Raw genomic sequence first — 57,064 nt, 5'->3', positions numbered from 1 at the left:
ACGCGCCTGTTCCACCAGCAACAGGCCCGCCTGGGTGAATAACACCTTGCGACTGGTACGTTCGAGCAGCATCACACCCAGTTCGTCTTCCAGCTTACGGATCTGCCCACTCAGCGTGGGTTGGCTAACATGGCAAGAATCGGCGGCACGGCGGAAATGCCGGTGCTCGGCCAAAGCGACCAGGTACTCTAAATCACGAATATTCATTGTTTCCCTCCAGACCACGATAGCTCATGGCGATAGATAAGATAGCAATGAGCGATTAGATCTATCAAGCCCCGACGTCAATAATGTCACCCAACGAAGCGATACCGCGCTAACAGCTAAAAATTATTTTTCCTAATTAAGGGGTTAATTCATGTTTACCAGTCAAGAAGGCAAAAAAGTCCCTCAGGTTACCTTCCACACCCGTCAGGGCGACCAATGGATTGACGTCACCACCGACGACCTGTTCAAAGACAAAACCGTCATCGTGTTTTCACTGCCGGGCGCGTTTACCCCAACCTGTTCTTCCAGCCATCTGCCGCGCTACAACGAACTGTCCAGCGTATTCAAACAGCACGGCGTTGACAGCATTCTGTGCGTTTCAGTGAACGACACCTTCGTTATGAACGCCTGGAAGGCCGATCAGCACGCAGAGAACATCACCTTCATTCCAGACGGCAACGGCGAGTTCACCAAAGGCATGGACATGCTGGTCGAGAAAGCGGATCTGGGTTTTGGCCCGCGCTCATGGCGTTATTCCATGCTGGTGCGCAACGGCGTGGTGGAAAAAATGTTCGTCGAACCTAACAAGCCGGGCGACCCGTTTGAAGTGTCTGACGCCGACACCATGCTGAAATACCTGGCGCCGGAATTCAAAGTACAGGAGTCGGTTTCCCTGTTCACCAAACCGGGCTGCCCATTCTGCGCCAAAGCCAAACAAATGCTGCAGGAACGTGGCATCCAGTATGAAGAGATCGTACTGGGTCAGGACGCCACCACCGTCAGCCTGCGCGCCGTCACCGGCCGCGCAACCGTACCTCAGGTCTTCATCGGCGGCCGTCATATCGGCGGCAGCGATGACCTGGAAACCTTCCTGTCAGCCTGATTTATAAGTAATAACAAAGCCAACGTGAACTTTTGGCGGGCTTCGGCCCGCCCTTTTTTTAGCTTTCAGGAGCGGATATGAAACAGTTGAATGTTGACGTCGCGGTCATCGGCGGCGGCACCGCCGGTCTGGGCGCCTATCGCGCCGCCAAGCTTGCCACCCCAAGCGTGGTGATGATCGAAGGCGGGGCTTATGGCACCACCTGTGCCCGCGTTGGCTGCATGCCATCAAAATTGCTGATTGCCGCCGCCGAGGCGGTGCATCAAATCGAGCGGGCACCGGGTTTTGGCGTGTATCCCGCTGGAAAAACTACCATTAACGGCCGTGAAGTCATGGACCGTGTTAAACGCGAGCGCGACCGTTTCGTCGGCTTCGTGCTGGAAGGTGTCGACGAAATCCCGGCCACCGACAAAATTCAGGGTTACGCCCGTTTCATCGACGACAATACTTTGCAGGTGGACGATCACACCCGCATTGTGGCGCAACGCATCGTTATCGCCACCGGGTCCCGCCCAAGCTGGCCGGCAGCATGGAATGCGCTGGGCGACCGCTTGATTGTCAATGATGACGTGTTCAACTGGACTGATTTGCCAGACTCGGTGGCCGTGTTCGGGCCCGGCGTAATTGGCCTGGAGTTGGGTCAGGCGCTGCATCGCCTCGGCGTCGAAACCAAATTATTTGGCGTTGGTGGTGCCGTTGGGCCGCTAACCGACAGTACGGTACGCAACTATGCCGCCAAAGCGTTGGGCGAAGAGTTCTATCTGGATGCCGATGTGAAAGTGGACATGATGCAGCGCGAAGGCGACAAGGTCTTTATCCGCTATCAGGGTCTGAACGGCTTACCGCAGGAGATCATGGTGGATTACGTCCTGGCTGCCACCGGTCGTCGACCGAACGTCGATAATCTGGGTCTTGAGAACACCCGTCTGGTGCTCGATGCCAGGGGCGTGCCTCAGGCCGATCGCCTGACGATGCAAACCAACGTGCCGCATATCTTTATCGCCGGTGACGCCAGCAACCAGCTGCCGTTATTGCACGAAGCCAGCGATCAGGCGCGCATTGCCGGAACCAACGCCGGGAGCTTCCCGGAAGTGACCCCGGGCCTGCGCCGCAGTGCGATCTCGGTGGTATTTTCCGATCCGCAGATTGCCATGGTCGGTTCCACCTTCCGTGAGCTGAATGAAAAATTCAGCGCCTGCGGCTGTTTCGAAATCGGTGAAGTGTCATTCGAAAATCAGGGCCGTTCACGGGTGATGCTGCGTAATAAAGGCATCCTGCACGTCTACGGCGAACAAGGTACCGGGCGTTTCCTCGGCGCAGAAATGATGGGGCCGGACGTCGAGCACATTGCTCACCTGTTAGCCTGGGCACATCAGCAGAAAATGACCATCAACCAGATGCTGGACATGCCGTTCTATCACCCGGTGATCGAAGAAGGCCTGCGTACCGCACTGCGTGACTTGCAGTCAAAACTGAAACTGGGCGAAGCCGAGGCGGAGCGCTGCCAACGCTGTCCGGGCGAGTAGTTCTTCCCCCTGCTATCTATCCCCACCGGGCCTTCGTGCCCGGTTTTTTTACGCTTCGAATTCCACTCTTGTCGCTTGCTGCTTGCCGCTCAGCGCATGTCAGGTCATTTTTACGTCGCCACATTGAAATGATATCAATAATGATACTAAAATAAGGTGCATGCATGAAAGGAATCAGGAGTGCCATTGAAGATCTGCAACAACGGCAGAACAGCATCAGATTCACTGAGTTGGTAACAATTTGTACGCGCTGGTTCGGCCCACCGCGTTTGAACGGCGGCAGTCATCACGTTTACCGCATGCCCTGGCAAGGCGATCCCCGGATTAATATACAACGCGGAAATGGAGGCACGGCAAAGGTATATCAGGTTAAACAGGTCATTGCCGCATTGGTCAAAATGGAGGATGAACATGGAAAAGCATGAGCATTACACTTATCGCATCACCTGGTCGGAAGAGGACAACGAATATGTCGGCCTCTGCACAGAATTCCCTTCCCTGTCGTGGCTGGCCGCAACGCGTACCGCAGCGCTTGAAGGTATTGAAAAACTGGTCAGCGAGGTGATCAATGACCTGTTGGCACAGGGTGAAACACCGCCACAGGCGCTGGCCGAGAGAGTTTTCAGCGGCAAACTGGTATTGCGTATGACACCGGAACAACATCGACGTCTGGCGATCAACGCTATAGAGGAAGGCGTCAGCCTGAACCGCTATCTTTGCGCACGGCTGGCGGGATAATCGATAAAGGGCAGCACCGGGCTGCCCTTACGCCACTCAAGCCAAACGCTGTTTCGCTGCGGCGATCGCACTGGCGACCAGCTGAGGAGAAACACCGCCCTTGGCCGAACGTTTATCCAGACATGATTGAAGTGCCAGAATTGGGTATACGTCGTCGCCAATCACCGCGCTGAATTTCTGCAAATCAGCCAACGGCAGGGCTTCCAACGCCTTACCCTGGCGGATCGCCTCTACGACCGCCTCACCGACGATATGGTGCGCCTCACGGAATGGCACGCCTTTGGCGACCAGATAATCCGCCAGTTCGGTCGAGTTGGCGTAGCCCTGCTCTGCCGCTTCCTTACAACGCGGACGTTTCACCTGGATGCCATCCAGCACCAGTGCCGCCATCTGCAGACAGTCCATCCAGGTATCCAACGCGTCGAACAGCCCTTCCTTGTCTTCCTGCATATCTTTGTTGTACGCCAGCGGCAGGCCTTTCAGCGTCATCATCATGCCCGTCAATGCACCCTGTACACGCCCGCATTTACCGCGGATCAGCTCCAGCGCATCCGGGTTTTTCTTCTGCGGCATCAGCGAGGAGCCGGAAGTCACGCGGTCGGACAGATCGACAAAGGCCGCTTCACCGCTGTTGAAGAAGATCAGGTCTTCGGCAAAGCGCGACAGGTGCACCATGCTGATGGAGGCGTTAGACAACAGTTCCAGCACGTGGTCACGATCCGAAACGCTGTCCAGGCTATTACGGGTTGCCGACGCAAAGCCCAGCCAACCGGCCAATTGCTCACGGTCGATCGGGTACGCAGTACCGGCCAGTGCGCCACTGCCCAGCGGGCTGACGTCCAGGCGTTTCAGCGTATCCTGCAGGCGGCTTTCATCACGCGCCAGCATTTCAACATAGGCCAGACACCAGTGCGCGAAGGTCACCGGCTGCGCACGCTGCAGGTGGGTATAACCCGGCATCACCGCATCCTGGTTGGCTTCGGCGGTTTCCACCAGCGCCTGTTGCAGTTGCACGATGGCCTGATGCAGTTCACCAATTTGGTGTTTGCACCACAATTTCAGATCGGTCGCGACCTGATCGTTACGGCTACGGCCGGTGTGCAGCTTTTTACCGAGATCGCCGACCTTGTCGATCAGCTTTTGCTCCACCCAGCTGTGAATATCTTCCGCATCGCTGCTGACAATCGCCTGCGGATCGGCCTGTACCTCTTCCAACAGCACGCTCAACGCCTGTTCCAGCTGTTGCTGCTCGGTCGCCGTCAATACGTTGACGGTCACCAGCGCTTTCGACCAGGCCACTGACCCTACGATGTCCTGTTCCGCCAGGCGATAATCGAAGCGCAAAGAATCATTTAACTGCTTGAACCGCTGATCTGCCGCCTGACTGAACCGTCCGCCCCAAAGTGCCATACCTTACTCCTGAATTTTATGCGAATAAGGGCGCAGCACGCTGCGCCCTTATCAAGTCACGCCGAATAATCAATAAAGTTACTTGTTCTTTTTCTCGTTCAGCGCACGGATGCGTGAAGAGAGCGAGAACAGGCGGATAAAGCCACCGGCATGGCTGTGATCGTAAACTTCGTCTTCGCCAAAGGTGGCGAACTCTTCAGAGTACAGGCTATTGGCAGATTTCTTCTGAATTGCCGTTACCTGGCCTTTGTACAGCTGCAGCACCACTTCGCCGTTCACTTCTTCGGCCAGTGCCTCAGCAGATGCTTGCAGTGAACGACGCAGCGGCGCGAACCAACGGCCATCGTACACTACGTAAGCCATTTCCAGGCCCAGCTGCTCACGCCATTTGAAGCTATCGCGATCCAGAACCAGCTGCTCAACGCCACGCAGTGCCGCCACCATGATGGTGCCGCCCGGGGTTTCGTAGCAACCGCGGGATTTGATACCCACCAAACGGTTTTCCACGATATCGATACGGCCCACACCATGTTTGGCGCCCAGCACGTTCAGGGTTTCCAGGCATTTGTACGGGCTCAACGCTTCGCCGTTTACCGCCACTACCCGACCTTTCTCGACGGTGACAGTCACCTGCTCTGGCTGATCCGGAGCTTCCTGCGGATCGACGGTCCAGACCCAGCAGTCTTTATTCGGTGCATTCCACGGGCTTTCCAGCACGCCGCCTTCGGTAGAGATATGCCAGGCGTTTTCGTCACGGCTGTAGATTTTTTCCAGCGACGCCGTGGTCGGGATGTTGCGCTCTTTCAGGTAGTCCAGCAGCGCTTCACGGGAACGCAGGTTCCACTCGCGCCAAGGGGCTACCACTTTCAGGTGCGGCGCCAGTGCGGTATAGGTGGTTTCGAAACGCACCTGGTCGTTACCTTTACCGGTTGCGCCGTGGCACAGCGCGTCAGCACCGACCTTCAGCGCCAGCTCAACCTGCGCCTTGGCGATGATCGGACGGGCCATTGAGGTCCCCAGCAGGTAGCTGCCTTCATACAGGGCACCGGTTTGCAGCACGGGGTAAACATAATCACTGATGAATTCTTCACGCAGATCAACAACGTGACACTCAGAGGCACCGGATTGCAGGGCTTTTTGCTCCACGCCTTCCAGATCGCTGCGCTCCTGGCCGATATCTGCCACGAACGCCACCACTTCGCAGCCGCCGTAGTTTTCTTTCAGCCAGGGAATGATGGCCGAAGTATCCAGGCCGCCAGAGTACGCCAGAACGATTTTTTTGATGCCTTGGTTTTGCATGGTCTTTTCCTTTTTAATTCTAAATTTAAGCGAGGATCCGGGTGCCAATCGACACGCCGTTAAACAGTGCAGGAAGCTGATCGGCATGGCGCCAACTGGCGATATCTACCGGGCGACCGAGGGTGCGGGCCGCATCGAGCGCCGCATTCACCTTCACCACCATACCATCAGTGATGATGCCCTGGGCAATCAGTTGTTCCGCTTTTTGCGCCGTCATTTCTGCGATGCGCTGCCCTTTTCCGTCGAGGATGCCACTGACATCCGACAGCAGGATCAAATCCGCACCCAGCGTGGCGGCCAACGCGGTCGCCGCCTGATCGGCGTTTACATTCATTAACTTCCCATCGGCGGTAATACCGATAGAGCTGATCACCGGCAGGTAGCCTGCACCCAGTAGGGTATTGAGCAACGCCGGCGACCCCGGCTGCGCGTTGCCTACGTGGCCAAGCGCCGGATCGAGCGGGGTGACGGTGACGCTGCCGCCGTCCGCCAGGCTCAGGCCTACGGCATTAATCTGGTGTTTGATCGCCCATGCCAGCAAAGTTTTGTTGGCCGTACCGGCCAGTGCGCCGGTGATAATGTCGATCTGATCGGCCGGGGTGACCCGCAGCCCATTTTTCTTCACCACCGGCAGGGAAAGCTGCTTCATCAGTTCGTCCACCACGCAACCGCCGCCGTGGACGATAACCAGTGGGCGCTGATGCTGCTGGCGGTAGCTGTCCAGCGCGGTAAACAAACGCTCCAGCGCTTCTTCACTGTCTAATAACACGCCACCTAACTTGATAATTAACGGGTTCATCGCTGTTTACATCCCACGCTGGTGATTTATTAAAGTAATGACTGGGTTTCCGGGAACCCAAAACGGATATTCAGGCATTGCACCGCCTGGGCGGCTGCGCCTTTCAACAGGTTGTCTTCCACCGCCACGGCAATCAGGTGTTCGCCCTGCACGGCAAAGCCGATATCGCAAAACGGCAACCCAACCACTGACTTCAGCGCCGGCACGCCTTTGTCGTACAGCCGCACCAGCGGTTTGTCGTCATAGGCAGCGTGATAAACGGCGGCCACATCCTGCGCGGTCACGCCGGCTTTAAGGCGACAGGTGATGGTTTCGAGAATACCACGCGGGAAGTTACCCAAATGTGGCGTAAAGATGACCGGAGCCCCTAGATGCGCGACGATTTCCGGATGATGACGGTGGTTGAAAATTCCGTACGGCTGCAGGCTCACTTCACAGAAGCTGGTGGTGACGCTGGCCTTGCGGCCCGCACCGCTAACGCCGCTGGTGGCGTTGATGACCGGCCACTGGTCGAGGTTCAGCAAACCTTGGTCGATCAGCGGTTTCAGTGCCAGCTGCGCTGCCGTTGGGTAACAGCCTGGCACGGCTATCAGCTGCGCCCGTTTGATTTTGTCGCTCTGCCACTCCGCCAGGCCATATACCGCCTGCTCCAGCAGCTCGGCATGCTGATGTTCAAAACCGTAGTACTGGCTGTAGAAAGCGGTATCTTTTACGCGGAATGCACCGGAAAGATCGAACACCACGCAACCGGCGGCCAGGAATGCCGGCGCGATATCGTGGCTGACCTCATGCGCCGTGGCCAAAAACACCACGTCGATACCTTCAGCCGCTTTCGCAACGTCAACCAGTGGTTGCAACGGCAGATCGACGATACCTTTTAACTGAGGGTGCAAATCGGAAAGCAATTTTCCTGCATCTGCACTTTGCGCTGAAACCGCTAAAGCGGTTATGTTCATGTGTGGGTGACGATTAAGGTACGCCGTGAGCTCCGCTCCGGCATAACCGCTGGCACCGACAATCAGCGTATTCAACATGGGGCCTTTCACCTTCTTGACTTGCGTTTGGTCGTTTTCGACTCAGGTTTCCAGGCTCACCAGCGTTGTTTCGCCGTTCACCCACGAGGTCGAGCGTTGATGTTTTTATAATCATCCGGGAATCGGGTTCCCTTACGCTCCAGCTTACTGTATTTTTATTCACAATAACTGCATGAATATTGATACCAACCTAACCAAAGGCTGTCAACAGTGAAGATGAAATTACCTCCATTTATTGAGCTGTACCGGGCGTTGATCGCCACTCCGTCGATCAGCGCCACCGATGGTGCCCTCGATCAGAGTAATGAAGCGTTAATCAACTTGCTGGCCGGCTGGTTTGCCGATTTGGGTTTCCGCGTCGACGTGCAGCCGGTGCCGGACAGCCGCAACAAATTCAACCTGCTGGCAAGCATTGGCGAAGGCAGTGGCGGCCTGCTGCTGGCGGGCCACACCGATACCGTGCCTTATGATGAAGGCCGTTGGACACGCGATCCTTTCACCCTGACCGAGCACGACAATAAGCTGTATGGACTGGGTACCGCCGACATGAAGGGCTTCTTTGCCTTTATTTTGGATGCGGTGCGTGACATCGATGCCAGCCAGCTGACCAAGCCGCTGTACATTTTGGCCACCGCAGATGAAGAAACGACGATGGCCGGCGCACGTTACTTCGCCGCCTCGACCAGCATCCGCCCTGACTTCGCGATTATCGGCGAACCGACCTCATTGCAGCCGGTGCGTGCGCACAAAGGCCATATGGCCAACGCCATTCGCATTGTCGGCCAATCTGGCCATTCGAGCGACCCGGCGCGCGGCGTGAACGCCATCGATCTGATGCATGACACCATCGGCCGTTTGATGGAGCTGCGTAAAACGCTGCAGGAGCGCTACAACAACCCGGCATTCGCCGTGCCTTATCCCACCATGAACTTCGGCCATATCAGCGGCGGCGATGCCGCTAACCGCATCTGCGCCTGCTGTGAACTGCATCTGGATATCCGTCCGCTGCCGGGCATGACGCTCGACAATATCAACGAACTGATGCACCAAACGCTGGAACCCATCAGCCAACGCTGGCCGGGCCGCCTGAGCATTGAAGAACTGCATGCCTCGGTACCGGGCTACGAGTGTCCGACCGATCATCAGATGGTGGCGGTGATTGAGAAACTGCTGGGCACCCGTACACAGGTGGTCAACTATTGCACCGAGGCGCCGTTCGTCCAGCAGGTCTGTCCGACCCTGGTGCTGGGCCCCGGCTCTATCGACCAGGCGCATCAGCCGGATGAATACATCGACACCGGTTTTATCGAACCCACGCGCAAACTGCTGGGCCAACTGGTCGATCATTTCTGCCGTCAATAAACCTGATACAAAGTAGGGGTTATGATTTATCATTTCCCCTACCTCAAAATACGTATTAAACCAATGAAATAAGCCAGACTGATAACCGGCGTGCCGTAATTAAATTTCAGAAAATGCGCCGATTTTGATGTTTTTTTGCTAAAAATAGTGTCAATTGACGATTGGACAGGAACGTGGCGAGATAAAACAGGCGCTCTTCGCCTGACATGTGAAACTTACTTACAAGATAAAAATCATCTACCCAATAGATTTCAAGTTGCAGCTAGGCGGCGAACGCTTGAATCCCCGGGAGCTTGGATCAACCAAGTGAACGGGGTGAGAGCGCGAAGCCAACACCGCTGTGGCTTGAAAGATGAAGGGTAAATACAGAACTGGGTCAGGGGTTATATGAACGAACAATATTCGGCAATGCGAAGTAATGTCAGTATGCTCGGCAAATTGCTCGGCGATACCATCAAAGAAGCGCTGGGCGAGCATATTCTCGATCGCGTTGAAACTATCCGTAAGCTTTCCAAATCTTCACGTGCAGGCAATGAAGCGCACCGTCAGGAGCTGCTTTCCACCTTGCAAAACCTGTCCAACGACGAGTTGCTGCCGGTCGCACGCGCCTTCAGTCAGTTTCTCAATCTGACCAATACCGCCGAGCAGTACCACAGCATTTCACCCAACGGTGAAGCCGCCAGCAACCCGGAAGCGCTGGCTCAACTGTTCACCCGGCTGAAAGACAAAAAGCTCAGCACCAAAGAGCTGCAAAATGCGGTGTCTCAACTTTCTATCGAGCTGGTGCTGACTGCGCACCCGACGGAAATCACCCGCCGCACCCTGATCCACAAACTGGTAGAGGTGAACACCTGCCTCAGCCAGCTCGACCATAACGATCTGGCCGACTACGAGCGCAACAAGATCATGCGCCGCCTGCGTCAGTTGGTGGCTCAATCGTGGCATACCGACGAGATCCGCAAACACCGTCCGTCCCCGGTTGACGAAGCCAAGTGGGGCTTTGCGGTGGTGGAAAACAGCCTGTGGGAAGGGGTGCCTGCCTTCCTGCGTGAATTCAACGAACAGTTGGAAAACTCCATCGATTACAGCCTGCCGGCGGAAGCGGTGCCGGTGCGTTTCACATCCTGGATGGGCGGTGACCGCGACGGCAACCCGAACGTCACGGCCGAGATCACCCGCCACGTGCTGCTGCTGAGCCGCTGGAAAGCCTGCGATCTGTTCACCCGCGATATTCAGGTGCTGGTGTCCGAACTGTCGATGACCGAATGTACTCCGGAACTGCGCGCACGGGCCGGTGGCGACGAGGTTCAAGAGCCGTACCGCGAAATAATGAAGCAGCTACGCAGCCAGTTGATGAGCTCTCAGGCTTATCTGGAAGGCCGCCTGAAAGGCGAGCGCGTACTGAAGCCGCACGATCTGCTGGTGAATAACGAACAGCTGTGGGAACCGCTGTTCGCCTGTTACCAGTCGCTGCAGGCCTGCGGCATGAGCATCATCGCCAACGGTCAATTGCTGGATACCCTGCGTCGCGTGCGCTGCTTTGGTGTGCCACTGGTACGCATCGACGTTCGCCAGGAAAGCACGCGCCACACCGAAGCCATCGCCGAACTGACCCGCTATCTGGGCCTTGGCGACTACGAAAGCTGGTCAGAAGCCGACAAGCAGGCGTTCCTGATCCGTGAACTGAATTCCAAACGCCCGCTGGTCCCGTTGAAGTGGGAACCGAGCGCCGACACCCAGGAAGTGCTGGAAACCTGCCGGGTGATCGCCGAGGCGCCAGAAGGCTCGATTGCCGCCTACGTGATCTCCATGGCGCGCACGCCTTCGGACGTGCTGGCGGTTCACCTGCTGCTGAAAGAAGCCGGTTGTCCGTTCCCGCTGCCGGTCGCGCCGCTGTTCGAAACTCTCGACGACCTGAATAACGCCGACGACGTGATGACCCAGTTGCTGAATATTGACTGGTATCGCGGCTTTATCCAGGGCAAACAGATGGTGATGATCGGCTATTCCGACTCGGCGAAAGACGCCGGGGTGATGGCCGCCTCCTGGGCGCAATACCGCGCTCAAGACGCACTGATCAAAACCTGCGAAAAGGCTGGCGTAGCGCTGACTCTGTTCCACGGCCGTGGCGGTTCGATTGGCCGCGGCGGCGCACCTGCGCATGCGGCACTGCTGTCGCAACCGCCGGGCAGCCTGAAAGGCGGCCTGCGCGTGACCGAGCAAGGCGAGATGATCCGCTTCAAATTCGGTCTGCCGGAAGTCACCATCAGCAGCCTGGCGCTGTATGCCGGTGCCATCCTGGAAGCCAACCTGCTGCCGCCGCCAGAGCCGAAAAAAGAGTGGCGTACGCTGATGGATGAGCTGTCAGACACCTCATGCAAAATGTACCGTGGCTACGTGCGCGAAAACCCGGATTTTGTGCCTTATTTCCGCGCCGCCACGCCGGAACTGGAGCTGGGCAAACTGCCGCTGGGCTCCCGCCCTGCCAAGCGCAAGCCAAACGGCGGCGTAGAGAGCCTGCGCGCCATTCCGTGGATCTTCGCCTGGACGCAGAACCGTCTGATGTTACCGGCCTGGCTGGGCGCCGGTGCCGGTTTGCAGGAAGCGGTAAAAGCCGGCAAGCAGGATCAGCTGGAAGCCATGTGCCGCGACTGGCCGTTCTTCTCCACCCGTATTGCGATGCTGGAAATGGTGTTCGCCAAGGCCGACCTGTGGCTGGCGGAATATTACGACCAACGCCTGGTGGACAAATCGCTGTGGCCACTGGGCCAGCAGCTGCGCGATCAGTTGGAAAGCGACATCAAGGTGGTGCTGACCATCGCCAATGACGCGCACCTGATGGAAGACCTGCCGTGGATCGCCGAATCCATTGCGCTGCGTAACGTGTACACCGACCCGTTGAACGTCCTGCAGGCTGAGCTGCTGCACCGTTCGCGCCAGCAGGAGCACCCGGACGCCCGCGTTGAGCAGGCGCTGATGGTCACCATTGCCGGCGTTGCCGCCGGGATGCGCAATACCGGCTAGGTTAAGCGCCAAAAGCACGGCTCCTGCTTGCAGGGGCCTTTTTTTATCCCTCGCTGACGGATGCTTCATCTCAACGGGTTGCCCAGCAGCGGTAGCGGTATTGGAAGAAATTGCGCCCAACAAAAAGGGCGCTGCATTGACCCAGCGCCCTTCCCGATGATGATGAATAGAGTGAATCAGGCCGCGACCGGACGCACACCCAGCGTATGGCAAATGGCGTAGCTCATCTCGGCACGGTTGAGCGTATAGAAGTGGAAATCCTTTACCCCTTCGCGGCTGAGGATCTTCACCATATCCATCGCGATATTGGCGCCGACCATTTTGCGGGTTTCCGCGTCGTCATCCAGCCCTTCAAACATGCTGGTCATCCAGCTCGGTACGCGTACGTTGGTCATGGTGGCAAAACGCTGCAGCTGCTTGAAGTTGGATACCGGCAGAATGCCCGGGACGATTTCCACATCAATGCCGGTAGCGACGCAACGATCGCGGAAGCGCAGGTAGCTTTCCACATCGAAAAAGAACTGGGTAATCGCCCGGTTGGCGCCGGCATCGATTTTACGTTTCAGGTTAATCAGGTCCGCCTGCGGGCTTTTCGCTTCCGGATGCACTTCAGGGTAAGCGGCAACCGAGATATCGAAATCGCCAACCTCCTTCAGCAAGGCCACCAAATCGGTCGCGTACATGTCCGGCTTGCCGCTGCCCGGTGGCAAGTCGCCACGCAGTGCCACTATATGCCGGATGCCGCTGTTCCAGTAATCGGTCGCAATCTCACGCAGCTGAGCCGGGCTGGCGTCGATGCAGGTCAGGTGTGGGGCCGCATCCAGACCGGTGCGATCCTTAATCCCTTTGATGATGCTGTGGGTGCGATCGCGCTCGCCGGAGTTAGCGCCATAGGTCACGGAAACAAATTTTGGCTTCAGGCTGCTCAGGCGGTCAATGGATTGCCACAGGGTGTCTTCCATCTCGCTGGTGCGCGGCGGGAAGAATTCAAATGATACGTTAATCTGGCCGTTTAACTCCGCCAGACTCTGATTCAGCGCTTCCCGCTGGTTTGCGTGGAAAAAACTCATACCCTGCCCGCCTCTTATCGATCGCTGTTCTGCTTGTTTTGATAAGCGTCTATACGTTTAGACGTCTAGATAGAAAATGCCGCATGTTGGCTAAAGAGTCAACAGGAAAGTGAGGGGAATACGATGATTAATCCTCACCCGTTAAGAGAAGGAATTTCATGTTCGCAACACAGAGAATTATGGCAGGAAAAACGAGGGGCGCGACGAATGCGCGCCCACAAGAAAATTAAAGCAGCTGCGCCAAACGGTTAAGGTCTGACTGGATCGCCCCGGCAGTGACGTCGCGCCCGGCCCCGGGTCCACGGATCACCAGCGGATTGTCACGATACCAGCGGCTTTCGATAGCGAATACGTTATCGCAAGGCAGCAACGACGCCAGCGGGTGCTCAGGGCGGACCGCTTCTACACCGACCCGCGCCTTGCCGTTGGCATCGAAACGCGCAACATGGCGCAGCACCAGCCCCATTTCACTGGCGGCCTCAAAGCGCTGCAGCATCTGTTGGTTCAACGCATCACCATTTTCAAAGAACTGATCCACGGAGCCAAGCTCTGCGCCCGCAGGCACCAGCGACTCCACCCGCACCTGATTTGGCTCAATGTCGTAGCCCGCTTCGCGCGCCAGGATCACCAGCTTGCGCATCACATCCTGACCGGAGAGATCGACGCGGGGATCCGGTTCTGTCAGCCCCTGTTGCCAGGCCTGATCCACCAGGTCGGTGAACGGCACCGTGCCGTCGAACTGCAGGAACAGCCAGGACAGCGTACCGGAGAAGATGCCGCTAATGGCCAGAATGCTGTCACCACTGTCGCGCAGATCGCGTACCGTATGGTTGACCGGCAGACCGGCACCGACGGTAGCGTTATACAGCCAGTGGCGGCCGGTCTTGGCAAAGGCATCGCGAATTTGGCGATAGTTGGCGCTGCACGACGCTCCCGCCAGTTTGTTGGCGCTGATCACATGGAAACCGTAGCTGGCGAAGTCCAGATACTGCTCGGCCAGATTTTCACTGGCGGTCACGTCCAGCACCACCAGATCGTCAAACGGGTGCGCGCGCATCCACAAGAACAACGACTCCTCGTCCAGTTCCTGCGCTTCGTCCTCGAAGAAGGCCAATACGCGGCTGGCGTCCAGCCCGTCGTAATTGAGCAGGCTGCGGCGACTGTCCACCACGCCCGCCAGGCTGAATTCGAAGCCGCTGCGAGCGGAGATGTTTTTCTGCTCGCGGGCAAACAGCTCCAGCCAGCGTGCGCCGATATTGCCTTTGCCGAACAGCACCAGACCAATACGTTTTTCAGCGCGGAACAGGGTCTGATGCAGGCCCTGAATCAGCAGCGCGGTTGGCCCCTGACGCAGCACCGCCACCATGCTGATGCCGTCTTCAGCCTGCCAGATAAACTCTACCGGCTGGTCTTTCAGTTGCTGATAGAAGCGATGGCTGTGCAGCGGGTTTTTACAAACGCCGGCACCTACCAGCGCCACCAGCGCCAAGCCTTCGCGCAGTTGCAGCTCACCCGGCAGCCCCGCGTTTTGCAGCGTGTGCAGGACGCTGTTCACCACTTCGGAGGTGTAGCACAGCTGAACCAGACTGCGGTCCGGATGAACCCCTACCGCCAACGGTTTGATCTGCGCGCGCTTAAGCACCAAATCCAACTCTTGCTGCGCCAGTTTAAAATCATGCTGACTGGCAACCTGCAGCTCAATCAAACACACGTCGTCATGGCTGGTGACGATCTTCGCACCGGTGCCCGAGGCCAGCACGCGTTCGATACGCGTTGAACCCTGTTCCGGCTGATAACTGCAACGCAGTTGAAGATCGATATCGCTGCCGGATACCGGCTGCAAAGTACGGGTGTGCAGCACCGGAGCCGCCAAACGTGCCAGTTCACTGGCTTCGTCCAGGCGCAGCAGCGGCAGCAGGCAGGCGTCTTTCACCTTGCGGGGATCGGCGCTGTAGACCCCAGCCACGTCGCTCCAGATGGTCACGCGCTCCGCACCGGCCAACGCACCGACCTGCGTGGCGGAATAGTCACTGCCGTTACGCCCTAACAGCACGGTTTCACCGGCGTCATTGCGTGAAATAAAACCGGTCACCACCAGGCGTTTGCCCGGATGCTGTGCCAGCAATTGTTGCAGCAGAGGATAAGAACGGCCTTCATCAACCTGCGGCTGGGCAGCACGTTCCGCCCGCAGGAAATCGCGCGCGTCCAACCAGGCCGCCTGCATATCCAGTTTGTTCAGTACCGCCGCCATCAGGCGCGCCGACCAGATCTCGCCGTGACCAACCACCTCGGCATAGATGACGTCGTCGAGCTTTTCGTCCAGCAACACGGCCAGACGCTCCAGATCCTGAATAAACTCGGCGATCAAGGGTTCAGCGGTTTCCGGCGGTAACAGACCGCTAATCAAATCGCTGTGATAACGACGCAGCGTCTGCTGAACCTGATGCGCAGAAAGGCGATCGCTCTGACTCAGCTTCAGCCAGCTAATCAGTTGGTTGGTGGTGCTGCCGGCAGCCGACACCACCATCATGTCGCCTGGCTGGCTGTATTCGGCCATGATCCCGGCCACCCGCAGATAACACTTCACGTCCGCCAGGCTGCTGCCGCCAAACTTGTGCAGTTGACGCCCGCTCACCGGCCCTGCTACCGCAATTGCATTCATGCTTACCTCGTTGCCGCCGCCTGGAAGGCACGTTCCAGATCGGCAATCAAATCTTCACTGTCTTCAATACCCACGGAGATACGCAGCAGGCTCTCGGAAATACCGGCCGCCGCACGGGCTTCTGCCGCCATACCTGCATGGGTCATGGTCGCTGCATGCGAGATCAGGCTTTCTACGCCGCCCAACGATTCTGCCAGAGTAAACAGCTCAAGGGCAGACAGAAAACGGCGCAATAGCGCTTCATCACCGTCCAGTTCAAAGCTGAGCATCGCGCCAAAACCGCGTTGCTGACGACGTGCAATCTCGTGCCCAGGGTTCTGTGGCAGAGAAGGATGATACAGCTTTTTCACCAAGGGTTGCTGCTGTAAATAACTGACAATAGCTTCGGCGTTTTGTTGCGCCGCCTTGATACGCGGCGACAGGGTACGCATGCCGCGCAGCAACAAATAGCTGTCGAACGCGCCGCCGGTCACGCCGATATTATTGGCCCACCACGCCAGCTCCACCGCCAGATCTTTATCTTTGGCGATCACCGCGCCGGCGACCACGTCGGAATGGCCGTTAAGATATTTGGTGCAGGAATGCACCACCAGATCGGCACCCAGCCCGATGGGTTGCTGCAGCGCCGGGCTGAGGAAGGTGTTGTCCACCACCGTCAAGGCCCCCACTGCGTGCGCTGCATCGCATATCGCCGCAATATCCACCACGCGCAGCAGCGGGTTACTTGGACTTTCAATCAGCACCAGCTTGGGCTTTTGCGCCAACGCCTGCTGCAGCGCCTCTTCATTCCCCTGATCGACAAACAGCACGCGGTAAGCGCCACGCTTGCTGAGGCTATCGAACAACCGGTAGCTGCCGCCGTAGCAATCATGCGGCGCCACCAGCAGATCGCCGGGCTGCAGCAATACGGTGGTCACCAGATGGATCGCCGACATCCCGCTGCTGGTCATCACCGCACCGGCACCGCCTTCCAGTTCCGCCAGCGCACGCTGGACCACGTCACGCGTCGGGTTACCGCGGCGCGAGTAGTCATGAGCGCGAGGCTGATTGAAGTCGGTAAAATTATAGGTGCTGGAAAGGTGGATCGGCGGAACAACGCAGCCGTACTGTTCGTCATCGTTCAGGCCGCTACGTACGGCAATCGTGGCAGGTTTACGCGTCATAGGGTCGCTCGGCTCTCGGGATTCGGATGAATGAGGCCTAAAGATTAATCGCAGCGAGGATAGACGTCAATACATCTGGACATCTAAACTTCTTTGCGTATAGATTGAGCAATGCCCTAATACCCGCTAAAATTATGCCGGTTTGATATGACGATACGATGTTAACCCGGAATGCATAGGCGACACCTATTGATCGTCCGCATTCAGTGACCCTGGTCGCGTATAATTGACATTTATTTAGTGAGAACAGTGAAGATCGGGCATAATTGGCCGGTTTTTAGAATTTTGTAATTTTTCTGACAAATTTAAGGTGTCCCATGGCTGAGTGGAACGGCGAGTATGTCAGCCCTTACGCTGAACACGGTAAAAAAAGCGAGCAAGTCAAAAAGATCACGGTATCCATTCCGCTGAAGGTCCTGAAAATCCTCACCGATGAACGGACCCGTCGCCAGGTCAATAACCTGCGCCACGCCACCAACAGCGAATTGCTGTGTGAAGCGTTTCTGCACGCCTTTACCGGCCAGCCGCTGCCGAACGACGAAGACCTGCGCAAAGAACGCAGCGATGAAATCCCGGAAGCCGCGAAGCTGTTGATGCGTGAATTGGGTGTGGATCCCGATACCTGGGAATACTAAGCGCCGGTCTGCGAAAGCAGACGGTAGAAACGAAAAAAGGCGCCGAAGGCGCCTTTTTCATCTGACGATAAGAAATCTTATTTCTTAGCGCCTGGCACGCTGAAACGCTTGTTGAAGCGGTCAACGCGGCCACCGGTAGCAACGTCACGCTGCTTGCCAGTGTAGAACGGGTGGCATTCGCCACAAACGTCCAGGTTCAGATCGTGACCCACGGTAGAGCGGATTTTGATCACGTTACCGCAAGAGCAGTTAGCAGTAACTTCTTCGTATTTTGGGTGGATACCTTGTTTCATGGGAAACCTCAGTTAAGGCCGTGTCGCTATCCAGCCCTGTTTCGCCAGACACCACACGTGGTTGATAATAAAATTTGGTATCGAATTATACCAAAGGCGGCAAATTATACAGAATTAAAAGTACCACGCAATCGGAACCGTACATTTGCCGATGCGCCGTGTAAACTGATGGACTGTTTTTTTACTCTGGATGACCTCAATGCCTGTTGTTCACGTTGCTTTGCCGGTACCCCTCGCCCGCACCTTCGACTATCTGCTGCCGCAAGGCCTGCAGCCTGCGGTCGGCGCGCGCGTAGGCGTTCCCTGGGGCAAGCAGCGGGCGATCGGTATCGTCACCGGCTGCAGCGAAACCAGCGAATTGCCGCTGGATAAGCTCAAACCGATCGACAGCGTGATCGACGACGCCTCCTTATTCTCCTCCAGCCTGTGGCGTATTCTTCGCTGGGCCAGCGACTATTACCATTACCCGATCGGCGAAGTGCTGTTCCACGCGCTGCCCATCCTGCTGCGTCAGGGGAAAGCGGCGGAAACGGCCCCGCTGTGGCAATGGTTCGCGACCGAACAGGGCCGCGCCACGCCGCCGGAAAGCCTGAAGCGCGCCCCCAAACAACAGCAGGCGCTGGCGGCATTGCTGCAACGCCCGGTTTATCGCCACCAGGTCAATGAACTGGCGTTAACCGAGAGCGCTTTGCAGGCCTTGCGCACCAAGGGGCTGGTCGATTTACGGGCCCAGACGGTAGCAACGCAAGACTGGCGGCCCGGCTTTGAAGTGCTGGGCGAACGGTTACGATTGAACACCGAGCAGGCAACCGCCGTGGGCGCCATCCGCAGCGAAGATACTCAGTTCGCCGCCTGGCTGCTGGCCGGGGTCACCGGCTCCGGCAAAACCGAGGTCTATCTCAGCGTGCTGGAAAACATTCTGGCGGCCGGCAAACAGGCGCTGGTGCTGGTGCCGGAAATCGGCCTGACGCCGCAAACCATCGCCCGCTTTCGCGAACGCTTCAATGCGCCGGTAGAGGTGCTGCACTCCGGTCTTAACGACAGCGAACGGCTGTCGGTGTGGTTGCGCGCCCGCAGCGGCGAAGCGGCGATTGTCATCGGCACCCGCTCGGCGCTGTTTACCCCGTTTGCACGCCTGGGCGTGATCATCATCGACGAGGAGCACGACAGCTCTTATAAACAGCAGGAAGGCTGGCGCTACCACGCACGCGATCTGGCGGTGTTCCGCGCCCGCGAGGAAAACATCCCGATGGTGATGGGCTCCGCGACACCGGCGCTGGAAACGTTGCACAACGTGCAATTGGGCAAATATCGCCAGTTGAAACTCACCCAGCGTGCGGGCAACGCCAAACCGGCGGCTCAGCACCTGATCGATCTGAAAGGCCTGCCGCTGAAGGTAGGGTTGTCGCAGCCGTTGCTGAAAAGCATGCAGCACCATTTGAAGGCCGGTAACCAGGTGATGCTGTTCCTTAACCGTCGTGGCTACGCCCCGGCGTTGCTGTGTCACGAATGCGGCTGGATTGCCGAATGCCAGCGCTGCGATCATTACTACACCTTCCACCAAAACCAACGTCAACTGCGCTGCCACCACTGCGACAGCCAGCGCCCGGTACCGCACCAGTGTCCGCAGTGCGGTTCGACGCACCTGGTGTCGGTGGGCGTCGGCACCGAACAGTTGGAAAACGAACTGGCGCCGCTGTTCCCGGAAACGCCCATCACCCGCATCGATCGCGACACCACCAGCCGCAAGGGCTCGCTGGAACAGCACCTGGCGGATATTCACCGCGGCGGTGCGCGTATTTTGATCGGTACCCAGATGCTGGCAAAAGGGCACCATTTCCCGGATGTCACGCTGGTGGCCTTGCTGGACGTTGACGGTGCGCTGTTCTCGGCCGACTTCCGTTCCGCCGAGCGTTTTGCCCAGTTGTATACCCAGGTTTCCGGTCGTGCCGGCCGGGCAGGTAAAGCCGGCGAAGTGTTGCTGCAAACCCATCATCCGGAACATCCGCTGCTGCAAATTCTGTTGCAACAGGGCTACGACGCCTTTGCCAAACAGACGCTGGCAGAGCGCAACAGCGTATTCCTGCCACCCTATACCAGCCACATCATTGTCCGTTCGGAAGATCACGACAACCAACAGGCTCCGCAATTCCTGCAGCAATTGCGCAATCTGCTGGAAGCCAGTCCGCTGAAGGACGATTCCCTGTGGGTGATGGGGCCGGTTCCCGCGCTACAGTCAAAACGCGGCGGCCGTTTTCGTTGGCAGTTACTGTTGCAGCACCCTTCACGGCAGGTGTTACAACGGCTGATGAAGAGCACCCTGCCGTTAGTCGGTACCCTGCCGCAGGCACGCAAGGTGAAATGGACGCTGGACATCGACCCGATAGACAGCTGAACCCAGAAAAGTCTGATTCAGTTCCTGCCAGGCAAACGTTTACCCTTGAAATTGCGAGCGAACGCTAAAAAACCTCCTCAGGTCACACTTTTTATGCAAATTAGGTAACAAAGGCAGGACATATTCTGTTTAGAATGTCTGTGAAGGCAATTTTGTCACCGCTGCACTACCGTGACCGAATGTTTAAGCGCGGATGGCGCTAAATCATAACAACTCCACCGCACGCCAGAATTTGTGAGCAAACTGAAGTAGTCGCGTTGGCATGGGGCTAACGCAAGGAGAAAGGCGTTGGAACACAAGAAAGAATTATCCATGGCAACCATGAAAGACGTTGCCGAAATGGCGGGCGTTTCAACGGCAACCGTGTCGCGTGCGTTGATGAATCCGGAAAAGGTGTCAACGCCGACGCGTCAGAAAGTGGAACAGGCCGTGCTGGCCGTAGGCTATTCTCCTCATGCCCTCTCCCGTAATATCAAACGCAACGAATCCCGCACCATCCTGGTGATCGTCCCCGACATTTGCGATCCCTTTTTCGCCGATGTGATCCAGGGGATCGAGCAGACCGCGGCACAACAGGGTTATCTGGTGCTGATTGGCGACTGCGCGCAACAAAACCAACAGGAACGCACCTTCGTCAATTTGATTATCACCAAGCAAATCGATGGCATGCTGCTGCTCGGCTCCAACCTGCCGTTCGACGCCAGCAAGGAAGAACAACGCAATCTGCCGCCGATGGTGATGGCCAACGAGTTTGCCCCGGAGCTGGAACTGCCGACGGTACACATCGATAACCTGACCGCCGCCTTCGAGGCCGTGCATTATTTACATCAGCTCGGACACAAGCAAATCGCCTGTGTCGCCGGGCCTGAACAGATGCCGTTGAGCCATTATCGGCTGCAAGGTTACATTCAGGCGCTACGTCGTAATGGCATTAGCGTCGAAAGCAGCTATATTACCCGAGGTGATTTCACCTACGAAGCTGGCGCGCAGGCGCTAGCGGCGCTGATGGCGCAACCAAAACCACCGACGGCAGTCTTCTGCCATAGCGACGTAATGGCGATTGGCGTGCTGTCGCAGGCGAAAAAAATGGGGCTGCGGGTACCGCAGGACCTCTCCATCGTCGGCTTTGACGACATTAAACTGGCGCAGTATTGCGATCCGCCGTTAACCACGGTGGCTCAACCGCGCTACCAGATTGGCCAACAGGCAATGCTGTTGCTGTTGGAGCAGTTGCACGGACAGAACGTGGCCAGCGGCTCCCGGCTTTTGGACAGTGAATTGATTATCAGAGGCAGCACGGCTGCCCCTAAACGCTAGTCAAACATTTTAGGGTTCAGTAACATGACGGACTTATCCCCTCATCAGGACACAGCGGAATAATAGTGGCACAAAAAGACTATGTAAGCCGTGGGCGCGCAGCAGGAGCTAAGCGAAAAACCCCCAGCCGTAAAAAACGCAGTTCTCCGAAGGTCTCCAAAACCGTGTTGGCGCTGGCCGTCGCACTTCTGGTGATATTTGTCGGTGGCCTCTATTTCATTACGCACAACAAGCCGGATGACGTGCCGCTGCTGCCTGCGCACACCAATCGTCCGGGCAATGGCCTACCGCCGAAGCCGGAAGAACGTTGGCGTTATATCAAAGAGCTGGAGAATCGCCAGATTGGCGTACAAACCCCGACCGAACCGACGGCTGGCGGCGAAGCCAACTCCAAGACTCAGCTGACCGCCGAGCAGCGCCAACTGCTGGATCAAATGCAGGCGGATATGCAACAGCGCCCGACGCAGCTCAATGAAGTGCCGTATAACGACCCTTCACAAGCCGCTGCGCGTAACAACCGCCAGCAGCAACAGCAGATGCAACAGCAGATGCAACAGCAGCCAATCCAGCAGCAACAGGTCCAACAGCAGCCGCAGGTGACTCAGCCGCGTAATCCATTTAACAACGGTGCGACGACACAGCCGGTGCAGCAACAGCCTAAGCCGCAACCCAAACCGCAGCCGGTCACACCGCCGCCTGCGCAGGTTAAGCATCCTGAGCCAAAACCGCAGCCGAAACCGGAAGTGAAACAGGAAACGGCCAAGCAGGAAACGGAAACCAAGCCAGAATCGAAGCAGAAGTGGATGGTACAGTGCGGCTCGTTCCGCGCCACCGATCAGGCAGAATCCGTACGTGCGCGCCTGGCGTTTGAAGGCATCGAAAGCCGTATCACCGCCGGCGGAGGCTGGAATCGCGTGGTTCTTGGCCCATACAGCAGCCGGGCTGCTGCGGACAAAACCCTGTCGCGCCTGAAGGGCGTAGGCATGTCAAGTTGCATTCCCCTCTCCGTTGGGGGTTGAAAAGCGTCAATCCCCCCCCATCTATACTCTCAATATGCCTCGTAGTGTCTGCGCAAGCAGATGCTGCGAGGGCTTCTTTCCGTCTTCAACGAGGGTCTGCTCGTGACAACAATTGTAAGCGTACGCCGCAATGGCCAGGTAGTGATCGGTGGCGATGGCCAGGCCACCTTGGGCAATACGGTAATGAAGGGCAACGTCAAGAAAGTACGTCGCCTGTATAACGATAAAGTGATTGCCGGTTTTGCCGGTGGCACCGCGGATGCCTTCACGCTATTTGAGCTGTTCGAGCGCAAGCTGGAAATGCACCAGGGTCACCTGGTGAAAGCAGCCGTTGAATTGGCGAAAGACTGGCGTACCGACCGCATGCTGCGCAAGCTCGAAGCGCTGCTGGCCGTCGCGGATGAAAACTCATCGCTGATCATCACCGGTAACGGTGACGTGATCCAGCCTGAAAACGATTTGATTGCGATTGGCTCCGGCGGTCCGTACGCCCAGGCAGCCGCTCGTGCGATGTTGGAAAATACCGAACTGAGCGCCCGCGAAATTGTTGATAAATCCCTCAACATCGCCGGCGACATCTGTATTTACACCAACCATTTCCACACCATTGAAGAATTGCCTTCCAAAGCGTAAGGATCGAATACTATGTCTGAAATGACCCCGCGCGAGATCGTCAGCGAACTGGACAGCTACATCATTGGCCAGAACAAAGCCAAACGTGCCGTTGCCATCGCCCTGCGTAACCGCTGGCGCCGGATGCAGCTCAACGAGATGCTGCGCCATGAAGTCACACCAAAGAACATTCTGATGATCGGCCCGACCGGCGTCGGTAAAACCGAAATCGCCCGCCGTCTGGCGAAGCTGGCCAACGCGCCGTTCATCAAGGTTGAAGCCACCAAGTTCACCGAAGTGGGCTACGTCGGTAAAGAAGTGGATTCCATCATCCGCGATCTGACCGATGCCGCGATCAAAATGGTGCGCCTGCAGTCAATCGACAAGAACCGCACCCGTGCCGAAGAGCTGGCCGAAGAGCGTATCCTCGATGTGCTGATCCCGCCGGCCAAGAACAACTGGGGCCAGGCGGAAGAGCATCAAGAGCCTTCTGCTGCACGTCAGGCATTCCGCAAGAAACTGCGTGAAGGCCAGTTGGACGATAAAGAAATCGAGATCGATCTGGCTGCCGCGCCGATGGGCGTGGAGATCATGGCTCCTCCGGGCATGGAAGAGATGACCAACCAGCTGCAGTCGATGTTCCAGAACCTCGGCGGCCAAAAGCAGAAACCGCGCAAGCTGAAGATTAAAGAAGCCTTCAAACTGCTGGTGGAAGAAGAAGCGGCCAAACTGGTGAACCCGGAAGAGCTGAAAGAACAGGCGATTGAAGCGGTTGAACAGCACGGCATCGTGTTTATCGACGAGATCGACAAAATCTGTAAGCGCGGTGGCCAGAGCTCCGGCCCGGACGTGTCACGTGAAGGCGTTCAGCGCGATCTGCTGCCACTGGTGGAAGGCTGTACCGTCTCCACCAAGCACGGCATGGTGAAAACCGATCACATTCTGTTTATCGCCTCCGGCGCATTCCAGACCGCCAGCCCGTCAGATTTGATCCCGGAACTGCAGGGCCGCCTGCCGATCCGCGTTGAATTGCAGGCGCTGACCACCGAAGATTTCGAGCGCATCCTGACCGAGCCAAGCGCGTCGCTGACCGAGCAGTACAAAGCGCTGATGGGTACCGAAGGCGTCAATATCGACTTCACCGCCGATGGCATCCGCCGCATCGCAGAAGCCGCATGGCAGGTTAACGAAAGCACCGAAAACATCGGCGCGCGTCGTTTGCACACCGTGCTTGAGCGTCTGATGGAAGATATTTCCTATGATGCGAGTGAAATTAATGGTCAATCCATTACAATTGATGCGGATTACGTACGTAATCATCTGGATGAACTGGTAGCGGATGAAGATTTGAGTCGTTTTATCCTATAATCGCTCAATCATGTCCAGTCAGTCATCTGTGGGAGGCATTGCCTCCCACAATTATTTCTAACGGACACAGCCACTAACTCTGAAGCGAAAAATGAGCTCATCAACTACCACCTCCCCGGCCAGAGCCTGGCTTGAAAGTTTACGACCGCGCACCCTGCCGCTGGCCTTTGCCTCGATCGTCGTCGGTTCCGCCATTGCCGCCTGGCAAGGCAGCCTGAAACCCGGCGTGGCGCTGCTGGCACTCCTGACTGCTGGCCTGCTGCAAATCCTCTCCAACCTGGCGAACGACTATGGCGATGCGGTAAAAGGCAGCGATAAAGAAGATCGCATCGGGCCGTTGCGCGGCATGCAGAAAGGCATGATCACCCAGGCACAAATGAAGCGCGCGCTGGTGGTGACGGTAGTGTTGATCGCGATTGCCGGCTGTTCATTGATCGCCGTTGCCTGCGAACAACCCAGCGACGTGGTGGGCTTCCTGGTGCTGGGCGGGCTGTCTATCGTCGCCGCCATTACCTATACCGTCGGCACCAAACCCTATGGCTATCTGGGGCTGGGTGACATTTCGGTGCTGGTGTTCTTTGGCTGGCTGAGCGTGGCGGGCACCTACTACCTGCAAACCCATGCGTTCGACAGTATCGTGATGTTGCCGGCCACGGCCTGCGGCCTGCTGGCCACCGCGGTGCTGAACATCAATAATTTGCGCGATATCGAAAGCGACCGCGCCAACGGCAAAAATACGCTGGCGGTACGCCTTGGGCCACAGAATGCACGCTATTACCACGTGGCGCTGCTGATCGGCGCAGTAGCCTGCTTCGCGCTGTTCACGCTGCTTAACCTGCATAGCCCGTGGGGCTGGCTGTTTGTCCTGGCTATCCCGTTACTGGTGCGCCACGGCCTGCGCGTGTTACGCGATCCAACGCCGGCAGGCATGCGCCCGATGCTGGAACATATGGTCAAAGCGGCGCTGTTGGCCAATGTGTTGTTCGCGATTGGCGTGGTGCTCAGTTAGCCATCGAACTGATGATTTTGCCAACAGGGCGGATAAAGGGATATACTGGTTATTCCAGCGGCAAACAGACGTAAAATCCTATGAAATACGATACTTCCGAACTTTGCGACATCTATCATGAAGAGGTAAACGTTGTTGAACCTCTATTCTCCAATTTTGGCGGGCGTACTTCATTTGGCGGGCAAATCACTACGGTGAAATGCTTTGAGGATAACGGCCTGTTATTCGAGCTGCTTGAAGAAAACGGTCGCGGCCGTGTTCTGGTGATTGATGGCGGTGGTTCGGTTCGCCGTGCCCTGATCAACGCAGAACTGGCGCGCCTGGCAACCCAGAACGAATGGGAAGGCATCGTGGTTTACGGTGCGGTACGCCAGGTGGACGATCTGGAAGAACTGGACATCGGCATTCAGGCGATGGCGGCCATTCCGGTCGGCGCAGCCAGTGAAAGCATCGGCGAAAGCGACATCCGCGTAAACTTTGGCGGCGTGACCTTCTTCTCCGGCGATCATCTGTATGCCGACAACACCGGTATTATTCTGTCCGAAGACCCGCTCGATATCGAGTAATCTTCCGACATGAAAAAGGGCGCCTCAGGCGCCCTTTTCGATCGTGCAATACGGAATCAGACTTCTTCCATTTTGCCCAACAGCGCGCGCAGGCGGTCTTGCCATACGTGCTGCTCTTCTTTCAGTTGCTGGTTCTCGCGTACCAGCGATTCCTGGTTGCCGGAGGCAGCCTGAACTTCCTGAGACAGAGTATTGTTTTTTTCTTTCAGCTCTTCAATTTCCATCTGCAGCAGGGTGATGGTATCGATCGCCTGCTGAACTTTTGATTCCAATTTCTCAAATACTTCAAATGACATTCTTCAGTCCCCTCATGATAGCAAGGCGTACATCTATAGGTAACGGCCGCAACTCAGGTTGCAACTGCTGCGAATATGCATCGCGCCAAGTGACACACGCTTTTATTGAAAATAACGCGCCTGTCTCGATAAAACGCTTCTTTCGATAAAAACGATTGTAAGTAGCCTGTCCCCGGCTGTCTAGCAACATCCGGCTCATCGCGCAGTCTGTTGCAATTTTCCTGCCCCCACCATCAGCAAAAACCGAAAATGCCTCTCGGTCATAAATTGATTTGTTAACAGTCGGGGATAAAAGCACTGGTCAGATCACAGTTTTATGGAGCAGAAAGAACACAAAACGACGCGAATTCGCTCAATTTTATGACGAAGCACACACATTTTGATTTCGCTATTTCTCGTTTATGTTCGTTAACGATAAATTTACATCACGTCCTCAATTAATAATTGGACGAGATGAAAAAAACTGTACCCCTAGGACGGATCGATACACCTTCCGAGCCTATAAACCTATAACCGCCGTTTTGCAGGACAACAACATTATGAGCCAAACCACCAGTCCGACCCTAAAAGGCCAGTGCATCGCTGAGTTCCTCGGCACCGGTCTGTTGATCTTTTTTGGCGTAGGCTGCGTTGCCGCGCTGAAACTGGCAGGCGCCAGCTTCGGCCAATGGGAAATCAGTATCATTTGGGGCCTGGGCGTCGCCATGGCCATCTATTTGACCGCTGCCATCTCCGGCGCGCACCTCAACCCGGCCGTGACCATTGCGCTGTGGTTGTTCGCCTGCTTTGACGGACGCAAAGTACTGCCTTACATTGTCGCGCAGATCGCCGGAGCCTTCTGTGCAGCAGCCCTGGTCTACGGGTTGTACTACAACCTGTTCTTCGATTTCGAAGCGGCCAATCATATGGTACGCGGCAGCGACGAAAGCCTGGCCCTGGCCGGCATCTTCTCTACCTACCCGAATGCGCACATTTCCGTTGGCCAGGCGTTCCTGGTTGAAACGGTCATTACCGCAATCCTGATGTGCCTGATCCTGGCGCTGACCGATGACGGTAACGGCATCCCGCGCGGCCCGCTGGCCCCGCTGTTGATCGGTATTCTGATTGCCGTGATCGGCGCCTCTATGGGACCATTAACCGGCTTTGCGCTGAACCCGGCGCGTGACTTCGGCCCGAAAATGTTCGCTTATCTGGCCGGCTGGGGCAAAGTGGCCTTCACCGGTGCACGTGATATTCCGTACTTCCTGGTGCCAATCTTTGGTCCAATCATCGGTGCCTGCCTGGGTGCCTTCGGCTACCGCATGCTCATTGGCCGCAATCTGCCGTGTGACGTTTGTGTAGACGAAGAACAACCCGCCGCCAAGGCCCAGCAGCGTAAAGCGTGATTGACACAGTTTTAAAACGGTTAACAACAGCAGGACTAAGATCATGACTGTAGAAAAAAAATACATTGTCGCTCTCGACCAGGGTACCACCAGTTCACGTGCCGTAGTGCTCGACCACGATGCCAACATTGTTGCGGTATCCCAGCGCGAGTTCACGCAGATTTACCCAAAAGCCGGCTGGGTTGAGCATGATCCTATGGAGATCTGGTCATCACAGAGCTCCACGCTGGTGGAAGTGCTGGCGAAAGCCGATATCAATTCCGATCAGATCGCCGGTATCGGCATCACCAACCAGCGTGAAACCACCATCGTCTGGGAAAAAGAGACCGGCAAACCGATTTACAACGCCATCGTCTGGCAATGCCGCCGCACCGCCGACATCTGCGAAAAGCTCAAGCGTGACGGCCTGGAAGAGTACATCCGTCACAATACCGGCCTGGTGGTTGACCCGTACTTCTCCGGCACCAAGGTAAAATGGATCCTCGACAACGTTGAAGGCGCCCGCGAACGCGCCAAACGCGGCGAGCTGCTGTTCGGTACCGTCGATACCTGGCTGGTGTGGAAAATGACCCAAGGGCGGGTGCATGTGACCGATTACACCAACGCCTCACGTACCATGATGTTCAACATCCATGAGCTGGATTGGGATGACCGCATGCTGGAAGCGCTGGATATCCCACGCGCCATGCTGCCTAAAGTCCGTCCTTCTTCTGAAGTGTATGGCCAGACCAACATCGGTGGTAAAGGCGGTACGCGTATTCCTATCGCCGGTATCGCCGGTGACCAGCAGGCGGCGCTGTACGGCCAACTGTGTGTTCAACCGGGCATGGCGAAAAACACCTACGGTACCGGCTGCTTCCTGCTGATGAACACCGGTAAAGAAGCGGTACGCTCAAGCCACGGCCTGTTGACCACCATCGCCTGCGGCCCACGCGGCGAAGTGAATTACGCACTGGAAGGTGCTGTGTTCATCGGCGGTGCTTCTATCCAGTGGTTGCGCGACGAACTGAAACTGATCAGCGATGCGGCCGACTCCGAGTACTTCGCCACCAAGGTGAAAGACAGCAACGGCGTGTATGTGGTCCCGGCCTTCACCGGCCTGGGCGCTCCTTACTGGGACCCGTATGCCCGTGGCGCGATCTTCGGCCTGACCCGCGGCGCGAACAGCAACCACATCATCCGTGCAACGCTGGAATCCATTGCGTATCAGACGCGCGACGTGCTGGATGCCATGCAGGCAGACTCCAATACCCGTCTGCAATCGCTGCGTGTGGACGGTGGCGCGGTCGCCAACAACTTCCTGATGCAGTTCCAGTCAGACATCCTCGGTACCCGTGTCGAGCGCCCTGAAGTGCGTGAATCGACTGCGCTGGGTGCCGCATTCCTGGCAGGCCTGGCTATCGGCTACTGGAATGACCTGGATGAAGTGAAGAGCAAGGCGGTTATCGAACGCGAGTTCCGTCCAAGCATTGAAACCACCGAGCGTAACTTCCGTTATAGCGGCTGGAAAAAAGCGGTTGCCCGCGCACAAGCGTGGGAAGAGCACGACTAACGCTGTTTTGCTTTGTTACCCTGATCACGCGCTGCCTTCGGGCGGCGCGTTTTTTTGCCCCGCCCTCGCCGTCGCCCGCTGTGATAAACTTTGCCGATATTTTCTTCCTTTCTCACAGACAGGTTTTGCCATGAAACGTGAATTAGCCATCGAATTTTCCCGTGTTACCGAAGCCGCCGCGCTGGCGGGCTACAAATGGCTGGGACGCGGCGACAAGAATGCCGCCGACGGCGCCGCGGTCAACGCAATGCGCATTATGCTCAACAAAGTGGATATCGATGGCCGCATCGTGATCGGTGAAGGCGAGATTGATGAAGCACCGATGCTGTATATCGGCGAGCAGGTCGGCAGCGGTCAGGGCGATGCGGTAGATATCGCGGTCGACCCGATTGAAGGTACCCGCATGACCGCCATGGGCCAGCCCAATGCATTGGCGGTGCTGGCGGTCGGCGATCGCGGCACCTTCCTGCACGCGCCGGACATGTATATGGAAAAACTGGTGGTTGGCCCGGCGGCACGCGGCGCTATCGATCTTAACCTGCCGCTGGCGGAAAATCTGAATAAGGTGGCGGCCTGCCTGGGCAAACCGCTGACTCAACTGACCGTGGTCATTCTGGCCAAGCCGCGTCACGACGGCGTTATCGCCCAGATGCAACAACTCGGGGTTCGCGTATTTGCCATTCCTGACGGTGACGTAGCGGCTTCTATTCTGACCTGTATGCCGGACAGCGAAGTCGACGTGATGTACGGCATCGGCGGCGCGCCTGAAGGGGTGATTTCTGCCGCGGTGATCCGCGCATTAGATGGCGATATGCAGGCTCGCCTGCTGCCACGCCATCAGGTGAAAGGCGACAGCGCCGAAAATCGCCGTATTGGCGAAGAAGAGTTGGCACGCTGCAAAGCGATGGGCATCGAAGCCGGCAAAGTGCTGGTGTTGGATGACATGGCGCGCAACGACAACGTTATTTTCTCCGCAACCGGCATCACCAAGGGCGATCTGTTGGAAGGCATCAACCGCCAGGGAAATATGGCCACCACGGAAACCCTGCTGATCCGCGGTAAATCACGCACTATCCGCCGCATTCGTTCGACCCATTATCTGGATCGCAAAGACCCGGCGCTGCACGAGTTCCTGCTGTAATGAAACAGGGCGCCGATTGGCGCCCTCAGACTGCTGACAAAGCCCGTTATTAGGGAGAGCGTGCCGATGGGGTCGTAGCGGCTTGCCCGCCGACCCATTTGCCGGGAGCAAATGGGAACGACTTACAGTCGGCCCGTAGGGTGGGACACAGGGATGTGTCCCATAATGGCCCCTCGGTGCGCTAGGCCCGAGTATCTCGGGTCCACAGACCACTTTGTCATCAAACTCCCTACACGCTTTATGCGGTATGGCCCTGATGCTGCATTCGATTCGACAGCGGCCACCAGCACAGCAATATCAGCAGCGCCATGGCAAACATCAGCAGACCGAGGCTGAACTGCCCGGTTTGCGGCAGCATGGCAGAAAGCCAGGTCGCCAGGCCAGACCCCATATTCTGCATACCACCGACCAATGCCCCCGCCGCGCCGGCCAGATAGGGGAACGGCTCCATCGCACCGGTGGTGGCCAACGGGAACATCATCCCCGCGCCGAAGAAGAACAGCGCAGCCGGCACAATCAGCGTCCAGATGTTCATCACCCCAAACCAGCCCGGGATCCACATCATCAGACCCGCCAACAGGCAGCTGATAACCGAATGCCACACCAGAGTATGGAAGGTTTTACCGTCGCGACCAGCATACCAGGCGCCAAAGAACGCCGCCGGGATCGGCAGAATAAACAGCAGACTGACGGTCAGGCCACTCAGACCCAGCACGCCACCCATCAACACGCCACAGCTGGCTTCAAATACGGCGATCCCCGCCAGCGCACCAATCAGCATGACCAGATAACAACTGAACGTGCCGTCAGCCAGCAGCTTGCGGAAACTTGCCAGCATACGCCGCTTTTCGGTTTGCTGCGGCCGGGTTTCCGGCAGCCAGCGGAACATGGAGAAGGCTACACCGGCGCACAATACCAACAGGAAGGCATAACAGGCGCGCCAACCAAAGACCATCGCCAAAGCCCCGCCGATGATCGGCGCCAGCAGCGGACTCACCAGGATGCCCATGTTAAGCAGGCTATTGGCATACCGCAGCGAAGTGCCGGCATACAGGTCACGCGGCATGGTACGCGCCATCACCCCCGCCACGCCGGTGCCCATACCCTGAATGGCGCTGGCAGCAACCAGCATCGTCAGGCTGTTGGACAACAGCGCGCCCAGGGCCCCCATCAGGAAGATCATCATCCCGGCCAGGATCACCGGACGGCGGCCTATGCGGTCCGACAACGGGCCGTAAATCAGCTGCGAGAACCCGTAGGTCATCAGATACGCCGCCATCACGCGCTGCACTGCGCCGGAGCGCACCGACAGATCCTTGGCGATATCAGCAATAACAGGAACATAAATGGTTTGTGCCATCTGACCGACGGCCACCAACAGGATAAGCATCACCAGCAGGTGAAAGTTTTCTATTTTTCTCATTATCTTCGTTAACGTTTTAACTCGTCACAGCGTCCCGGTATGGCCCCACTTTCAGCCAGAACGGCGAGCAGCCCTCTATGGCGGCATAAGCTAACAAATCTGATTTTTTTAGCGAGTTTCAGACAGATATTGATCTGCGTCACAGTGGCAGCAAAGGCAACCAGCCTCGTAAATTAAACTGTACGTCTACCGCTTAAGGGTTAAAAAGGGTAAATTTTCAGTAGTTTAGCTTTAGCATTTAATCGATAATTATTTTCATCATCTTGAAATAAAATAACACCATAGGGATTTGGATTATGAAGACACCAGAGCTGATTTTATTGCAGTTAAAAACCCTGGGGCCACACTCCGCCAAAATGCTGGCCGAGCATCTGGATATCACCCCCATGGGCATTCGTCAGCATCTGCAATCCCTGGAAAAACGTGAGCTGGTTTGTTATGAGGAAGCGCGCACCAAAGTGGGCCGCCCGACGCGCTACTGGTCGCTGACCCATGAGGGACACAGCCGGTTTGCCGATGGTCACGATACTTTGGCGACGACGTTGTTGGATTCCGCCCATCAGCTGTTTGGCACTGAAGCGGTTGAACAGTTACTCAGTGCGCGCGAAGAAAAACTTTATCAGCGCTATGCCGAAGAGCTGTCGGAAGAGACTTGTCATCAGGCGAAACTCGCCCGGTTAGTGCGTCTGCGGCAACACGATGGCTACATGGCCGAACTGCTTGAGCATCCGCAAGGCGTGCTGCTGGTGGAAAACCACTGCCCCATCGGCGTAGCGGCCACCGCCTGCAGTAGTCTGTGCAACTCGGAGCTGCAGCTGTTTCACCGCCTGTTTGGCCATGGCTATCGTATAGAGCGTACTGCGCATGCTATTTCCGGCTCACGACATTGCGCTTATTTGATTCGACCATTGGAGCTTTAGAGTATGGCTGATTGGGTTAATGGCAAGGTTACGCAAGTCAAACAATGGACCGACGGGCTGTTCAGCATTATCGTCGACGCCCCCATAGATCCCTTTATTGCCGGGCAGTTTGCCAAGCTGGCGCTGGAAGTTGACGGCGAACGCGTGCAGCGCGCCTATTCTTACGTCAACGCCCCCAGCGATCCGAATCTGGAGTTTTACCTGGTAACCGTGCCGGAAGGCAAACTGAGCCCACGGCTCAATCAGCTACGGCCGGGTTCGGACGTGATGGTGACCAAAGAGGCCGCCGGATTTTTCGTGCTGGACGAGGTGCCGGAATGCGACACCCTGTGGATGTTGGCCACCGGTACCGCCATCGGCCCTTACCTGTCGATTCTGCAGGAAGGCAAAGGCCTGGAGCGCTTCAAAAACCTGGTGCTGGTGCATGCCGCACGCTTTGCGCGCGATCTCAGCTACCTGCCGCTGATGCAGCAGTTGCAACAGCGTTACAATGGCAAACTGCGCATTCAAACCATCGTCAGCCGTGAAGAAGTCCCCGGCTCGCTGACGGGACGCGTACCCGCGCTGATTGAGGATGGCCGGCTGGAAGCGGCGGTAGGCTTGACCCTCGATGCCGAAACTGACCACGTCATGCTGTGCGGTAACCCGCAAATGGTGCGCGATACCCAGCAAACGCTGAAAGATCAGCGCCAGATGCGCAAGCACCTGCGCCGCAAACCGGGCCATATCACCAGCGAACACTATTGGTAATTGATAGCCTCTGGTTTTAATCCGCGCCGAACTTGACGGGTTTGGCCGGCGGACCAAAACGATTATCCTCGGGCGTGCCGACAAACGCGCCCAAATCGATCATCATCATCACAATGATCAACGTCGGGATAAAACGCCCCACGCCCCACTGCCAAACCGGCGCCAGCATTTGCCAGTTACCCGCCGCCAGCAGCCAAGCCACAATCAGTAACAACGCCCACCAACCGGCTTTATTGCGGTCATGCAAACGCTTCACCAGCACCGCCGCCGTTGGCCACAGCAGCCCAACGATAAAAAAGGCGATGGTTTGGATATCCACCAGCTTATTGCTGGCGAGTGAAAAAGCCACCGCCATCAGCACTACCCACAGCACCATCCAAATCCAGAAATCACGCCGCCCAATTCGGCCCTTAAACGAAAAACACCACTGTTGTATTGTCATTGAATCCTGCGTTGTTTGCCTGCCCATATTCTGCCGTGCAGTGTAACATAGGCGCTGCCGGGCGAAGATTTCTGCCCTGCATTACGCGGAGTAACGCACAGCTTTCTTGTCAGCGAGCGATAATGGCGCGGGATCTTTGACACCCCCCTCTGTTCTCGCTTTAATCGGAGCCATCTTTGTCATTGATGCCGTGTATACCATGCTGAGAAAAACCATCGCCATTGCCTGCCTGTTGCTGGGCATCGGCAGCGCCTGGGCCGATCCGCCGGATGCCCCCGCCAACGCTTCGCCTACCGCGCCCTACCTGCTGGCCGGAGCGCCAACGTTTGATCTGACGGTGGTGAAGTTCCGCGAAAAATATAACCGCGATAACCCGACGCTACCGATCGGCGAATTCCGCGCTATTGCCACCACCGAAGACGATACGCCGCTGTTGACGCGCGCTGCCAGCAAGCTAAATGAAAATCTCTATGCCTCAACCGCGCTGGAAAAAGGCACCGGAAAAATCAAAACGCTGCAAATTACCCACCTGCCGCTACAGCAGAGCAACGAAGAAAAAGCCGCTCGCACCATTGCCGTCAGCTATATGGCCGCGTTGATGCGCCAGTTTGAACCGACGCTGACGGTGGAAAAAAGCCTGAGTAAAGTGGCCAACCTGCTGGAAAAAGGCAAAGGCCAGCGCTTTTACCAACAGCAGGTCGGTGCGATCCGCTATGTAGTGGCAGACAACGGCGATAAAGGAGTAACTTTCGCTGTTGAACCGGTTAAGCTGACGTTATCCGAGCCGTAACGGCAGGCTATTTAATGACAAAAAGCAAAGCCTTCGCGCTTAATCATCTCTATACTGTTGGGCAGGTAAACTGCCGGTCCGGCAGTGGTTATTTCGACTCTCGCGTTCCCTTGTTGGAGGAAAAAACATGCGTCATCCATTAGTTATGGGTAACTGGAAGCTTAACGGCAGCACTCACATGGTTAACGAACTGATCGCCGCTCTGCGCAATGAGCTGAGCAGCGTTGACGGTTGTGGCGTCGCTATCGCACCGCCTGTGATGTACCTGGACCAGGCGAAACACGCACTGGCCGGCAGCCGCATTGCTCTGGGCGCTCAAAACGTAGACGTGAACCTGTCCGGCGCATTCACCGGTGAAGTTTCCGCCGACATGCTGAAAGATATCGGTGCGCAATACATCATCATCGGCCACTCCGAGCGTCGTACTTACCACAAAGAAACCGATGCAGCGATCGCCGAGAAATTTGCCGTGCTGAAAAAAGCCGGCCTGATCCCAGTGCTGTGCATCGGTGAAACCGACGCAGAAAACGAAGCGGGTAAAACCGAAGAAGTTTGTGCACGCCAGATCGACGCCGTGCTGAAAACTCAGGGCGCAGAAGCCTTCAAAGGCGCCGTTATCGCTTATGAGCCAATCTGGGCTATCGGTACCGGTAAATCCGCCACCCCTGCGCAGGCTCAGGCAGTACACAAATTTATCCGCGATCACATCGCCAAACAGGACGCTGCAGTAGCTGCAGAAGTGATCATCCAGTACGGCGGTTCTGTGAACGATAAAAATGCCGCCGAGCTGTTCACCCAGCCGGACATCGACGGCGCGCTGGTTGGCGGCGCCTCACTGAAAGCCGATGCTTTCGCTGTGATCGTCAAAGCCGCTGCCGCTGCTAAAAAAGCCTGATTTCTTTCTCTGGCTGCTAAATAAAAAACCCCGGCAAGCCGGGGTTTTTTATTATTGTCATCAAGGCATCAGCGTTTGCTGATTTCGTCGAACACACCGCCGGTGGCGAAGTGTACCTTCTGTGCCTGAGTCCAGCCGCCGAAGGTATCATCCACCGTGAACAGCTTCAGTTTCGGGAATTGCTCGGCAAACTTGGCCGCCACAGCCGCGTCACGCGGACGGTAGTAGTTTTTCGCCGCGATGGTTTGTCCTTCCGGCGTATACAGATATTTCAGGTAAGCCGTCGCCACATCACGGGTACCGCGCTTATCAACCACTTTATCCACCACCGAGACGGTCGGCTCCGCCAAAATCGATTCACTTGGAGTGATAATTTCAAACTTGTCTTTACCCAGCTCTTTCTCCGCCAGCAAAGCTTCGTTTTCCCAGGCGATCAGCACATCGCCAATACCACGCTCAACGAAGGTATTGGTTGAACCGCGTGCGCCGGAATCCAGCACTTCGACGTTCTTATACAGGTTTTTAACGAACTCCTGCGCTTTGGCCTGATCGTTATTGTTCTGGTGTAGTGCGTAACCCCAGGCCGCCAGATAGTTCCAGCGTGCACCCCCGGAAGTTTTCGGGTTCGGGGTGATCACCGAGACGCCCGGCTTAATCAGATCTGGCCAGTCGTGAATTTGTTTTGGGTTGCCTTTACGCACCAGAAATACAATGGTCGAGGTATAAGGTGCCGAGTTGTCCGGCAGGCGTTTGATCCAATCTTTATCGATGCGTCCGCGTTCGGCAATGGCATCCACGTCATAGGCTAGCGCCAGCGTGACCACATCGGCTTCAATGCCGTTAATCACCGAGGTCGCCTGCTTGCCGGAGCCGCCATGTGACTGACGTACCGTCACTTTATCGCCGGTCTGCTGCTGCCAATATTTACCGAATGCGGTGTTATATTCCTGATAGAACTCGCGTGTCGGGTCGTACGAAACGTTCAGCAGTTGGATATCTTTCGCCATGGCGCCGGACGCCAACAGCATTATTGTCAGACCTACACCCCATTTACGCATACGCATCGACTCGCTCTCCCAGGAAAATTAATCACAACCTCAATCGGTTGATTTAGCATCAGAGCCTGCCAGAAACTCTCCCGCCAATTAAAGAATAAAAAATGTTGGGCTAGACGATTATGGAATATAACTACCACGGGCATAAAAAAAGCCTCCGCGTGCGGAGGCTTCTCGAGCTGAATTAATGCAGGATCAGTACAGCTTTTTCGCTGTATCCAGCCAGTCGCCCTTGAACGGACGCTTCATGTTTTCGATCGCATCGATGATGTCGTGGTGCACCATCTTCTCGTTCTGGATACCGACGCAACGACCGCCGTAGCCCTGCAGTAGCAACTCAATCGCGTAAGCGCCCATGCGGGAAGCCAGAATACGGTCATAAGCTACCGGCGAGCCGCCGCGCTGTATGTGGCCCAGCACGGTCGCGCGGGTTTCACGCTTGGTTTCTTGTTCGATATGGCGAGCCAACTCATCGATATCGCAGATGTGTTCGGTGATCGCCACAATCGCGTGTTTTTTGCCTTTGGCAATACCGGCCTTGATTTCGCAGACCAGGTCTTCGCGGTTGAACTCGGTTTCAGGCAATACGATAAATTCACAACCACCGGCAATCGCCGCCGCCAGGGTCAGATCGCCACAGTAGCGCCCCATCACTTCAACGATGGAAATACGCTGATGAGAAGATGAGGTATCGCGCAGACGGTCAATAGCTTCCACGACGGTTTCTAGCGCGGTGAAGAAGCCGATGGTGTAGTCGGTACCGGCCACATCGTTATCGATGGTGCCTGGCAGGCCGATACAAGGGAAACCTTCTTCCGTCAGGCGTTTGGCGCCCATATAGGAACCGTCGCCGCCGATCACCACCAGCGCGTCAATACCGCGGTTTTTCAGATTCTCAATTGCCTTGGCGCGTACGCTGTCGTCTCTGAACTCAGGGAAGCGGGCTGAACCGAGGAAAGTGCCGCCGCGATTGATCATATCGGACACGCTATAGCGGTCCAATTGTTCCATGCGATCTTCGTACAAGCCAAGGTAGCCATCGTAAATACCAAAAACTTCCAGACCTTCCGAAAGTGCAGCACGCACAACGCCGCGGATTGCAGCGTTCATACCCGGCGAATCACCGCCACTCGTCAGTACACCGATTTTCTTGATCATGACTACCTCTGAACTGTAGATGCAATTTCTTAAGAATTCTGTATTCGCCGATTGTCTTGAAACCTCTCCGGCTGCAGAAAACCAGCTTTACGGCTTTATTGCTGGATATTATAGCAAAAACACCCAGCTGAATTGATTCAAGTCACGCAATATTGCGGTAAAAAAGCGTCATGGCACGCGGAGCTAATGCCATTATTTATCCGCTGTGCGAGTTCCCGTTGTCCTGCATTAATTATAGCTCCCAACGCCCCTGCCGGCCCGTGGGCACTACAGAACAAGGATCCTGATGGATAAGAACATCAGCCCCCGGGAAACGGTGCAACAGCGCCTGTTCCACCTGTTCAGCCAGAATATGCGCCTGCATCAGCGGTAACGCATCGTCCATCTCCAGATGCAGCTGAATAAAACGCGTCGGACCGGACTGGCGAGTGCGTAGATCGTGCGCGCCTTTGACCCCAGGCCATGAGGAGATCACGTCGATAATCGCCTGGCGCTCGTCGTCCGGCAATGCCCGATCCAGCAGCGATTGCACAGCTTCATTGCCCATTCGCAGCGCGCTATAAAGAATGTAGATGCCTATTCCCAGTGCAAACAGCGCATCTGCCCGGTGAAAACCGTACCAGCTTAGCGCAAGCGCTATAAGAATAGCACCATTCATCATGACATCTGACTGATAATGCAGCATATCTGCTCGGACGGCCTGACTGCGAGTTTTTCTTACCACCCAACGCTGATAGGTGACCAACAGCAGGGTGCTGACCAACGCCACTATCGTCACGGCAATACCGATGCCAGGGTCACGCAAGGTTTCCGGTGAGTACAGATGCTGAAAACCAGTGAGAAACAAAAATAGCGCCGAGCCAGAAATGAACATGCTTTGTGCCAGCGCCGCCAACGATTCGGCCTTGCCGTGCCCGAAAGTGTGCTCCTCATCGGCCGGCTGCAGCGAGTAACGTACCACCAGCAGGTTGGTCAGCGACGCGGCAATATCCACCAGCGAATCCACCAGCGCGGCCAACAGGCTCACCGAACCGGTGCGGTACCAGGCGACAATTTTGATCAGTAACAGCGTTGAGGCCAAAACGGTGGCCGCTAACGCGGCGGATTTAACCAAACGCGCATATTGCGGTTCCATAACCCATCCCGGTTAAACGTTCAGAGGGCCAGTATAACGGAATGATGAGCAAAAAAGCCCTTCAGATAACCGCCGCCAACGCAGTGCATATCGCGAAGGGATGTCGCCATATCGATGCAAACAATCCGTACGACCGGCGCTAAACGTCGTCATGGTCCATACTCTGTGGTTTAACCTTGCAGAGTTGCCTGGCGGGCTATCAAGCTGTAATTGATGGATAAAAAAAACCCCGCCATCATGGCGGGGGAAGACAGGGATGGTGCCCTAATATCGCACTTAACCGACTGAGATAAATGGATTTATCTCTACCAACGTCCACACGTTGACCACATCGAAAAAAATCCCCGGATTTCCGGGGATTCTTCGTTTTGGCTACATCAACATGCTTTGCTGGCCGTAATGTGTCGGGTGAGGCAACACCGGCACCACATGGCCGGGTTTCATAATTGTGCGTTCAACGGTTTCCATGGTGACAAATGTATGGCTGCAATTGATATTCTGGCACTGGTGGTAACGCTCCTTTGTATTCTCGCTGAGATAACGGCTTGAACGGGCATGTGCAGCAGTTCCGCAGATATTGCAATGAAACATAATTTATCACCTCGACACGTCAACATTGATAAGTGATTTTAGTCTTTTTTACTTTAATATCAATTAATTATTAATCATTCAATCCTGTTTATTTTCCTCTTCGTACTCCACATCGGAAAGCTTAACCTCTAGCTCTAGCGACGTCGTGTATCCGTTATCGCTGAGTGAGTGAGTCACCTTAGTGATTGTCCAAGCCTGCTCGTCTATGACACGCTTAAACCCTTTTACTGCAACCGGCGTTTCTGGAAATAAATCGGCGCGCCCCATAGCAAGGCTGATAGAAAACTCGGCAACACCGCGTTGCAACTTATCCCATTTCGCCAGTGCGGCACGCATCGCTTGCGCCTTGCTGGCGTAAACCGTGGTGATGGCAAACACATTATCGGCCTCGCCGGTCATGTATTCCCCCTCTCACTCCTCTTTCGGCTTGGCTGCAGCTTTCTTGGCGGCAACCGGTTTAGCCTTCGGATGTTGCAACGCGCGCAGGTGCTGCGGCTTCGGTTTGCGCTTAAGCTTCACCTGCTGTTTCTGCGGCTTCGGGTCTTTGGTGTGCAGCCATTTCGCCCTAACGCCGGTATAGGCTGCCCGGTCTGCAATGGCAAACTGATGCCGGTCACCGTCACCCCGCTCAATGGTCATCTGCGGGATAGGCTTGCCGCTGGCGGTCACACCATTCCCGGCCCGGATAAATAACAACCTCCCGGCTTTAATCGACACCTCCGCACCATTGCGGATGGCGAGACGTGTCAGGAATTTGGCGTCAGATTCCTGCGACTGGTCGATATGAGGGATTTTAATCTCGGCCAATCCCTTCGCGACGCTGGCCGTCAGTTTGTTTCTCGCGGCAATCTTGCTAATCACCGCGCTGAGCGTAGTGTCGTGATAGGACTCCTCCCGGCGGGCATTGAGCGAACCTCGAAAATCAGCGGAGCGGGCGCGAATGGTCAGCGTGTCCGGCGTGCCCCGGTGCTCAATCTCGTCAACGGTAAAGCGCCCTTTGTTGAACAGTGGCGCATTTTGCCAGCCAAGGTGGAGCGTCTGACCCTGACCCAAAATCCGTCGCCATGTTTGAGCGCTGTGCGGCACGGCGTTTAGCAAAAGCCGCCCCTGTACTAACGTTATGGGTGATTCGCTGCAAACCTCTTGGCTTGCAAAATCATGCAAACGAATGCAAAAAAAAACCGCCTTAAAAAAGGCGGTTTATGTTGCACCATTGGCTAAGCTCTACATTCAACCAAAAGGTACACTAATGGGCGTTCTGCCGTGCCATTCTTCTTAGCAACAAAAGCAGAAACTTTATGTCTTGTGATTTTTCGCTTCAGCTCTTTACATAACACTTTGTTTATATAACCGAGTCTCCCGCTCTCATGTACGACTGCTATAGCATGAGGGTCAAACTGATTATCTACTTCGGGAACAAGCTCAACCAAATCACCGACCAATACTTTCGATAAATCAAGTCCTTCCTGATAACGAGTTCCTGCCACTTCAAAAAGAAGCTCTCCTTCACCATTAAAAATTTCTGGGTCCGGCACCAAACAAAAACCATCACCGGGTGATTTTGCGCCTGTATATCCCAACAGCGCAAAATCAGAGCCTTCGAAAGGATATGGGAGCAAATGTTGAGCCAGATATTCAGCAAAATCTTTTCTTTTCCGTGGAGGCAAACGGCGAACAAACGGATCAAGTACGTTGTTCGTATGTTCTTCACTTTTCAGGCTAAATGCCGGATGTCCTGCGAACCCTTTCTCTTGGGCTCTAGCATAATCATCTGAGTGAAAATGGTATGTGAAGACGTAAGCATCCCCTTGCTGACGATCAATCTGACCGACAACATAACGAGTGCCGCCTGTGGTTGGCTGCCATGTCAGAAGCAACCGTGTAGGCTCCATTATTCTGCTTATAGTACGCATATTTAGAATCAGTGATAACCTTAGGTATCTACGCCTCAATAAACGAATCGTCCAATCCGCTCGTTCCCGAGTGAACGGCACATCGGACCTAATCTCGCAAAGTGAATCTATCTTGTCGACCAGTTCCTGAAAATTGAATGCAAGTTTCTGGACTAAGTGCGCTTTTGACTGCTCATCAAGAACCAAGTCTTGTATGGAAGAAATATGGCCTAATCGTTCGCGCGTTTCTTTACGATTTTTCCGTAAATGATGGCAGCCACGCTGTATGTAATCATCTAGCTTTTGATGGGTCCATCCTCTGACTCTCTCAACATACCTTTCATGCCCTAGGCTAGTCCCATTATCGAAATATGGTGCGAGATGCCCTTTAACTTTAGGGGGAGTTACGCCCGGTGCGGATTCAGGTATAAAGACAAACCCCCAGTTCTCCTGATGTCGATCACTATTGCCGATGAGCGCATCAAAAAGCAGCATGTCATAAAGCCATAGTACCCAATCTGTAGAAATCACGCTGCGGATACTAAAAGATCTACAAATTAAGCGTAGATCAACAAGGTTATGGTGTCTTCCAGAAGCGTCATCAAAGTCGGTTATGAGCACATGAAAAAAATCAGAAGCATGGACAAATAGCTGGCTGTTTTGATCGTAAAACCACTCGAGCAAAGCCCCGTATTCGTATTCACCGTTTTCCATAACTCTTCGCGCAGGTAACGCTTTAGGAACGGGTACCCCCATAGCATTCCCGACAATATAGGCAACAGTTTCCATCCAATATTGGTCGGGATAAGCTTCTCTTGAGAGTTTGAAAAGGTAAGGCCATTCAGGCTTTATCCCTTCAAGCGCATCCTTGGGTGACCACAGCATTTTTTTATCCCTCGCCCCTCTAGGAAAAATGCCATGCTCATCATCCTTACGCCAGCTTGTTACATCTATTAATTTGATATCCATATCTTTCGATTACCCGACTAATGCACGGAAAGCAGCGCTAACATAAGCTACTTGGAACTTCGCATCTCGAAGTGCATGATGGGCATCAGTTGCGTTAATGGAAAAACTTGCCCTAACATCAATATTCTTGAGACATTTAGCCAGTTCAACGATGGTCCGGACGTCTCTATCATTCCGAAAACGCCATGGGAGCTTTTGCGCATGTTTACGGTAAACCGCTGCTAATATAGCGTTATCAAAGCTTGCCCCATTCCCCCAAACCTGTACCTCATCGTTCCCACGACTTTGTACAAATAGAGAAAATTCCTGCAAAGCCTCATATAAATCAACAGCAGACGGGTCATTAAAAACAGCTCTTGCAGAATCACTTTGCGCCATCCACCACTGCAAAGTTCTTGGTTCTACAAGACAATTTTCCATTGCAGATGATAAAGTTATAACTCTATAAAACTCATCCCCGCATTCACCAGTTAGAGGCTCAAAGAACACAGCACCGATTGAAATCAAAGGAGCTTCCGTTGACACTCCTAAAGTTTCTATGTCGAGCATTAAGTTGTTCATTTACCCTCCTCCCCAAATGCAGCACAGGGAAACGTAAGTTATTGAAATAACGAATCAAGTATTTACCATATTCTATACTAAAATATCCGAATTCCAAAACTCCAGCTTTTGCAACCCCTTACGGTTCACCTGCCATTAATTACTGTATACATAAACAGTACTATACCTGAAAGATAAATCAAGTGAAATCATCAAAGCCCGGCCAGTCACCAGAGGACGGATAAGCGAACTTTTTCTTGCCATAAATGACCGCCGCGCCACGCACCAGCGCCCGCAACTCCCACCGCTCCGGCGTGATACCGTGCTGCGCCAGCTCTAACCGTATTTGCGGAATTCTTGCCCGTTCCGCCGGGGTTAGGCGCGCCGATGGCGCATCGTTCTGGGATTTTTTCCGATTCCGGGCGATTTCTTGGTGATTATCCTTCGGTGACTGACCCCTTATCGCGTCTCTTAGCGTCTTGGCGACGTCGGTGTCATTCCAGCTAACATCCCCGCTCTCAATCAAATTAATCACCGCCGTGACATACTCAGGCGTTGCTACCCGCATATCTGGATCAGGTTCTCGCTGAACCTCCCCACAGTTATTGACAGGACTCCGAGGCGCGCCAGAGGCGCTTTTTAAAGTCAAAGGATCAACGTCAAGGTCAACGGCCTTGCGGACAATACGCCATTCTGTTGTCCGGGTTTCGTGGATATGACCCGCGCCAAGGTGCGGTGCAAAAATGCCGACAACCTTTTGCACTTCTTCGTCATAAGCGTTCAGCTCATCAGCCACCTTGCGCGCAACTCGAACGGTCTGCACGTCGCGCGGAACATTTGCGCCCCCCTGTCCAGCCATATAGGCGGCAAAATTTCCAGCGCTGGCAGCCGCGCGTACAGCCTCGACACGCTCGTCAAAAGATTCAGCAAGGCTGATGTGGCGGAGGCAGGCGGCCCGGCATTCACGATAAGCGCCCATGGTAGGGATTCCGATAGCCTTAAACTGAGGGATGCGCCATGTTGACGCCCATGAGGTCACCGCCGCAGCCATATCGCGTAACGGTTTGCCGGTGTCGTGGTCAATCTGGCCGTCGAGCGCATAACCATCGATATTTTTAGCGATGTATTTAGCAATATACCCCGCCGCGCCGCCCTTATTCATGTGCTTGGCTTCAAATCGGTTCTTTGCTGCACCGCTCTCATCGCCGTCCTCTTTCAATGCATAGCGACGCATGATGTCAATGACGTCCTGACGTTGTTTACGCTCGCAGAACAGCATCATATGCCAGTGCGGCGTACCATCATGGTGAGGTTCAACGACACGCATACCGTAAACGCTCAGGCCGTTGTCTTTAAACGCGGTACGCATTTTGCTCCAGATGCGCACCAGATAACGCTGGCCGTCTTTCGGTGAAAAAGCCTCTGCATCCCAATTGTGGTTAAACTGGATTTTTTCAGCCCCTTCTTTGCCAACAACGCGCGTCGGGTGATATTTAGACGGGGTGGTGATAGTGATAAACATGCCGACATGCCTCTCGCTGGCAGCATACTTTTCTATCCCTGCGATGGTGCTCATCAGCTCCATGCGGCGGATTTCCGGGTTAGAAATGCTCGCCATGACCTTATCAATCAGGTCGAAACGTTCACCGGTGGCAACATTCTCCAGATCGCACCCTTTCAGATAATCCATATTGGCTAGCCGCCGGGCCTGCACATCCCTAATCGCCTGCTTGCTCGCGTATGGGTATTTCTTTAGGTTTACTTCACCGGCGGCAATCAGTAGCGCCTCACGCCAGCGTGTGCGCTGCGCTTTCAACTGGCGTTCCCACCACTCCGCGTTAGCCAGCCGTGACAAACTGGCAACACCGTCACCGTACCTTATCAACGCGGCTTATGTGTTTTGGTGCTGGCACAACTGAATATCTAAATATTCTGGTGCCGGTTGCCGCAGCTGGTATTGGGGCAGTCGCAGCCATTATCGGCGCTTACCTCAAGCGCGATAAAAAACTACGTTTAGTCTTCGAAGATGGGAAAGTAAAAGAATTGGACTCATCCAACTATAAGCCTGATGAGCTTGTTGAAGCTATCAACAAGATTAAGGAAATAGATATTAGCCGTTGATAAACGATGGGCGCGACTGCTGTCCACATCGCGTCCACACCCAAGCAATTTAGAGCACACCCTAGCCCCTTTGTGCACCTGAGTAAGTTGTTGTTTTAGAAAAACTTGCACATAAGTGACTGATAAAAAAAACCCCGCCATCATGGCGGGGGAAGACAGGGATGGTGTCTATGGCAAGGAAAAAACAGGGGACTACTCAGTCGTACTTAACTTCTGGGCAGAAGTTTGCTGCAAACCAGAAATCTGTTGCTCCATCTGCTGCATGCGCTGCTGATGTTTCTGGTCTAAAACGCTTTTTTGCTGTGGCGTCAGCAGGTTATACATTTGGTTGCGTACCCGGGCCATTTCGACCTGACGCTTAACCTGCTGCTGGGCCATCTGTTCCGCCTGGGCATACACGGCGGCTTCATCAAATTTGTCTGCGGTCACCAGCTTATGCATGGCTTCCATTTCAGCTACATTGACACCTGGCAGATCGTGGCGCGCCTGGCGCATTAAATCGCGCATTTGCTGGCGCTGTTGCTCAGTCAGGCTGACACCGTCAAACATGTGGTGTTGGCCAGGTGTTCTGGTGGTCGCATCGTTTCCGGGAGTCGGTGCAGTTTCCGATGTAGTGTCGGCAGCGAACGCAGCGGTAGAACCTATTGCCAGCATTGATGCCATAACTAATGCGGTCACCTTACGCATTTCAACTCCTCGTGCTTTCTCACTTTGCGAATCAACGAGGAGCAGTGTACTGCTGCACCTGCAAACATGCGTCAGTGCATGTAAAACTACGTAAAGTCATGGAATGCCAACAGTTGATGACGTATTTTGCGTCAGGAGGTAAAACATAATGAATAAAATTCTGTTAGTTGACGACGACCGCGAGCTGACCTCGCTGTTAAAAGAACTGCTTGAAATGGAAGGCTTTACCATCGTGGTTGCTTACGATGGCGAACAGGCGTTGTCGCTACTGGACAGCTCCATCGATCTGCTGCTGCTCGATATCATGATGCCGAAGAAAAACGGTATCGATACGTTGAAAGAGCTGCGTCAGCATCACCAGACGCCGGTCATCATGCTGACCGCCCGCGGCAGTGAACTTGACCGCGTTTTGGGCCTGGAACTGGGCGCCGATGACTACCTGCCAAAACCCTTTAACGATCGCGAACTGGTGGCACGTATCCGCGCAATTCTGCGCCGTTCCAACTGGAGCGAACAACAGCAGAATGTCGATACCGGCGCACCAACGCTGGACGTAGACGGCCTGCAGCTCAACCCGGGTCGCCAGGAAGCCAGCTTCGACGGCCAAACGCTGGATCTCACCGGCACCGAATTTACCCTGCTGTACCTGCTGGCGCAGCACCTTGGTCAAGTGGTGTCACGCGAACTGCTGAGCCAGGAAGTACTGGGTAAACGACTGACGCCTTTTGATCGCGCTATCGATATGCACATCTCCAACCTGCGACGTAAGTTGCCGAACCGCAAAGACGGTCATCCGTGGTTCAAAACGCTGCGTGGTCGGGGTTACTTAATGGTATCTGCAACATGATCAACAGTTTGACGGCACGCATCTTCGCCATTTTCTGGTTCACATTGGCTCTGGTGCTGATGTTGGTGTTGATGGTGCCCAAGTTAGACTCCCGCCAAATGACCTCGCTGCTGGACAGCGAACAGCGGCAGGGGCTGATGCTGGAACAACACGTCGAGGCCGAGTTGCAAAACGATCCGGCCAACGATCTGATGTGGTGGCGGCGCTTATTCCGCGCCATTGAAAAATGGGCACCGCCAGGGCAGCGCCTGCTGCTGGTCACCAGCGAAGGCCGGGTGATTGGCAACATGCAGCGCAACGAAATGCAGTTGGTGCGCAATTTTATCGGCCAATCCGATAACGCCGATCATCCGAAGAAGAAGAAATATGGCCGTGTCGAACTGGTCGGCCCTTTCTCGGTGCGGGATGGTGAAGACAACTACCAGCTGTACCTGATCCGCCCTGCCAACAGCCCACAATCCGATTTTATCAACCTGATGTTCGACCGGCCGCTGCTGCTGCTGATCGTCACTATGCTGATCAGCGCCCCCTTGCTGCTATGGCTGGCCTGGAGCCTGGCAAAACCGGCGCGCAAGCTGAAGAATGCGGCGGACGATGTCGCACGTGGCAACCTGAAACAGCATCCTGAGCTGGAGGCCGGGCCACAAGAGTTCCTGGCGACCGGCGCCAGTTTTAACCAAATGGTCAGCGCGTTGGAACGCATGATGACCGCTCAGCAACGGCTGATCTCCGATATTTCGCATGAGTTGCGCACGCCGCTAACCCGTTTGCAGCTGGCCACGGCATTAATGCGCCGTCGCCACGGCGAAGGGCACGAGCTGGCACGTATCGAAACCGAAGCACAGCGCCTGGACTCGATGATTAACGATTTACTGGTGTTGTCGCGTGGGCAACAGAAAAGTGAGTTGGTGCGTGAGCGCTTGCTGGCCAACGAACTGTGGGCCGACGTGCTGGACGACGCCAGCTTCGAAGCAGAACAAATGGGCAAACAGCTGGAGATCACCTCCCCTCCCGGCCCGTGGACCCTGTACGGTAACGCCGGTGCGCTGGATAGCGCGTTGGAAAATATCGTGCGTAATGCCCTGCGTTATTCGAACACCCATATTGCCGTGGCGTTCAGCGCAGACAACCAAGGCATCACCATTGTGGTCGACGACGACGGTCCCGGCGTCAGCGCGGAAGATCGCGAGCAAATATTCCGACCGTTCTATCGAACCGATGAAGCACGCGATCGCGCATCCGGCGGGACAGGTCTGGGCCTGGCCATCGTAGAGGCGGCAGTTAACCAGCACCGTGGCTGGGTGAAAGCGGAAGACAGTCCGCTCGGCGGCCTGCGTCTGGTGCTGTGGTTACCGCTCCACCAACGCTGATAGCCTAAGACAGGCCGGTAAGATTTTGCTATTCTGCGCCCCTCGTCATGAGGGGCTTTTTACATGCTGAACATCGTTTTATTCGAACCTGAAATTCCACCCAATACCGGCAATATCATCCGTCTGTGCGCCAATACCGGTTTTCAACTGCATCTGATAGAGCCAATGGGCTTCCCGTGGGATGATAAACGCCTGCGCCGCGCCGGGCTGGACTACCATGAATTCGCCAGTATCCGACGTCATGCCGACTACGCCGCCTTTATCGCCAGCGAAAATCCGCAGCGTCTGTTTGCCCTGACCACCAAAGGCACCCCGGCACACAGCGCAGTCAGCTACCAGGCCGGCGACTACCTGTTGTTCGGTCCGGAAACTCGCGGTCTGCCCGCCGAGATCCTTGACGCCTTGCCGGCACAGCAGAAAATCCGCATCCCCATGCAGGCACAAAGCCGCAGCATGAACCTGTCCAATGCTGTCGCGGTAGTCGTGTACGAAGCCTGGCGGCAGTTGGACTACGCGGGCGCGCTGATTAAGTCTTAATCAATGACAACCGTTCCTGCGGAGACGATAATACTGAAAGGTTGCCTCTCCGGGGACATCGCATGGCTTTGGCTAAGAGCATTATTGCGCAGATACGCAGGCTCGAGCGCGCGCTGAATCAGGCGCTGCTGCGTTTGCAGGACACCTCAGACGTTGAGGCCTTGCACGACGTACGCATCAACCTGCAGCGTATCAGAAGCCTGCTGCGACCATTACGCGGTATCCCCGGCGTAACTGGCCTCAGCAGCGCTGCTGCCGACTTGGGAAAAATCACTACGCCGATACGCGATCTGGAAGTGCTGATCGCAGAACTGGAACTGCATCAGTTGGCATGGCAGGCCAATACGCGCAAAACCGAGCTGCACCGCCGCAAACTCGCGCTGATGTCACAGCCGTTGCTGACCCATTTTCCCACTCTGCTACATATCTGGCCAAAAACCTTCCGCCGAACTCAACCCCGACACATCAAACGTCGTGTTGCCCTCCGCCTGCGCCTCCAGGTAAAACAGCTACGCCTGGCATTGGCCGACATACATTACGATCGGCACCAACTGCGCCTGCTGGTTAAGCGTCTGCGTTATGTTGCCGAAGCCTATTCTCAACTCTCCCTCATCACGCCTGAAACCGTCGCCAGCCTGAAAACGGCACAAAGCGCACTCGGAGATTGGCACGATCGTTTTGTCTGGTGCCTGCAGGCCGAAAACCAGCAAGATCTCTGGCCGCTGTTGCCGCAGTGGCAAATGGCGCTGGAGACGACGCGGGAGCAAGCAGAAAAGGCACTGCTTTCACTTTCGCGAACGCTGAGTGCCTAAAACCAGCGGCGTATCACGATACTGTCAAAAGAATGCAGAAACAGGGCACGGCGAGCGCCGAAAACATTCACTGCCCCGGAGGATAATAAGCTATGTTTTGTAAGGGTAATCGACATTCATCATAGGAAATCGTATGAAAAAACAACGTTTGGGCGTTGCCATGGCGGTTTTGGCAGCGGGCCTGTTACTGGCGGGCTGTTCGTCCAAAGTAACCAAAACGGATCAGTACTCGGGATTCCTGTCTGACTACAGCAAACTGCAGGAAACCACATCACCAAGCGGCCACAAAACGCTGCGCTGGATCGACCCAAGCTACAAAGAGTCCAACTACCGCGGCCTGTATTTTGAGCCAGTAGTCTATTTCCCTGCTGAAAAACCGACGACGCGCGTTAGCCAAGATACGCTGAATAAAATAAAGGCTTACGCTTCTCAGCGGATTAAAACCGCGCTTCAAGATCGCTTTACCGTACTCAATAGTCCGGCCGGATCACGCGTGCTGGTGGCTAAACTCGCCATCACCGCAGTGTCTGCAGAAAACGAAGATATGAAATTCTATGAGGTGGTACCGGTCGCGGCTGTGGTTGCCAGCACCATGGCGGCCAGCGGTCACAGAACCCAAAACACCACGCTGTATATCGAAGGTGAATTGATCGATCAGGACACCGGCAAAACGGTGCTGGAAGTCGCTCGTAAAGCCTATGGTAAAACCGTCAGCAACGACAGCTCACCGGTAACAGCGGAAGACGTCAAAGCAGCGATCGACGACATGGTTAAAGACATCACCAACTTCCCTAAACAGGGTTAACCCTGCGAAGAAACAAATCAGGGGAGCCAAAGCTCCCCCGATTTTATTCGTCAACTCACCGGATTAAATCCCGTCACCGTATTCAAAGCCGTGATTGGTACCGTTGAAGTACTGGTCCATATCCATCGACGGCGTATCGCTTTCTGGCCGGCCGACGAGGCGTGCAGGCACGCCCGCGGCGGTCGTATGCGCAGGCACAGACTGCAGCACCACCGAGCCAGCACCGATTTTAGCGCCTTTACCCACTTCGATATTGCCGAGAATTTTAGCCCCGGCGCCAATCATTACGCCCTCACGGATCTTCGGATGGCGATCGCCGCTGGTCTTTCCGGTACCACCAAGGGTAACCGACTGCAGAATAGACACGTTATTTTCTACTACGGCAGTTTCACCGATCACGATACCAGTAGCGTGGTCAAGCATAATGCCGCAGCCAATCGTGGCCGCCGGGTGGATGTCCACGCCGAAAGCGACCGAAATCTGATTCTGCAGATATATCGCCAATGCCTGCCGCCCCTGCAGCCACAGCCAGTGGCCGATACGGTAGGCCTGCAGCGCATGAAAACCTTTCAGGTACAGCAGCGGCGTTGAATATTTATCTACCGCCGGGTCTCGCAGGCGCACGGCCAGGATGTCACGGGCGGCCGAAGCGATCATTTGCTGGTCGGCTAAGTAGGCGTCTTCCACCACTTCACGCACCGCAATGGCCGGCATAATGGGATTTGCCAGCTTGTTTGCCAGAATATAGCTGAGCGCACCGCCCAGGTTATCGTGCTTGAGCAACGTCGCATGATAAAAGCTAGCCAGCATCGGTTCACACTCAGCCAGCTCTCTCGCCTCTGATTTAATGCTATTCCAGACCTGCTCTAACTCTTCTGACGACATCAGGTTCCTCTCCGCCTTGCAAAACAGGCTACCTCATCGCATAGCAATCAGGCAGCCCAATTCAGTTGCCGGGGTCAGCATGCCGCCCCGCATTCTATTTTATAGGTCAAGCGTTGTGTTTTTCGTCTTTTCTGGTCCGCCCCAACAGGCTTAGCGCGGCCTCGCGGGCATCTTTATGGCAGTACAGCACCTGGTAAATCTGTTCGGTAATCGGCATTTCAACGCCGTGCCGCTGCGCCAACGCCAATACCTCTTTGGTATTGCGATAGCCTTCGACCACCTGACCTATACTGTCCTGCGCTTCCTGCACGCCTTTTCCCTGCCCCAGCATAATACCGAAGCGGCGGTTGCGCGATTGGTTATCGGTGCAGGTTAACACCAGATCGCCCAGCCCTGCCATGCCCATGAAGGTCGAAGGATCGGCACCCAGAGCAGAGCCAAGGCGTGTCATTTCCGTCAAGCCGCGGGTAATCAATGCGGTACGGGCATTGGCACCAAACCCGATACCGTCTGACATCCCAGCGCCAATGGCAATCACGTTTTTCACCGCCCCGCCCAACTGCACGCCGATAAAATCGGGGTTGCTGTAGACGCGGAAACTTTTGCCGCAGTGCAGCAACTGCTGCAAGTCATCGGCGAACTGCGCATCGGTAGAGGCCAACGCAATGGCGGTAGGCAGCCCGGCAGCCAGCTCTTTGGCGAACGTCGGTCCGGAGACCACCGCCAGCGGAATGGCTTCGCCCAGTGCTTCGCGCGCCACGTCCTGCAACAGCCGACCGGTTTCTGCCTCCAGCCCTTTGGTCGCCCAAACGATACGGGCATCCGGCCGCAAATGCGGTTTCAACTGGCGTAGCACATCACCGAATACATGGCTTGGCACAACCACCAGCACGTCGCGGCTAGCCGCCAGCGCACGGGCCAAATCGGCTTCAAGCAACAGCGTATCGGGGAAGGTGACGTCGGGAAGAAAGGCCTGATTGCAGCGATCGTGCTGCATTTTTTGAATCTGCTCGGGGTTATGGCCCCAGAGCACCACGGAGTGGCCGTTACGCGCCAGCGTAATAGCTAATGCGGTGCCGTACGAGCCGGCACCGATCACTGTCATTGAAGCATTGACGCTGTTCATCAGGCATCCTGATGTGGTGCGGCACCTTCGCCTTCCGCCTGCTGCTGCAGATAGTTCATGAACAGCGCGTCAAAGTTAACCGGTGCCAGGTTCAGCTGCGGGAATGTACCGCGAGAAACCAGGCTGGTGATGCATTCACGCGCATACGGGAACAGAATGTTCGGGCAGTATGCGCCCAGGCAATGCGCCAGCTGCGTGCCGTCGATGCCCGCTACGGAGAAGATGCCCGCCTGCTGCACTTCACACAGGAACGCAGTTTCTTCGCCCAGAGACGCCGTCACGGTTACGCGCAGTACAACCTCATACACTTCGTCAGCCAACTGGCTGGAAGCGGTATCTAGATCCAGTTTAACTTCTGGCTGCCATTCCTGCTGGAAAACCTGCGGCGCTTTTGGCGCTTCGAAGGAGATATCCTTGGTGTAAATGCGCTGAATCTGGAAAGCCATCTCTGTGCTGTTTTGTTCTGACATGTGTGTAATACCCTTGGTTAAACGTCCTTATTGACACTCAGTAACCGGTAGCGGCCCGCTTAAAGCAGCGGATCCAGACCACCACGAGCATCGAGTTCATATAAATCATCGCAGCCGCCGATATGTTGGCCATCGATGAAAATCTGAGGCACGGTGGTGCGCCCACTGCGCGCAATCATCGCTTCGCGTTTTTCATTATCGCCATCGATGGCGATTTCGTTAAACGCGGCGCCCTTGCTGTTCAGCAGCGCTTTAGCGCGATGGCAGAACGGGCAGGTCGCTTTGGTGTAGATATCAATGTTAGCCATGGATTACCACCTCAACTACGTTAAACAATTACTTACCGCGCACTAACGGCAGGTTTTCCCCGCTCCAGCCGGCAATCCCGTCCTTCAGCGTAGTGACGTTTTCAAAGCCCGCCTTGTGCAGGTTTTCTGCCGGCTCACGTGAAGTCGTGCCGTTGGCACACACCACGATGATTGGCTGAGCCTTGTGTTTTTCCAGCTCGCCCAGGCTGCCGCTTTTGATTTCGCTGGCGGTCAGGTTAATGGCGTTGGCCAGGTGGCCTCTGCGGAAATCATCACGGCTGCGGGTATCCACCACAACGGCATCTTCTTTATTAATCAGTCGGGTGGCTTCACCACGGGTGATCTCTTTCACCTTGGAGAAACTGCTCTTGAAGGTCATGACGATCACCGCAACCAGCAGGGCGATCCAGGCCAGGCTCAGTATGGGATGCTTGCTAACGAATTGCATAATTTCTTGCAGCATGGGGTGTAACAACTCCCGTCAGTTTAAGGAAAAAATAACTCAAGGTTCCAGAGTATACCTGCCGAGTGCAGCAAATACAGCCAATAAGCAAGTGCTAGTGCAGAAACTGCGGGCTACGCTGAGAAATTCTCTGCGCCACAGCCTAAAAGCCACCCTTGTTGACCGCAACTTTGATCTCTCTGGGCTCTTTTTAACCGTCGGCGTTGTAAAATCGGCCGGTTTTTAGGGTGAATAGCCATCACTCCGGCATCGGGCAGATGGCTATTCACAACTTAAAATTCATAATGAGGTTAATGCAATGTCGAGCAACAAAAAACCGATGGTACTGGTGATCCTGGACGGCTACGGCCACCGTGAGGAGCAACAGGACAACGCCATTGTGAACGCCAAAACGCCGGTGATGGATCGCCTGTGGCAACAACAGCCGCATACTCTTATCGCCGCATCCGGGCTGGATGTCGGCCTGCCTGACGGTCAGATGGGCAACTCGGAAGTCGGCCACGTCAACCTGGGGGCCGGGCGCATCGTTTATCAGGATCTGACCCGGTTGGATAAAGAAATCAAAGAAGGCGATTTCTTCGTTAACCCAACGCTGACGGCGGCGGTCGACAAGGCCGTACAGGCCGGCAAAGCAGTGCATATCATGGGGTTGCTGTCGCCGGGCGGCGTGCACAGCCACGAAGACCATATTCTGGCCATGATTGAACTGGCCGCGCAACGCGGTGCCAAAGCCGTTTACCTGCATGCCTTCCTCGACGGTCGCGATACCCCGCCACGCAGTGCTGAACCCTCCTTGCAACGCTTTAGCGATACCTTTGCCAGCCTCGGCTGCGGGCGTATCGCATCGCTGATCGGCCGTTACTACGCCATGGACCGCGACAACCGCTGGGATCGCGTTCAACTGGCTTATGATTTACTGACCCAGGCCAAGGGCGACTTTGTCACCGACAACGCCGTTGCTGCCCTGCAGGCCGCTTACCAGCGCGGCGAGAACGACGAGTTCGTCAAGCCGACCGTTCTCCAGACTGCCGGGGAGGCCACGGCCGAACTGCACGACGGTGACGCACTGATTTTCATGAACTTCCGCGCCGATCGCGCACGCCAGATCGTTCGTGCCTTCGTGAAGGCGGATTTCGACGGTTTCCCACGCGCCAAAGTCATCAACTTTGGTGATTTCGTGATGCTGACCGAATACGCGGCCGACATCAAAGTTCCCTGCGCCTATCCGCCGGCATCGTTGAACAACACCTTCGGCGAATGGTTAATGAAGCATGACAAAACCCAGCTGCGCATTTCGGAAACCGAAAAATACGCCCACGTCACCTTCTTCTATAATGGCGGCGTTGAAGAGCCGTTTGCCGGGGAAGAACGTGTGCTGATCAACTCACCGAAGGTCGCGACCTACGATCTGCAGCCAGAAATGAGCGCCGCCGAACTGACCGACAAACTGCTGACCGCCATTAACAGCGGCAAGTACGACGCCATCATCTGCAACTATCCAAATGGCGATATGGTGGGTCATACCGGGGTTTACGACGCGGCAGTGAAAGCGGTGGAAACGCTGGACGGCTGTATCGCCCAGGTCGTCGAAGCGGTGAAAGCCGTCGACGGGCAACTGCTGATCACCGCCGACCACGGTAATGCCGAGCAAATGCGCGATCCGGCGACCGGTCAGGCGCACACCGCCCACACCAGCCTTCCGGTACCGCTGATTTACATCGGCAAGCCTGCCCGCGCAGTCAACGGCGGCAAGCTTTCGGACATCGCGCCGACCATGCTGACGCTGATGGGAATGGAAATCCCGCAAGAGATGACTGGTAAGCCGCTGTTCATCGTGGAATAATCCTTCCCTATGAGGGAAAAGGCGTTTTTTGCACTATCAAGGGTAACCCGAAGCGCAAACTCAGGCAGCCAGCCGCTGCCTGAACGCACCGCGCCAAGGAAGTTAACCACCCTGTGCGCCAGCGTATTTTACGCTGGCGTCTTGTTGTTGCCGTTAGCCAGCCAGGCGGCGGAAGACAATAAATCCCAGCTCAAAGACATCCAGCAAAGCATCGCCGAGAAAGAAAAGGCGGTTAAGCAGCAGCAGCAACAGCGCAGCTCATTGCAGGATCAGCTTAAGCAGCAAGAAAAAACCATCGCGCAGGCCAGCCGCCTGCTGCGTGACACCCAAAGCACATTGAGTCAACTGGGGAAAGATATCTCCGGCCTGAATGCCTCAATCGCCAAGCTGCAAAAGCAGCAATCCACCCAGCAGGAAATCCTCGCCAAACAGCTCGATGCCGCCTTCCGCCAGGGCCAGCACAGCGCCGTGCAATTGATCCTCAGCGGTGAAGAGAGCCAGCGTAGCGAGCGTATTTTGGCTTACTTCGGCTACCTGAACGACGCGCGTCAGCAAACCATTGAAGAACTGAAGCAAACCCGCGCCGAGCTGGCAAAGCAAAAAACCACGCTGGTGGCCAAGCAGGGCCAACAGAAATCGCTGCTAGGGGAACAACAAACGCAGCAGCAGAAGCTGGAGCAGGCACGCGGTGCACGTAAGAAAACGCTGACCGCGCTGGAAGCCTCGCTGGAAAAAGATCAGCAGCGTCTGGTGGAACTGCGCCAGAACGAAACCCGCATGCGCGACAAGATTGCCCGGGCCGAACGAGAAGCCCGTGCCCGAGCGGAACGCGAAGCGCGTGAGGCCGCCAAGGTTCGCGAGCAGGTTCGCGTCAAAGAACAGCAGGCGAAGAAAACCGGCACCAGCTATAAGCCAAGCGAAGCCGACCGCTCATTGATGGCCCGTACCGGCGGCCTTGGCAGACCGAATGGGCAGGCAATCTGGCCGGTCCGCGGCCGCACGTTGCATGGTTTCGGTGAACAGCTGCAAGGTGAACTACGCTGGAAAGGCATGGTGATCTCCGCCGCCGAAGGCAGCGAAGTGAAAGCTATCGCCGACGGCCGCGTGCTGCTGGCCGATTGGCTGCAGGGCTATGGCCTGGTTGTCGTCATCGAACACGGTAAGGGTGACATGAGCCTGTACGGCTACAACCAAAGTGCACTGGTCAACGTCGGGGCACAGGTGCGCGCCGGCCAACCGATAGCCCTGGTAGGCACCAGCGGAGGCCAGGGAACGCCGTCGCTCTATTTCGAAATTCGTCGCCAGGGTCAGGCCGTTAACCCACTACCGTGGTTGGGAAGATAGATTTGCGCTATAACAAAATCCGTACTGCCGTCTTGATTGGTTGTCTGCTGCAGGTCTGCGCCGCACAGGCAGGGAAACTCTCCATCGTCATCGATGACGTGGGCTACCGCCCGCACGAAGA

54 protein-coding genes and 2 pseudogenes (2 of these 56 only partly in view) are annotated in these 57,064 nt (G+C 55.6%); 30 read left to right on the top strand and 26 right to left on the bottom strand.

Annotated elements, in window-relative coordinates:
- Positions 1-207, bottom strand: partial view of a DNA-binding transcriptional regulator OxyR gene (gene oxyR, locus ACMGG1_RS24845; RefSeq protein WP_020837516.1) — the 5' portion only. 711 nt of this gene lie to the left of the window's left edge; only the first 207 of its 918 coding nucleotides appear in the window; its start codon is at positions 205-207; its stop codon lies off the left edge, out of view.
- Between the two features lie 151 nt (positions 208-358).
- On the opposite strand from oxyR, the gene ACMGG1_RS24840 reads away from it, so the two are divergent.
- From ACMGG1_RS24840 to ACMGG1_RS24825, 4 genes are all read left to right on the top strand, one after another.
- Positions 359-1,090 carry a glutathione peroxidase gene (locus tag ACMGG1_RS24840; RefSeq protein ID WP_044554933.1) on the top strand — a complete coding sequence of 244 codons (732 nt, stop codon included), beginning with the start codon at positions 359-361 and terminating at the stop codon, positions 1,088-1,090.
- A gap of 77 nt (positions 1,091-1,167) precedes the next feature.
- The gene (locus tag ACMGG1_RS24835; RefSeq protein ID WP_201895906.1) at positions 1,168-2,616 is read left to right on the top strand and encodes a dihydrolipoyl dehydrogenase; all 1,449 of its coding nucleotides are present in this window, start codon (positions 1,168-1,170) and stop codon (positions 2,614-2,616) included.
- Positions 2,617-2,780: 164 nt separating this feature from the next.
- On the top strand, positions 2,781-3,041 hold the full coding sequence (locus tag ACMGG1_RS24830) for a toxin HicA (RefSeq protein ID WP_122080447.1): 261 nt from the start codon (positions 2,781-2,783) through the stop codon (positions 3,039-3,041).
- Positions 3,028-3,354: a type II toxin-antitoxin system HicB family antitoxin gene (locus ACMGG1_RS24825; RefSeq protein WP_020837523.1), complete on the top strand. Its 327-nt coding sequence runs from the start codon at positions 3,028-3,030 to the stop codon at positions 3,352-3,354. The genes ACMGG1_RS24830 and ACMGG1_RS24825 overlap by 14 nt, the downstream gene beginning before the upstream one ends.
- 36 nt (positions 3,355-3,390) lie before the next feature.
- On the opposite strand, the gene argH is transcribed toward ACMGG1_RS24825, so the two are convergent.
- The 4 genes from argH to argC form a co-directional block, all read right to left on the bottom strand.
- Complete coding sequence (gene argH, locus ACMGG1_RS24820) at positions 3,391-4,764, bottom strand: argininosuccinate lyase (RefSeq protein ID WP_414161087.1); 1,374 nt, start codon at positions 4,762-4,764, stop codon at positions 3,391-3,393.
- Positions 4,765-4,842: 78 nt separating this feature from the next.
- Positions 4,843-6,063: an argininosuccinate synthase gene (locus ACMGG1_RS24815; RefSeq protein ID WP_020837526.1), complete on the bottom strand. Its 1,221-nt coding sequence runs from the start codon at positions 6,061-6,063 to the stop codon at positions 4,843-4,845.
- A gap of 25 nt (positions 6,064-6,088) precedes the next feature.
- Positions 6,089-6,862 carry an acetylglutamate kinase gene (gene argB / locus ACMGG1_RS24810; RefSeq protein WP_020837527.1) on the bottom strand — a complete coding sequence of 258 codons (774 nt, stop codon included), beginning with the start codon at positions 6,860-6,862 and terminating at the stop codon, positions 6,089-6,091.
- Between the two features lie 29 nt (positions 6,863-6,891).
- Entirely contained in the window at positions 6,892-7,896 is a 1,005-nt protein-coding gene (argC, locus tag ACMGG1_RS24805) for an N-acetyl-gamma-glutamyl-phosphate reductase (RefSeq protein ID WP_128865474.1), read from the bottom strand.
- Between the two features lie 216 nt (positions 7,897-8,112).
- Here argC and argE point away from each other — a divergent pair, with 216 nt between their 5' ends.
- Together argE and ppc are read left to right on the top strand one after the other, a co-directional pair.
- Positions 8,113-9,258, top strand: coding sequence for an acetylornithine deacetylase (argE, locus tag ACMGG1_RS24800; RefSeq protein ID WP_164171170.1), 1,146 nt, complete (start codon positions 8,113-8,115; stop codon positions 9,256-9,258).
- A 387-nt stretch (positions 9,259-9,645) separates the two neighbouring features.
- Positions 9,646-12,282 (top strand): phosphoenolpyruvate carboxylase, encoded by a 2,637-nt coding sequence (gene ppc, locus ACMGG1_RS24795; RefSeq protein WP_046374890.1) that lies wholly within the window; start codon positions 9,646-9,648, stop codon positions 12,280-12,282.
- Between the two features lie 176 nt (positions 12,283-12,458).
- Here the strand turns inward: ppc and metF are convergent, their stop codons facing one another.
- From metF to metB, 3 genes are all read right to left on the bottom strand, one after another.
- On the bottom strand, positions 12,459-13,352 hold the full coding sequence (gene metF / locus ACMGG1_RS24790; protein WP_020837531.1) for a methylenetetrahydrofolate reductase: 894 nt from the start codon (positions 13,350-13,352) through the stop codon (positions 12,459-12,461).
- Positions 13,353-13,578: 226 nt separating this feature from the next.
- Positions 13,579-16,014 (bottom strand): bifunctional aspartate kinase/homoserine dehydrogenase II, encoded by a 2,436-nt coding sequence (locus ACMGG1_RS24785; protein WP_020837532.1) that lies wholly within the window; start codon positions 16,012-16,014, stop codon positions 13,579-13,581.
- Between the two features lie 2 nt (positions 16,015-16,016).
- Positions 16,017-17,177 carry a cystathionine gamma-synthase gene (metB, locus tag ACMGG1_RS24780; protein WP_020837533.1) on the bottom strand — a complete coding sequence of 387 codons (1,161 nt, stop codon included), beginning with the start codon at positions 17,175-17,177 and terminating at the stop codon, positions 16,017-16,019.
- A 317-nt stretch (positions 17,178-17,494) separates the two neighbouring features.
- Between metB and metJ the strand changes: the two genes are divergently transcribed.
- Positions 17,495-17,812, top strand: coding sequence for a met regulon transcriptional regulator MetJ (gene metJ, locus ACMGG1_RS24775; protein ID WP_012147461.1), 318 nt, complete (start codon positions 17,495-17,497; stop codon positions 17,810-17,812).
- Positions 17,813-17,889: 77 nt separating this feature from the next.
- Here metJ and rpmE read toward each other — a convergent pair whose 3' ends face one another.
- Positions 17,890-18,105: a 50S ribosomal protein L31 gene (rpmE, locus tag ACMGG1_RS24770; protein ID WP_012147462.1), complete on the bottom strand. Its 216-nt coding sequence runs from the start codon at positions 18,103-18,105 to the stop codon at positions 17,890-17,892.
- A 199-nt stretch (positions 18,106-18,304) separates the two neighbouring features.
- Here rpmE and priA point away from each other — a divergent pair, with 199 nt between their 5' ends.
- The 7 genes from priA (at position 18,305) to rraA (ending at position 26,391) form a co-directional block, all read left to right on the top strand.
- Positions 18,305-20,500, top strand: a complete 2,196-nt coding sequence (gene priA, locus ACMGG1_RS24765; RefSeq protein ID WP_020837534.1) for a primosomal protein N' — start codon at positions 18,305-18,307, stop codon at positions 20,498-20,500.
- A 288-nt stretch (positions 20,501-20,788) separates the two neighbouring features.
- Positions 20,789-21,817, top strand: coding sequence for a DNA-binding transcriptional regulator CytR (gene cytR / locus ACMGG1_RS24760; RefSeq protein WP_020837535.1), 1,029 nt, complete (start codon positions 20,789-20,791; stop codon positions 21,815-21,817).
- 65 nt (positions 21,818-21,882) lie between these two features.
- A complete protein-coding gene (gene ftsN, locus ACMGG1_RS24755) occupies positions 21,883-22,836 on the top strand; it encodes a cell division protein FtsN (protein ID WP_414161086.1) in 954 nt (317 codons plus the stop codon).
- A gap of 102 nt (positions 22,837-22,938) precedes the next feature.
- Positions 22,939-23,469: an ATP-dependent protease subunit HslV gene (gene hslV, locus ACMGG1_RS24750; RefSeq protein WP_012147466.1), complete on the top strand. Its 531-nt coding sequence runs from the start codon at positions 22,939-22,941 to the stop codon at positions 23,467-23,469.
- Positions 23,470-23,481: 12 nt separating this feature from the next.
- Positions 23,482-24,816, top strand: coding sequence for an HslU--HslV peptidase ATPase subunit (gene hslU, locus ACMGG1_RS24745; protein ID WP_020837542.1), 1,335 nt, complete (start codon positions 23,482-23,484; stop codon positions 24,814-24,816).
- 91 nt (positions 24,817-24,907) lie between these two features.
- On the top strand, positions 24,908-25,825 hold the full coding sequence (locus ACMGG1_RS24740) for a 1,4-dihydroxy-2-naphthoate polyprenyltransferase (RefSeq protein WP_020837544.1): 918 nt from the start codon (positions 24,908-24,910) through the stop codon (positions 25,823-25,825).
- A gap of 80 nt (positions 25,826-25,905) precedes the next feature.
- Complete coding sequence (rraA, locus tag ACMGG1_RS24735; RefSeq protein ID WP_020837546.1) at positions 25,906-26,391, top strand: ribonuclease E activity regulator RraA; 486 nt, start codon at positions 25,906-25,908, stop codon at positions 26,389-26,391.
- A 56-nt stretch (positions 26,392-26,447) separates the two neighbouring features.
- Here rraA and zapB read toward each other — a convergent pair whose 3' ends face one another.
- Entirely contained in the window at positions 26,448-26,687 is a 240-nt protein-coding gene (zapB, locus tag ACMGG1_RS24730) for a septal ring assembly protein ZapB (protein ID WP_020837547.1), read from the bottom strand.
- A gap of 539 nt (positions 26,688-27,226) precedes the next feature.
- Between zapB and ACMGG1_RS24725 the strand changes: the two genes are divergently transcribed.
- The 3 genes from ACMGG1_RS24725 (at position 27,227) to glpX (ending at position 30,765) form a co-directional block, all read left to right on the top strand.
- On the top strand, positions 27,227-28,072 hold the full coding sequence (locus ACMGG1_RS24725; RefSeq protein WP_020837548.1) for an MIP/aquaporin family protein: 846 nt from the start codon (positions 27,227-27,229) through the stop codon (positions 28,070-28,072).
- A 43-nt stretch (positions 28,073-28,115) separates the two neighbouring features.
- Positions 28,116-29,624: a glycerol kinase GlpK gene (glpK, locus tag ACMGG1_RS24720; RefSeq protein ID WP_020837549.1), complete on the top strand. Its 1,509-nt coding sequence runs from the start codon at positions 28,116-28,118 to the stop codon at positions 29,622-29,624.
- A 130-nt stretch (positions 29,625-29,754) separates the two neighbouring features.
- Positions 29,755-30,765, top strand: a complete 1,011-nt coding sequence (gene glpX / locus ACMGG1_RS24715) for a class II fructose-bisphosphatase (protein ID WP_414161085.1) — start codon at positions 29,755-29,757, stop codon at positions 30,763-30,765.
- 238 nt (positions 30,766-31,003) lie between these two features.
- Here the strand turns inward: glpX and emrD are convergent, their stop codons facing one another.
- Complete coding sequence (gene emrD / locus ACMGG1_RS24710; RefSeq protein WP_128865472.1) at positions 31,004-32,188, bottom strand: multidrug efflux MFS transporter EmrD; 1,185 nt, start codon at positions 32,186-32,188, stop codon at positions 31,004-31,006.
- 296 nt (positions 32,189-32,484) lie between these two features.
- Here emrD and ACMGG1_RS24705 point away from each other — a divergent pair, with 296 nt between their 5' ends.
- Together ACMGG1_RS24705 and fpr are read left to right on the top strand one after the other, a co-directional pair.
- Positions 32,485-33,108 (top strand): helix-turn-helix transcriptional regulator, encoded by a 624-nt coding sequence (locus ACMGG1_RS24705; RefSeq protein ID WP_122080454.1) that lies wholly within the window; start codon positions 32,485-32,487, stop codon positions 33,106-33,108.
- Between the two features lie 3 nt (positions 33,109-33,111).
- Entirely contained in the window at positions 33,112-33,858 is a 747-nt protein-coding gene (gene fpr, locus ACMGG1_RS24700; protein ID WP_020837557.1) for a ferredoxin--NADP(+) reductase, read from the top strand.
- Positions 33,859-33,874: 16 nt separating this feature from the next.
- Here the strand turns inward: fpr and ACMGG1_RS24695 are convergent, their stop codons facing one another.
- Positions 33,875-34,300, bottom strand: a complete 426-nt coding sequence (locus tag ACMGG1_RS24695) for a DUF805 domain-containing protein (RefSeq protein ID WP_041415101.1) — start codon at positions 34,298-34,300, stop codon at positions 33,875-33,877.
- A gap of 199 nt (positions 34,301-34,499) precedes the next feature.
- On the opposite strand from ACMGG1_RS24695, the gene ACMGG1_RS24690 reads away from it, so the two are divergent.
- Complete coding sequence (locus ACMGG1_RS24690) at positions 34,500-35,090, top strand: DUF1454 family protein (protein WP_020837562.1); 591 nt, start codon at positions 34,500-34,502, stop codon at positions 35,088-35,090.
- Positions 35,091-35,217: 127 nt separating this feature from the next.
- Positions 35,218-35,985, top strand: a complete 768-nt coding sequence (gene tpiA / locus ACMGG1_RS24685; RefSeq protein WP_041415104.1) for a triose-phosphate isomerase — start codon at positions 35,218-35,220, stop codon at positions 35,983-35,985.
- 68 nt (positions 35,986-36,053) lie between these two features.
- Here the strand turns inward: tpiA and ACMGG1_RS24680 are convergent, their stop codons facing one another.
- The 8 genes and pseudogenes from ACMGG1_RS24680 to ACMGG1_RS24645 form a co-directional block, all read right to left on the bottom strand.
- Positions 36,054-37,043 carry a sulfate ABC transporter substrate-binding protein gene (locus tag ACMGG1_RS24680; RefSeq protein ID WP_046375108.1) on the bottom strand — a complete coding sequence of 330 codons (990 nt, stop codon included), beginning with the start codon at positions 37,041-37,043 and terminating at the stop codon, positions 36,054-36,056.
- A 192-nt stretch (positions 37,044-37,235) separates the two neighbouring features.
- Positions 37,236-38,198, bottom strand: coding sequence for a 6-phosphofructokinase (gene pfkA / locus ACMGG1_RS24675; RefSeq protein ID WP_020837567.1), 963 nt, complete (start codon positions 38,196-38,198; stop codon positions 37,236-37,238).
- Between the two features lie 232 nt (positions 38,199-38,430).
- On the bottom strand, positions 38,431-39,333 hold the full coding sequence (gene fieF / locus ACMGG1_RS24670) for a CDF family cation-efflux transporter FieF (RefSeq protein WP_128865470.1): 903 nt from the start codon (positions 39,331-39,333) through the stop codon (positions 38,431-38,433).
- Between the two features lie 372 nt (positions 39,334-39,705).
- Positions 39,706-39,924, bottom strand: coding sequence for a DNA-binding transcriptional regulator (locus ACMGG1_RS24665; RefSeq protein ID WP_414161084.1), 219 nt, complete (start codon positions 39,922-39,924; stop codon positions 39,706-39,708).
- Positions 39,925-40,002: 78 nt separating this feature from the next.
- Positions 40,003-41,010: pseudogene (locus ACMGG1_RS24660) on the bottom strand (phage late control D family protein).
- A 131-nt stretch (positions 41,011-41,141) separates the two neighbouring features.
- Positions 41,142-42,785: an HIRAN domain-containing protein gene (locus ACMGG1_RS24655; RefSeq protein ID WP_414161083.1), complete on the bottom strand. Its 1,644-nt coding sequence runs from the start codon at positions 42,783-42,785 to the stop codon at positions 41,142-41,144.
- Between the two features lie 9 nt (positions 42,786-42,794).
- A complete protein-coding gene (locus tag ACMGG1_RS24650) occupies positions 42,795-43,346 on the bottom strand; it encodes a 3'-5' exonuclease (RefSeq protein WP_414161082.1) in 552 nt (183 codons plus the stop codon).
- A 178-nt stretch (positions 43,347-43,524) separates the two neighbouring features.
- Positions 43,525-45,186: pseudogene (locus ACMGG1_RS24645) on the bottom strand (replication endonuclease); the annotation flags it as partial.
- Here ACMGG1_RS24645 and ACMGG1_RS24640 point away from each other — a divergent pair.
- The gene (locus tag ACMGG1_RS24640) at positions 45,174-45,446 is read left to right on the top strand and encodes a hypothetical protein (protein WP_414161467.1); all 273 of its coding nucleotides are present in this window, start codon (positions 45,174-45,176) and stop codon (positions 45,444-45,446) included. The pseudogene ACMGG1_RS24645 and the gene ACMGG1_RS24640 overlap by 13 nt on opposite strands.
- Before the next feature lie 192 nt (positions 45,447-45,638).
- Here ACMGG1_RS24640 and cpxP read toward each other — a convergent pair whose 3' ends face one another.
- A complete protein-coding gene (cpxP, locus tag ACMGG1_RS24635; RefSeq protein WP_041415106.1) occupies positions 45,639-46,133 on the bottom strand; it encodes a cell-envelope stress modulator CpxP in 495 nt (164 codons plus the stop codon).
- A 148-nt stretch (positions 46,134-46,281) separates the two neighbouring features.
- Between cpxP and cpxR the strand changes: the two genes are divergently transcribed.
- From cpxR to ACMGG1_RS24610, 5 genes are all read left to right on the top strand, one after another.
- Positions 46,282-46,980: an envelope stress response regulator transcription factor CpxR gene (cpxR, locus tag ACMGG1_RS24630; protein WP_004953234.1), complete on the top strand. Its 699-nt coding sequence runs from the start codon at positions 46,282-46,284 to the stop codon at positions 46,978-46,980.
- Positions 46,977-48,350 (top strand): envelope stress sensor histidine kinase CpxA, encoded by a 1,374-nt coding sequence (cpxA, locus tag ACMGG1_RS24625; RefSeq protein ID WP_020837572.1) that lies wholly within the window; start codon positions 46,977-46,979, stop codon positions 48,348-48,350. The genes cpxR and cpxA overlap by 4 nt, the downstream gene beginning before the upstream one ends.
- A 63-nt stretch (positions 48,351-48,413) precedes the next feature.
- A complete protein-coding gene (trmL, locus tag ACMGG1_RS24620; RefSeq protein WP_020837573.1) occupies positions 48,414-48,887 on the top strand; it encodes a tRNA (uridine(34)/cytosine(34)/5-carboxymethylaminomethyluridine(34)-2'-O)-methyltransferase TrmL in 474 nt (157 codons plus the stop codon).
- A gap of 62 nt (positions 48,888-48,949) precedes the next feature.
- Positions 48,950-49,699, top strand: coding sequence for a CHAD domain-containing protein (locus ACMGG1_RS24615; RefSeq protein ID WP_130016868.1), 750 nt, complete (start codon positions 48,950-48,952; stop codon positions 49,697-49,699).
- A gap of 133 nt (positions 49,700-49,832) precedes the next feature.
- Positions 49,833-50,504, top strand: coding sequence for a DUF3313 domain-containing protein (locus ACMGG1_RS24610; protein ID WP_020837576.1), 672 nt, complete (start codon positions 49,833-49,835; stop codon positions 50,502-50,504).
- Between the two features lie 63 nt (positions 50,505-50,567).
- Here the strand turns inward: ACMGG1_RS24610 and cysE are convergent, their stop codons facing one another.
- The 5 genes from cysE to ACMGG1_RS24585 form a co-directional block, all read right to left on the bottom strand.
- A complete protein-coding gene (gene cysE, locus ACMGG1_RS24605; RefSeq protein WP_046374883.1) occupies positions 50,568-51,389 on the bottom strand; it encodes a serine O-acetyltransferase in 822 nt (273 codons plus the stop codon).
- A gap of 106 nt (positions 51,390-51,495) precedes the next feature.
- Complete coding sequence (gene gpsA / locus ACMGG1_RS24600; protein ID WP_020837578.1) at positions 51,496-52,515, bottom strand: NAD(P)H-dependent glycerol-3-phosphate dehydrogenase; 1,020 nt, start codon at positions 52,513-52,515, stop codon at positions 51,496-51,498.
- Complete coding sequence (gene secB, locus ACMGG1_RS24595) at positions 52,515-52,985, bottom strand: protein-export chaperone SecB (RefSeq protein ID WP_020837579.1); 471 nt, start codon at positions 52,983-52,985, stop codon at positions 52,515-52,517. The genes gpsA and secB overlap by 1 nt, the downstream gene beginning before the upstream one ends.
- A gap of 59 nt (positions 52,986-53,044) precedes the next feature.
- Positions 53,045-53,293, bottom strand: a complete 249-nt coding sequence (gene grxC, locus ACMGG1_RS24590; protein ID WP_012147490.1) for a glutaredoxin 3 — start codon at positions 53,291-53,293, stop codon at positions 53,045-53,047.
- Positions 53,294-53,321: 28 nt separating this feature from the next.
- Positions 53,322-53,756, bottom strand: a complete 435-nt coding sequence (locus ACMGG1_RS24585; RefSeq protein ID WP_020837580.1) for a rhodanese-like domain-containing protein — start codon at positions 53,754-53,756, stop codon at positions 53,322-53,324.
- A gap of 298 nt (positions 53,757-54,054) precedes the next feature.
- Here ACMGG1_RS24585 and gpmM point away from each other — a divergent pair, with 298 nt between their 5' ends.
- The 3 genes in view from gpmM to ACMGG1_RS24570 are tightly spaced (at most 9 nt apart) and all read left to right on the top strand, a layout consistent with a single transcriptional unit that may run on beyond the window.
- Positions 54,055-55,599, top strand: a complete 1,545-nt coding sequence (gene gpmM / locus ACMGG1_RS24580) for a 2,3-bisphosphoglycerate-independent phosphoglycerate mutase (protein ID WP_414161081.1) — start codon at positions 54,055-54,057, stop codon at positions 55,597-55,599.
- A 9-nt stretch (positions 55,600-55,608) separates the two neighbouring features.
- Positions 55,609-56,943: a murein hydrolase activator EnvC gene (gene envC / locus ACMGG1_RS24575; protein ID WP_128865468.1), complete on the top strand. Its 1,335-nt coding sequence runs from the start codon at positions 55,609-55,611 to the stop codon at positions 56,941-56,943.
- Positions 56,944-56,945: 2 nt separating this feature from the next.
- Positions 56,946-57,064 carry the start of a divergent polysaccharide deacetylase family protein gene (locus ACMGG1_RS24570; protein WP_115060818.1) on the top strand. The gene runs 847 nt beyond the window's last position, so only the first 119 of its 966 coding nucleotides appear in the window; the start codon lies at positions 56,946-56,948; its stop codon lies off the right edge, out of view.

Source organism: Serratia sp. BNK-12, from assembly GCF_047456085.1.
Classification (GTDB): domain Bacteria; phylum Pseudomonadota; class Gammaproteobacteria; order Enterobacterales; family Enterobacteriaceae; genus Serratia; species Serratia liquefaciens.
Note: the sequence above shows the minus strand (reverse complement) of the source record. Positions and strands in the feature narration are given on the sequence as shown.

Excerpts from the sequence above, each read along its gene's own strand:
- ppc (WP_046374890.1), top strand. The coding sequence starts at position 9,646 with ATGAACGAACAATATTCGGCAATGCGAAGTAATGTCAGTATGCTCGGC.
- argE (WP_164171170.1), top strand. The coding sequence starts at position 8,113 with ATGAAATTACCTCCATTTATTGAGCTGTACCGGGCGTTGATCGCCACT.
- gpsA (WP_020837578.1), bottom strand. The coding sequence starts at position 52,515 with ATGAACAGCGTCAATGCTTCAATGACAGTGATCGGTGCCGGCTCGTAC.
- ACMGG1_RS24610 (WP_020837576.1), top strand. The coding sequence starts at position 49,833 with ATGAAAAAACAACGTTTGGGCGTTGCCATGGCGGTTTTGGCAGCGGGC.
- metJ (WP_012147461.1), top strand. The coding sequence starts at position 17,495 with ATGGCTGAGTGGAACGGCGAGTATGTCAGCCCTTACGCTGAACACGGT.
- ACMGG1_RS24785 (WP_020837532.1), bottom strand. The coding sequence starts at position 16,014 with ATGAATGCAATTGCGGTAGCAGGGCCGGTGAGCGGGCGTCAACTGCAC.
- emrD (WP_128865472.1), bottom strand. The coding sequence starts at position 32,188 with ATGAGAAAAATAGAAAACTTTCACCTGCTGGTGATGCTTATCCTGTTG.
- ACMGG1_RS24825 (WP_020837523.1), top strand. The coding sequence starts at position 3,028 with ATGGAAAAGCATGAGCATTACACTTATCGCATCACCTGGTCGGAAGAG.
- glpX (WP_414161085.1), top strand. The coding sequence starts at position 29,755 with ATGAAACGTGAATTAGCCATCGAATTTTCCCGTGTTACCGAAGCCGCC.
- cpxR (WP_004953234.1), top strand. The coding sequence starts at position 46,282 with ATGAATAAAATTCTGTTAGTTGACGACGACCGCGAGCTGACCTCGCTG.
- cpxP (WP_041415106.1), bottom strand. The coding sequence starts at position 46,133 with ATGCGTAAGGTGACCGCATTAGTTATGGCATCAATGCTGGCAATAGGT.
- ACMGG1_RS24705 (WP_122080454.1), top strand. The coding sequence starts at position 32,485 with ATGAAGACACCAGAGCTGATTTTATTGCAGTTAAAAACCCTGGGGCCA.
- ACMGG1_RS24740 (WP_020837544.1), top strand. The coding sequence starts at position 24,908 with ATGAGCTCATCAACTACCACCTCCCCGGCCAGAGCCTGGCTTGAAAGT.
- ACMGG1_RS24830 (WP_122080447.1), top strand. The coding sequence starts at position 2,781 with ATGAAAGGAATCAGGAGTGCCATTGAAGATCTGCAACAACGGCAGAAC.
- ACMGG1_RS24815 (WP_020837526.1), bottom strand. The coding sequence starts at position 6,063 with ATGCAAAACCAAGGCATCAAAAAAATCGTTCTGGCGTACTCTGGCGGC.
- glpK (WP_020837549.1), top strand. The coding sequence starts at position 28,116 with ATGACTGTAGAAAAAAAATACATTGTCGCTCTCGACCAGGGTACCACC.
- argC (WP_128865474.1), bottom strand. The coding sequence starts at position 7,896 with ATGTTGAATACGCTGATTGTCGGTGCCAGCGGTTATGCCGGAGCGGAG.
- fpr (WP_020837557.1), top strand. The coding sequence starts at position 33,112 with ATGGCTGATTGGGTTAATGGCAAGGTTACGCAAGTCAAACAATGGACC.
- ACMGG1_RS24585 (WP_020837580.1), bottom strand. The coding sequence starts at position 53,756 with ATGCTGCAAGAAATTATGCAATTCGTTAGCAAGCATCCCATACTGAGC.
- cysE (WP_046374883.1), bottom strand. The coding sequence starts at position 51,389 with ATGTCGTCAGAAGAGTTAGAGCAGGTCTGGAATAGCATTAAATCAGAG.
- zapB (WP_020837547.1), bottom strand. The coding sequence starts at position 26,687 with ATGTCATTTGAAGTATTTGAGAAATTGGAATCAAAAGTTCAGCAGGCG.
- ACMGG1_RS24695 (WP_041415101.1), bottom strand. The coding sequence starts at position 34,300 with ATGACAATACAACAGTGGTGTTTTTCGTTTAAGGGCCGAATTGGGCGG.
- hslU (WP_020837542.1), top strand. The coding sequence starts at position 23,482 with ATGTCTGAAATGACCCCGCGCGAGATCGTCAGCGAACTGGACAGCTAC.
- envC (WP_128865468.1), top strand. The coding sequence starts at position 55,609 with ATGAGGGAAAAGGCGTTTTTTGCACTATCAAGGGTAACCCGAAGCGCA.
- metF (WP_020837531.1), bottom strand. The coding sequence starts at position 13,352 with ATGAGTTTTTTCCACGCAAACCAGCGGGAAGCGCTGAATCAGAGTCTG.
- ACMGG1_RS24690 (WP_020837562.1), top strand. The coding sequence starts at position 34,500 with ATGCTGAGAAAAACCATCGCCATTGCCTGCCTGTTGCTGGGCATCGGC.
- gpmM (WP_414161081.1), top strand. The coding sequence starts at position 54,055 with ATGTCGAGCAACAAAAAACCGATGGTACTGGTGATCCTGGACGGCTAC.
- rraA (WP_020837546.1), top strand. The coding sequence starts at position 25,906 with ATGAAATACGATACTTCCGAACTTTGCGACATCTATCATGAAGAGGTA.
- cpxA (WP_020837572.1), top strand. The coding sequence starts at position 46,977 with ATGATCAACAGTTTGACGGCACGCATCTTCGCCATTTTCTGGTTCACA.
- ACMGG1_RS24615 (WP_130016868.1), top strand. The coding sequence starts at position 48,950 with ATGGCTTTGGCTAAGAGCATTATTGCGCAGATACGCAGGCTCGAGCGC.
- argB (WP_020837527.1), bottom strand. The coding sequence starts at position 6,862 with ATGAACCCGTTAATTATCAAGTTAGGTGGCGTGTTATTAGACAGTGAA.
- ACMGG1_RS24665 (WP_414161084.1), bottom strand. The coding sequence starts at position 39,924 with ATGTTTCATTGCAATATCTGCGGAACTGCTGCACATGCCCGTTCAAGC.
- grxC (WP_012147490.1), bottom strand. The coding sequence starts at position 53,293 with ATGGCTAACATTGATATCTACACCAAAGCGACCTGCCCGTTCTGCCAT.
- argH (WP_414161087.1), bottom strand. The coding sequence starts at position 4,764 with ATGGCACTTTGGGGCGGACGGTTCAGTCAGGCGGCAGATCAGCGGTTC.
- priA (WP_020837534.1), top strand. The coding sequence starts at position 18,305 with ATGCCTGTTGTTCACGTTGCTTTGCCGGTACCCCTCGCCCGCACCTTC.
- metB (WP_020837533.1), bottom strand. The coding sequence starts at position 17,177 with ATGACGCGTAAACCTGCCACGATTGCCGTACGTAGCGGCCTGAACGAT.
- tpiA (WP_041415104.1), top strand. The coding sequence starts at position 35,218 with ATGCGTCATCCATTAGTTATGGGTAACTGGAAGCTTAACGGCAGCACT.
- fieF (WP_128865470.1), bottom strand. The coding sequence starts at position 39,333 with ATGGAACCGCAATATGCGCGTTTGGTTAAATCCGCCGCGTTAGCGGCC.
- trmL (WP_020837573.1), top strand. The coding sequence starts at position 48,414 with ATGCTGAACATCGTTTTATTCGAACCTGAAATTCCACCCAATACCGGC.
- ACMGG1_RS24650 (WP_414161082.1), bottom strand. The coding sequence starts at position 43,346 with ATGAACAACTTAATGCTCGACATAGAAACTTTAGGAGTGTCAACGGAA.
- secB (WP_020837579.1), bottom strand. The coding sequence starts at position 52,985 with ATGTCAGAACAAAACAGCACAGAGATGGCTTTCCAGATTCAGCGCATT.
- pfkA (WP_020837567.1), bottom strand. The coding sequence starts at position 38,198 with ATGATCAAGAAAATCGGTGTACTGACGAGTGGCGGTGATTCGCCGGGT.
- ACMGG1_RS24840 (WP_044554933.1), top strand. The coding sequence starts at position 359 with ATGTTTACCAGTCAAGAAGGCAAAAAAGTCCCTCAGGTTACCTTCCAC.
- rpmE (WP_012147462.1), bottom strand. The coding sequence starts at position 18,105 with ATGAAACAAGGTATCCACCCAAAATACGAAGAAGTTACTGCTAACTGC.
- ACMGG1_RS24680 (WP_046375108.1), bottom strand. The coding sequence starts at position 37,043 with ATGCGTAAATGGGGTGTAGGTCTGACAATAATGCTGTTGGCGTCCGGC.
- ACMGG1_RS24835 (WP_201895906.1), top strand. The coding sequence starts at position 1,168 with ATGAAACAGTTGAATGTTGACGTCGCGGTCATCGGCGGCGGCACCGCC.
- ACMGG1_RS24725 (WP_020837548.1), top strand. The coding sequence starts at position 27,227 with ATGAGCCAAACCACCAGTCCGACCCTAAAAGGCCAGTGCATCGCTGAG.
- ACMGG1_RS24655 (WP_414161083.1), bottom strand. The coding sequence starts at position 42,785 with ATGGATATCAAATTAATAGATGTAACAAGCTGGCGTAAGGATGATGAG.